At 65.7% G+C, this 54,693-nt stretch carries 54 protein-coding genes (2 of these 54 cut by a window edge); 14 read left to right on the top strand and 40 right to left on the bottom strand.

What is annotated here, in order from left to right:
- Positions 1–29: the 3' end of a DUF3325 domain-containing protein gene (locus V6Z91_RS10860; RefSeq protein ID WP_338770266.1), read on the top strand. Its footprint begins 334 nt before the window's first position; the window shows 29 of its 363 coding nt (coding positions 335–363); its start codon lies beyond the left edge, outside the window; it ends in the stop codon at positions 27–29.
- Here V6Z91_RS10860 and V6Z91_RS10855 read toward each other — a convergent pair.
- The gene (locus V6Z91_RS10855) at positions 26–481 is read right to left on the bottom strand and encodes a MarR family transcriptional regulator (protein WP_338770265.1); all 456 of its coding nucleotides are present in this window, start codon (positions 479–481) and stop codon (positions 26–28) included. The two genes, V6Z91_RS10860 and V6Z91_RS10855, sit on opposite strands and share 4 nt — an antisense overlap.
- Positions 482–672: 191 nt before the next feature.
- On the opposite strand from V6Z91_RS10855, the gene V6Z91_RS10850 reads away from it, so the two are divergent.
- Positions 673–1,917, top strand: coding sequence for a DUF819 family protein (locus V6Z91_RS10850; RefSeq protein ID WP_338770264.1), 1,245 nt, complete (start codon positions 673–675; stop codon positions 1,915–1,917).
- On the opposite strand, the gene V6Z91_RS10845 is transcribed toward V6Z91_RS10850, so the two are convergent.
- From V6Z91_RS10845 to oxc, 11 genes are all read right to left on the bottom strand, one after another.
- Entirely contained in the window at positions 1,883–2,185 is a 303-nt protein-coding gene (locus tag V6Z91_RS10845) for a DUF971 domain-containing protein (protein ID WP_338770263.1), read from the bottom strand. The genes V6Z91_RS10850 and V6Z91_RS10845 overlap by 35 nt on opposite strands.
- Positions 2,182–3,138 (bottom strand): HEAT repeat domain-containing protein, encoded by a 957-nt coding sequence (locus V6Z91_RS10840; RefSeq protein ID WP_338770262.1) that lies wholly within the window; start codon positions 3,136–3,138, stop codon positions 2,182–2,184. The genes V6Z91_RS10845 and V6Z91_RS10840 overlap by 4 nt, the downstream gene beginning before the upstream one ends.
- Positions 3,139–3,150: 12 nt before the next feature.
- Positions 3,151–4,029 carry an ABC transporter ATP-binding protein gene (locus V6Z91_RS10835; protein ID WP_338770260.1) on the bottom strand — a complete coding sequence of 293 codons (879 nt, stop codon included), beginning with the start codon at positions 4,027–4,029 and terminating at the stop codon, positions 3,151–3,153.
- Entirely contained in the window at positions 4,026–4,820 is a 795-nt protein-coding gene (locus V6Z91_RS10830; protein WP_338770259.1) for an ABC transporter permease, read from the bottom strand. Before V6Z91_RS10830 ends, V6Z91_RS10835 begins: the two co-directional genes overlap by 4 nt.
- A 12-nt stretch (positions 4,821–4,832) precedes the next feature.
- Positions 4,833–6,230 carry an ABC transporter substrate-binding protein gene (locus V6Z91_RS10825; RefSeq protein WP_338770258.1) on the bottom strand — a complete coding sequence of 466 codons (1,398 nt, stop codon included), beginning with the start codon at positions 6,228–6,230 and terminating at the stop codon, positions 4,833–4,835.
- Between the two features lie 27 nt (positions 6,231–6,257).
- Positions 6,258–6,491: a ferredoxin family protein gene (locus tag V6Z91_RS10820; protein ID WP_338770257.1), complete on the bottom strand. Its 234-nt coding sequence runs from the start codon at positions 6,489–6,491 to the stop codon at positions 6,258–6,260.
- A 9-nt stretch (positions 6,492–6,500) separates the two neighbouring features.
- Positions 6,501–8,225 (bottom strand): fumarate reductase/succinate dehydrogenase flavoprotein subunit, encoded by a 1,725-nt coding sequence (locus V6Z91_RS10815; RefSeq protein ID WP_338770256.1) that lies wholly within the window; start codon positions 8,223–8,225, stop codon positions 6,501–6,503.
- 1 nt (position 8,226) lies between these two features.
- Positions 8,227–8,997 (bottom strand): GntR family transcriptional regulator, encoded by a 771-nt coding sequence (locus V6Z91_RS10810; RefSeq protein WP_338770254.1) that lies wholly within the window; start codon positions 8,995–8,997, stop codon positions 8,227–8,229.
- A gap of 276 nt (positions 8,998–9,273) precedes the next feature.
- Complete coding sequence (locus tag V6Z91_RS10805; protein ID WP_338770253.1) at positions 9,274–9,732, bottom strand: PAS domain-containing protein; 459 nt, start codon at positions 9,730–9,732, stop codon at positions 9,274–9,276.
- Between the two features lie 73 nt (positions 9,733–9,805).
- Positions 9,806–11,056 (bottom strand): formyl-CoA transferase, encoded by a 1,251-nt coding sequence (frc, locus tag V6Z91_RS10800; RefSeq protein WP_338770252.1) that lies wholly within the window; start codon positions 11,054–11,056, stop codon positions 9,806–9,808.
- A gap of 84 nt (positions 11,057–11,140) precedes the next feature.
- Positions 11,141–12,847 (bottom strand): oxalyl-CoA decarboxylase, encoded by a 1,707-nt coding sequence (gene oxc, locus V6Z91_RS10795; protein WP_338770251.1) that lies wholly within the window; start codon positions 12,845–12,847, stop codon positions 11,141–11,143.
- Between the two features lie 158 nt (positions 12,848–13,005).
- On the opposite strand from oxc, the gene V6Z91_RS10790 reads away from it, so the two are divergent.
- Both V6Z91_RS10790 and V6Z91_RS10785 read left to right on the top strand, forming a co-directional pair.
- Entirely contained in the window at positions 13,006–13,614 is a 609-nt protein-coding gene (locus V6Z91_RS10790; RefSeq protein WP_338770250.1) for a Crp/Fnr family transcriptional regulator, read from the top strand.
- Between the two features lie 176 nt (positions 13,615–13,790).
- Positions 13,791–13,940, top strand: coding sequence for a hypothetical protein (locus V6Z91_RS10785; RefSeq protein ID WP_338770248.1), 150 nt, complete (start codon positions 13,791–13,793; stop codon positions 13,938–13,940).
- Between the two features lie 102 nt (positions 13,941–14,042).
- Here the strand turns inward: V6Z91_RS10785 and V6Z91_RS10780 are convergent, their stop codons facing one another.
- From V6Z91_RS10780 to V6Z91_RS10765, 4 genes are all read right to left on the bottom strand, one after another.
- The gene (locus V6Z91_RS10780; protein WP_338771799.1) at positions 14,043–15,059 is read right to left on the bottom strand and encodes a 2-dehydropantoate 2-reductase; all 1,017 of its coding nucleotides are present in this window, start codon (positions 15,057–15,059) and stop codon (positions 14,043–14,045) included.
- Positions 15,060–15,075: 16 nt separating this feature from the next.
- Positions 15,076–15,843, bottom strand: a complete 768-nt coding sequence (locus V6Z91_RS10775) for a fumarylacetoacetate hydrolase family protein (protein ID WP_338770246.1) — start codon at positions 15,841–15,843, stop codon at positions 15,076–15,078.
- A gap of 78 nt (positions 15,844–15,921) precedes the next feature.
- On the bottom strand, positions 15,922–17,277 hold the full coding sequence (gene oxlT / locus V6Z91_RS10770; RefSeq protein WP_338770245.1) for an oxalate/formate MFS antiporter: 1,356 nt from the start codon (positions 17,275–17,277) through the stop codon (positions 15,922–15,924).
- 363 nt (positions 17,278–17,640) lie between these two features.
- A complete protein-coding gene (locus V6Z91_RS10765; RefSeq protein ID WP_338770243.1) occupies positions 17,641–17,946 on the bottom strand; it encodes a hypothetical protein in 306 nt (101 codons plus the stop codon).
- A gap of 139 nt (positions 17,947–18,085) precedes the next feature.
- Between V6Z91_RS10765 and V6Z91_RS10760 the strand changes: the two genes are divergently transcribed.
- A complete protein-coding gene (locus V6Z91_RS10760) occupies positions 18,086–19,012 on the top strand; it encodes a LysR family transcriptional regulator (RefSeq protein WP_338770241.1) in 927 nt (308 codons plus the stop codon).
- 207 nt (positions 19,013–19,219) lie between these two features.
- On the opposite strand, the gene V6Z91_RS10755 is transcribed toward V6Z91_RS10760, so the two are convergent.
- The 3 genes from V6Z91_RS10755 to V6Z91_RS10745 form a co-directional block, all read right to left on the bottom strand.
- Complete coding sequence (locus tag V6Z91_RS10755) at positions 19,220–20,152, bottom strand: histone deacetylase family protein (protein ID WP_338770240.1); 933 nt, start codon at positions 20,150–20,152, stop codon at positions 19,220–19,222.
- A gap of 9 nt (positions 20,153–20,161) precedes the next feature.
- A complete protein-coding gene (frc, locus tag V6Z91_RS10750; RefSeq protein WP_338770238.1) occupies positions 20,162–21,409 on the bottom strand; it encodes a formyl-CoA transferase in 1,248 nt (415 codons plus the stop codon).
- Between the two features lie 140 nt (positions 21,410–21,549).
- Positions 21,550–22,629: a substrate-binding domain-containing protein gene (locus V6Z91_RS10745; protein WP_338771797.1), complete on the bottom strand. Its 1,080-nt coding sequence runs from the start codon at positions 22,627–22,629 to the stop codon at positions 21,550–21,552.
- Between the two features lie 114 nt (positions 22,630–22,743).
- On the opposite strand from V6Z91_RS10745, the gene V6Z91_RS10740 reads away from it, so the two are divergent.
- Genes V6Z91_RS10740 through V6Z91_RS10720 form a run of 5 tightly spaced genes read left to right on the top strand, consistent with a single transcriptional unit; the run spans position 22,744 to position 28,663 of the window.
- Complete coding sequence (locus V6Z91_RS10740) at positions 22,744–23,301, top strand: NAD(P)H-dependent oxidoreductase subunit E (protein WP_338770236.1); 558 nt, start codon at positions 22,744–22,746, stop codon at positions 23,299–23,301.
- Positions 23,298–24,857 carry an NADH-quinone oxidoreductase subunit NuoF gene (locus V6Z91_RS10735; RefSeq protein ID WP_338770234.1) on the top strand — a complete coding sequence of 520 codons (1,560 nt, stop codon included), beginning with the start codon at positions 23,298–23,300 and terminating at the stop codon, positions 24,855–24,857. Before V6Z91_RS10740 ends, V6Z91_RS10735 begins: the two co-directional genes overlap by 4 nt.
- 10 nt (positions 24,858–24,867) lie before the next feature.
- Positions 24,868–27,732 (top strand): formate dehydrogenase subunit alpha, encoded by a 2,865-nt coding sequence (fdhF, locus tag V6Z91_RS10730; protein WP_338770231.1) that lies wholly within the window; start codon positions 24,868–24,870, stop codon positions 27,730–27,732.
- Positions 27,729–28,010, top strand: a complete 282-nt coding sequence (locus V6Z91_RS10725) for a formate dehydrogenase subunit delta (protein WP_338770228.1) — start codon at positions 27,729–27,731, stop codon at positions 28,008–28,010. The genes fdhF and V6Z91_RS10725 overlap by 4 nt, the downstream gene beginning before the upstream one ends.
- A complete protein-coding gene (locus V6Z91_RS10720) occupies positions 28,007–28,663 on the top strand; it encodes a hypothetical protein (protein WP_338770226.1) in 657 nt (218 codons plus the stop codon). Before V6Z91_RS10725 ends, V6Z91_RS10720 begins: the two co-directional genes overlap by 4 nt.
- Positions 28,664–28,704: 41 nt before the next feature.
- Here V6Z91_RS10720 and V6Z91_RS10715 read toward each other — a convergent pair whose 3' ends face one another.
- Positions 28,705–29,589, bottom strand: coding sequence for a LysR substrate-binding domain-containing protein (locus V6Z91_RS10715; protein WP_338770224.1), 885 nt, complete (start codon positions 29,587–29,589; stop codon positions 28,705–28,707).
- A 116-nt stretch (positions 29,590–29,705) separates the two neighbouring features.
- On the opposite strand from V6Z91_RS10715, the gene V6Z91_RS10710 reads away from it, so the two are divergent.
- Positions 29,706–30,962 (top strand): MFS transporter, encoded by a 1,257-nt coding sequence (locus tag V6Z91_RS10710; protein ID WP_338770221.1) that lies wholly within the window; start codon positions 29,706–29,708, stop codon positions 30,960–30,962.
- A 6-nt stretch (positions 30,963–30,968) separates the two neighbouring features.
- Here the strand turns inward: V6Z91_RS10710 and V6Z91_RS10705 are convergent, their stop codons facing one another.
- Positions 30,969–31,403, bottom strand: coding sequence for a helix-turn-helix domain-containing protein (locus V6Z91_RS10705; protein WP_338770218.1), 435 nt, complete (start codon positions 31,401–31,403; stop codon positions 30,969–30,971).
- Positions 31,404–31,466: 63 nt separating this feature from the next.
- Between V6Z91_RS10705 and V6Z91_RS10700 the strand changes: the two genes are divergently transcribed.
- Positions 31,467–32,285 carry a class I SAM-dependent methyltransferase gene (locus V6Z91_RS10700; protein ID WP_338770216.1) on the top strand — a complete coding sequence of 273 codons (819 nt, stop codon included), beginning with the start codon at positions 31,467–31,469 and terminating at the stop codon, positions 32,283–32,285.
- Positions 32,286–32,403: 118 nt separating this feature from the next.
- Positions 32,404–34,053 carry a DUF4394 domain-containing protein gene (locus V6Z91_RS10695; protein WP_338770214.1) on the top strand — a complete coding sequence of 550 codons (1,650 nt, stop codon included), beginning with the start codon at positions 32,404–32,406 and terminating at the stop codon, positions 34,051–34,053.
- Between the two features lie 107 nt (positions 34,054–34,160).
- Here V6Z91_RS10695 and V6Z91_RS10690 read toward each other — a convergent pair whose 3' ends face one another.
- The 11 genes from V6Z91_RS10690 to V6Z91_RS10640 form a co-directional block, all read right to left on the bottom strand.
- Complete coding sequence (locus V6Z91_RS10690) at positions 34,161–34,874, bottom strand: anti-sigma factor (RefSeq protein ID WP_338770212.1); 714 nt, start codon at positions 34,872–34,874, stop codon at positions 34,161–34,163.
- Positions 34,871–35,428, bottom strand: a complete 558-nt coding sequence (locus V6Z91_RS10685; protein WP_338770210.1) for a sigma-70 family RNA polymerase sigma factor — start codon at positions 35,426–35,428, stop codon at positions 34,871–34,873. The genes V6Z91_RS10690 and V6Z91_RS10685 overlap by 4 nt, the downstream gene beginning before the upstream one ends.
- Before the next feature lie 184 nt (positions 35,429–35,612).
- On the bottom strand, positions 35,613–36,554 hold the full coding sequence (locus V6Z91_RS10680; RefSeq protein ID WP_338770208.1) for a hypothetical protein: 942 nt from the start codon (positions 36,552–36,554) through the stop codon (positions 35,613–35,615).
- 269 nt (positions 36,555–36,823) lie between these two features.
- Positions 36,824–37,600, bottom strand: a complete 777-nt coding sequence (locus tag V6Z91_RS10675) for an enoyl-CoA hydratase (protein ID WP_338770205.1) — start codon at positions 37,598–37,600, stop codon at positions 36,824–36,826.
- Positions 37,601–37,679: 79 nt separating this feature from the next.
- Positions 37,680–38,876 (bottom strand): acetyl-CoA C-acyltransferase, encoded by a 1,197-nt coding sequence (locus V6Z91_RS10670; RefSeq protein WP_338770202.1) that lies wholly within the window; start codon positions 38,874–38,876, stop codon positions 37,680–37,682.
- A gap of 38 nt (positions 38,877–38,914) precedes the next feature.
- Complete coding sequence (locus tag V6Z91_RS10665) at positions 38,915–41,308, bottom strand: 3-hydroxyacyl-CoA dehydrogenase/enoyl-CoA hydratase family protein (protein WP_338770200.1); 2,394 nt, start codon at positions 41,306–41,308, stop codon at positions 38,915–38,917.
- 18 nt (positions 41,309–41,326) lie between these two features.
- On the bottom strand, positions 41,327–43,117 hold the full coding sequence (locus tag V6Z91_RS10660) for an acyl-CoA dehydrogenase C-terminal domain-containing protein (RefSeq protein WP_338770198.1): 1,791 nt from the start codon (positions 43,115–43,117) through the stop codon (positions 41,327–41,329).
- Positions 43,118–43,192: 75 nt separating this feature from the next.
- Positions 43,193–43,780, bottom strand: coding sequence for a TetR/AcrR family transcriptional regulator (locus V6Z91_RS10655; protein WP_338771795.1), 588 nt, complete (start codon positions 43,778–43,780; stop codon positions 43,193–43,195).
- 322 nt (positions 43,781–44,102) lie between these two features.
- Positions 44,103–44,483, bottom strand: a complete 381-nt coding sequence (locus V6Z91_RS10650; RefSeq protein WP_338770196.1) for a S4 domain-containing protein — start codon at positions 44,481–44,483, stop codon at positions 44,103–44,105.
- The gene (gene clsB, locus V6Z91_RS10645; RefSeq protein ID WP_338770194.1) at positions 44,483–45,652 is read right to left on the bottom strand and encodes a cardiolipin synthase ClsB; all 1,170 of its coding nucleotides are present in this window, start codon (positions 45,650–45,652) and stop codon (positions 44,483–44,485) included. Before clsB ends, V6Z91_RS10650 begins: the two co-directional genes overlap by 1 nt.
- 4 nt (positions 45,653–45,656) lie before the next feature.
- Positions 45,657–46,466, bottom strand: a complete 810-nt coding sequence (locus V6Z91_RS10640) for an endonuclease/exonuclease/phosphatase family protein (RefSeq protein WP_338770192.1) — start codon at positions 46,464–46,466, stop codon at positions 45,657–45,659.
- Between the two features lie 240 nt (positions 46,467–46,706).
- Here V6Z91_RS10640 and V6Z91_RS10635 point away from each other — a divergent pair, with 240 nt between their 5' ends.
- Positions 46,707–47,063 (top strand): hypothetical protein, encoded by a 357-nt coding sequence (locus tag V6Z91_RS10635; protein ID WP_338770189.1) that lies wholly within the window; start codon positions 46,707–46,709, stop codon positions 47,061–47,063.
- Between the two features lie 7 nt (positions 47,064–47,070).
- On the opposite strand, the gene nudB is transcribed toward V6Z91_RS10635, so the two are convergent.
- From nudB to V6Z91_RS10595, 8 genes are all read right to left on the bottom strand, one after another.
- Positions 47,071–47,532 carry a dihydroneopterin triphosphate diphosphatase gene (gene nudB / locus V6Z91_RS10630; protein WP_338770186.1) on the bottom strand — a complete coding sequence of 154 codons (462 nt, stop codon included), beginning with the start codon at positions 47,530–47,532 and terminating at the stop codon, positions 47,071–47,073.
- Positions 47,533–47,791: 259 nt separating this feature from the next.
- Positions 47,792–49,597, bottom strand: coding sequence for an aspartate--tRNA ligase (aspS, locus tag V6Z91_RS10625; protein WP_338770183.1), 1,806 nt, complete (start codon positions 49,595–49,597; stop codon positions 47,792–47,794).
- A gap of 52 nt (positions 49,598–49,649) precedes the next feature.
- On the bottom strand, positions 49,650–50,237 hold the full coding sequence (locus tag V6Z91_RS10620; RefSeq protein ID WP_338771793.1) for a DUF502 domain-containing protein: 588 nt from the start codon (positions 50,235–50,237) through the stop codon (positions 49,650–49,652).
- Positions 50,238–50,253: 16 nt separating this feature from the next.
- The gene (locus V6Z91_RS10615) at positions 50,254–50,541 is read right to left on the bottom strand and encodes an FmdB family zinc ribbon protein (protein ID WP_338770180.1); all 288 of its coding nucleotides are present in this window, start codon (positions 50,539–50,541) and stop codon (positions 50,254–50,256) included.
- Positions 50,542–50,765: 224 nt separating this feature from the next.
- Positions 50,766–51,383 carry a methyltransferase gene (locus V6Z91_RS10610; RefSeq protein WP_338770178.1) on the bottom strand — a complete coding sequence of 206 codons (618 nt, stop codon included), beginning with the start codon at positions 51,381–51,383 and terminating at the stop codon, positions 50,766–50,768.
- On the bottom strand, positions 51,384–52,952 hold the full coding sequence (gene ubiB / locus V6Z91_RS10605) for a ubiquinone biosynthesis regulatory protein kinase UbiB (protein ID WP_338770176.1): 1,569 nt from the start codon (positions 52,950–52,952) through the stop codon (positions 51,384–51,386).
- Positions 52,949–53,611, bottom strand: coding sequence for an SCP2 sterol-binding domain-containing protein (locus V6Z91_RS10600; RefSeq protein WP_338770174.1), 663 nt, complete (start codon positions 53,609–53,611; stop codon positions 52,949–52,951). Before V6Z91_RS10600 ends, ubiB begins: the two co-directional genes overlap by 4 nt.
- Before the next feature lie 105 nt (positions 53,612–53,716).
- Positions 53,717–54,693, bottom strand: the 3' portion of a protein-coding gene (locus V6Z91_RS10595; protein ID WP_338770172.1) for a TIM44-like domain-containing protein. Its footprint extends 19 nt past the window's final position; 977 of the gene's 996 nt are visible here — the last part of the coding sequence; the start codon falls outside the window, past its right edge; the stop codon is at positions 53,717–53,719.

Genomic DNA, 54,693 nt, shown 5'->3' with positions numbered 1-54,693 from the left:
CCGCCGCGCTGGCCATCGTGCTGCGCTAATCGGCGCCGAACCCGGCACGCACCTTCTCCAACAGCGCCAGCAATTCCTGGCGCTCGCGTGCGTCGAGGCCCGCCGCGGCCACCTGGGCCAATTGCTCGCCGCTCTGCTGCACCTGGCGTGCGATCGCCTTGCCGGCATCCGACACGTGCAGGCGCGTGCTGCGGCGGTCGGCTTCATCCACCGTCGCCTCCAGCAAGCCCTTGTCGCGCAAGCCGCGGATCAGCCGCGCCAGTTGCGCCTTGTCCCGGCCGGAATGCGCGGTCAGGTCACTCTGCGTGGCGCCGGGGTGGCGCATGAAGTAACCCAGCACCTTCGCTTCCATGTGCGTGAGGTCGTGCGGGCCGTCGCGCAGCGTGCGGTACTGCTGCGCGCGGTACAGATGCATGATTTCGTGGATGGCGTCGAAGACGGCGCTGGCGCTGTCGTCAGGCTGGTCGGCGGGTGGCGGCATGATCGTTCGGAACAGGATGGCGGGCCGAGTATACCGTGCGGCGGCAGGCACACGATTTTCGCGGATACCGGGGCAACGCGGCTGTAGAATCCTCCAGGCTCGCGAAGACCTCTCGCGCGGCACCGCCTTGCGCCGCGCGCCCGTACCGGGGGGCGATGCGCAAGACTCGACAACCCCAGACGACCTACCCCATGCAGACCAGCGTTCCTCTCGTCACCAACGATGCCGTCGTACTCGGCATCCTCGCCACCATCCTCGGCTGCGTATTCTGGACCTCGTCGCGCCGCGACGGTTTCTGGAACAAGTTCTACACCTATGTGCCGGCACTGTTGCTGTGCTACCTTATTCCGGCCATCCTCAACACCTTCGGCGTCATCGACGGCAGTCACTCGAAGCTGTATCCGGTGGCGCGCGACTTCCTGCTGCCCGCCGCGCTCGTGCTGCTGTGCGTGCCCATCGACTTCCGCGCCATCATCCGGCTGGGTCCGAAGGCCGTCATCATGTTTTTGACTGGTACTGCGGGCATCATGCTGGGCGCCATCGTGTCGTTCGAGGCAATGCGCATCATCCACCCCGAGACGGTGGCGGGCGAGACGTGGCGCGGCATGACGACGATCACTGGCGCCTGGATCGGCGGCGGCGCGAACCAGGCGGCAATGAAGGAAGTGTTCGAGGTCGACGCGTCGCTGTTCGGCCAGTTTGTCGCCGTCGACGTGCTGGTGGCGAACGTGTGGACGGCCGTGCTGCTGTTCCTGGCCGGGCGCGCCAATGCATTCGACCGATGGACCGGGGCCGACCTCTCCGCAATCAATGCGCTGAAGACCAGGATCGAGGAGTACCAGGCCACCCATGCGTGCATTCCCACGCTGGCGGATGTGATGATCGTGCTGGCGGTGGGCCTGGGGGTCACAGGCCTGTCGCATGCGCTCACGGGCCCCGTGCTCGAATGGATCGGCAGCCTGCCCAAGGAATGGCGGCTGCAGGATTACAGCCTCACGTCGGCCTTCTTCTGGATCGTCGTGTTTGCCACCACCTTCGGTTTGCTGCTCAGCTTCACCAAGGCCCGCAGCCTGGAGGGCGCCGGCGCCTCGACCATCGGTTCGGCCATGCTGTACATCCTCGTGGCCACGATCGGCATGCAGATGGACTTGAGCGCCCTCGTCGAGCGGCCATGGCTGTTCCTGCTCGGCCTGATCTGGATCAGCGTGCACGGCGGCTTGCTGCTGCTCGTCACGAAGCTGATCCGCGCGCCGCTGTTCTTCATGGCGGTAGGCTCCCAGGCGAACGTGGGCGGCGCAGCTTCCGCGCCCGTGGTGGCCAGTGCCTTCCACCCGGCGCTGGCACCGGTCGGCGTCCTGCTGGCGGTGCTCGGCTATGCGCTCGGCACCTACTGCGCGTACATCACCGGGCTGGTGCTGCGCACGCTGGCTGCCTGACCAGTTCGGCCAGCAGCGCGAACGGATAGATGCCCCGCGCGTGGCCATCGCTGAAGGCGAGGTTCAGGGCATTGGCGCCGGCGGGTTCGATGGCGCTCAGGCGCACACCGGCCGCCGCGCTGACGATGCCGCCCGCCCGGCGGATCGCCCGGCACTCCGAGCACGGGCAGGCGGCGCGCAGTTGCGCATGCGTGAAGGCACTGTCGCTGCCATCCTCCCAGTGCACGGCCAGGACGCCGCTGCCGCTCTCGACATGAACGGGATTCATGCCGCCGCCTCCGTCTGCTGCAACGCCAGCCGGGCCGACTTGCGCACTTCGGGGTCCGGATCGTTGGCCGCCTCGCGCAAGGCCGGCAACGCCAGCGGCGAGGCGATCTCGCCCAGCGCCAGCGCCGCTTCCTTGCGCAGGTTGCTGATCGTGTGCGTGAGCGCCGCGATCAGCGACGGCAGCGCATCCTGGCTGCGCAGGCGGCCCAGGCTGCGGGCGGCGCGCAGGCGCACCTGCCAGTACGGGTCGTCCAATGCCGCGATCAGCGCAGCGCCCGCGCCTTGCAGCCGCAGCTTGCCCAGGGTGCCTGCCGCTTCCTCGCGCACCTGCCAGGCAGGATCGCGCAGCGCCGACAGCAAGGCCGGCAGCACCGCATCGTCGGTGCCGGCCCCCAATGCCCCCACGGCGGCGCGCCGCACGTCGGCATGCGAGTCGCCCGTCGCCAGCTTGGTCAGCGCCGGCAAGGCTTCGGCATGCTTCAGCCACCCCAGCACGGAAACGGCTTCGCGCCGCACCAGTGGATCGGCATCGTCCAATGCCGCCAGGGCCGGCGCGGCGGTCTCCGGCGCACGCAGTTCGCGCACGGCCCGCAGCGCAGCGGCGCGCACGAAACCTTCGCCATTGACGAGGTAAGGCAGCAGTGCGACGGCCGACGACGCCAGCTTCAGCTGCGCCAGGCTTTGCGCGGCGGCGTCCCTCACCTCGTCGTCGTCGTCGGTCAGCAGCCTGGCCACGCCGGCCACGCTTTCCGGCGTTTCGAACGCTTCCAGCGCCCGGGCGGCCTCGGCACGCACATCGGGCGACTCGTCGCGCAAGGCGGCCACCAGCAGCGGCAGGTGTTCGTCGCCATCGAAGTCGGCCAGCGCCAGCACGGCGATGCGGCGCACGGTGGCATCCGGCTCGCGCAGCCGTGCGGCGATGCCGGCCAGTTCGGGGTCGTCGTAGTCAGTCACTTGTTCGATTCCTTATGCATGGTTGGATGGCGCGCTGTTCGCGCCCTGGGGTCCGAGGGGGCTCAGGCGGTCGAGCGGCACGATGTTCGCGTGCGGGTGCAGCAGCGCCAGGCAATGGCGCTTGTAGGCGGTAAATTGCGGCGACGTCACCAGGTCGGCGCTGCGCGGCCGGGGAAAGTCGAGCCGGATTTCGCCGATGATGCGGCCCGGCCGGGGGCTCATCACCAGGATGCGGTCGGCCAGGAACAGCGCCTCGTCGATGTCGTGCGTGATGAAGACGATGGTCGTTTTCACGCGCGCCCACACGTCCAGCAGCAGTTCCTGCATTTTCAGCCGCGTTTGCGCATCGAGGGCGCCGAACGGCTCGTCCATCAGCATCACGCGCGGGCCGTTGATCAGCACGCGGGCGATTTCCACCCGCTGCTGCATGCCGCCGGACAGTTGCACCGGGTAGCGGTCCTCGAAACCCTCCAGGCCCACGAGCTTGAGCATGTCGCGCGCGCGCTGGTGACGCTCGGCGCGCCTGACGCCCTTCATCTTCAGGCCGAACGCCACGTTGTCGAGCACCTTCTTCCAGGGGAACAGCGTGTGGTGCTGGAATACCAGGCCGCGGTCCGGGTGTGGCCCGGCGACCACTTCGCCATCGACGCGGATGCTGCCGCCGCTCGGTTGCCAGTGCCCGGCCAGCCCGCCCAGCAGGGTGGACTTGCCGCAGCCGGACGGCCCCAGCACACAGACGAATTCGCCGGGCCGTATCGACAGCGATACGTCCTGCACGGCGTCGAACGCCTGCTTGCCCTGCCCCAGCCGGATCGTCAGGTGCTCGATGTCGATGCCGCCCGGCGCGCCGTCCTGCAACGCCTGTGCTTCGATCGCGGAGAGTTGTTTCATGATTTCGTCCTCGTCATCAGGTACCAGGGCAGGAACAGGTTGCCGATCTTCTTCACCAGCACGCTGCTGCCCATGCCGATGGCGCCGATGAACAGCATGCCGACCACGATCTCGGCGTAGTTCTGGATCGTGTACGAGGCCCACGTGTAATAGCCGATGCCGAACTGGCCGGAGATCATCTCCGCCGTCACGAGGCAGAACCACGCCGTGCCCATGCCGATGGCCAGGCCGGTCACGATGCTCGGCGCGGCGGCCGGCAGGATCACTTCAAGGAAGATGCTCCAGCGTCCCGCGCCCAGGCTGCGTGCGGAAGCGACCAGCCGCTGGTCCACCGCTTCCACGCCGTGGACCGTGTTCAACAGGATCGGGAACAGCGCGCCGATGAAGGTGATGAACACCATCGACGCCTCGGACGAGGGAAACATCAGGATCGCCAGCGGAATCCACGCCACGGCGGGGATCGGCCGCAGCACTTCCAGCGGCGGCATCACCACGTCTTCGATCCAGCGCGAGCGGCCGACAAAGAGGCCCAGCAGCACGCCAGTCACGGCGGCGCCGGCAAAACCGGCGAACACGCGGTAGACGCTGGCCGTGAGGTGCTGCTCCAGCTTCGGCGATTCGACCAGGTCTTTCGCCGCGCCCACCACGTCCACCGGCGAAGGCACGTTCTGGAAGGTGACGAGCCCCAGGTCGACGTGGTGCGACGCGGCCCACTGCCAGGCCGCCACGCAGGCGGCGATCGACAGCAGGCCGACCAGCGCGCGCAAAGTCCTCGATGCGGTAGTGTTCACGATGGTTCCCCGTCAGATGGCCGTGCCGGCCCTGAGCTTGTCGAAATCGACGACCTTGCCGCCGTTCTTCTTCGCGTAGGCTTCGGCATCGGCCCTGAGCAGGAAGGCGCCCACGTCCTTGCCCTTGACGACGAACCAGGCATCGCCCGCCAGCAGCTTCAGGCCGGTATCCTGGTCGTGCGCATACACGGTGCGTACCTTCTTGCCGCTGCCCTCCAGCTTGCGCAGCTCGGCGAACGCGGTCCCTGCATCGGCATAGTGGCGCACCAGCGGCTCGCCCTGCACCCAGATCTGCGTGAGCCGCTTGAAGTCGGCGATCGGCTTGCCGGTGACCGCATCCCTGGCATTCAGGGGCAGCTTGGCGTAGTTCTTCAGCGCCTTCTCGTAGTCCAGGCCTGCCCCCTTGAACGCAGTGCGCAGGTAGGAATCGTCGATGAAGCTGTTCACGTCGATATCGCTGTCGGTACGCTTCAACAGCCGCAACGTCTGGATCGACGTGGCCACGGCTTGCCGGTACTCGGGCTTCCACGTGAAATCGCGCGTCTGCAAGCCCACCGGACCGTGGAACAGGTAATTCACTTCCGCTTCGATGCCGGTGACCTTGGCGATCAGTTCGCTGTACTTTTCCGGCTCGGCGGCGATCAGCCGGTCGGCCTCCAGCGCGGCGCGCAGGTAGGCGACGACGATTTCCGGGTATTTCTTCGCGTACGCGGAATCGACCAGGCTGCCGTGCAGGGTGGGCGCCTTGGCCTGGGAACCGTCGAAGATCTTGCGGGCGAAACCACGGTGCGGGAACAGCTCGGCGAACGGCACGAAATCGGCGTGCGCTTCGATCTTGTTGCTCTGCAGGGCCGAGCCGGCGATTTCCGGCGCCTGCGTCGTGATGTTCACATCCTTTTCCGGGTCCCAGCCCTGCGCCTTCACGGCGCGCAACAGCATGCCGTGGGCGGTGGAAGCGAACGGCACGGAGATCGTCTTGCCCTTCAACTCGGCCAGCGATTGCACGTTCGACCCCTTCGGCACGACGATGCCGTTACCGGAGCCAAGCGTGCTGCCGGACAGCACGGTGATGAAGATGCTCTTCTTGCCCGCCTTCTGGTGCGCGGCGCCGTTGAACGAGCCGGGGAAATCGGCCATCGAGCCGATATCGAGCTTGCCGGCCACCATTTCGTTGGTCAACGGCGCGCCGGACGTGAAGTTCTTCCACACGATGTCGTAGGTCGCGTCCTTGTACTTGCCATCCTTCGGCAGGTATTTCTGCAGCAGGTTCAGTTCGCGGATCAGCAGGCCGCCGGTGGCGCAGTTGATCGTGGTGTCCTGCGTGCCGATGGCGATGCGGATCGTTTCGGCGTTGGCACCGCCGAATGCCAGTACCAGAGACAAGCCAAGCAGTTGTTTGGACAGTTTCATTGTTTATCCTTTGTTCATCGCAGCAGGTCATCGAAGTAAATACGGGATGTCGACATGTACCGCCCCGGTCGGGCAATCCTTCTCGCAGGGCATGCAGTACCAGCATTCGTCGAACTTCATGTAGGCCGTGCCCTTCGTGAGGTCGATGGCCAGCACGTCGAGCGGGCATACGTCCACGCACACGGTGCAGCCCTTGTGGGCGATGCATTTGTCGGCATCCACCGAAACCGGGACGCTGGTGATATTGAAAGTGGTGGGCATGGGTTCTCCTTATGCAGCCAGGGGTTGCGCAACCCTGAGCCGCTGGTACGCGGTTTTCTCTTTATCCCCGAGGGGCACGATGTACGGCTCGATGGGCCGTTTGAAGCACACCATTTCGCCACCCTGCTTCTGCAACTGCACGTGCACGAACCACTCCTGGTCGTTGCGCTGCGGATAGTCCACGCGGTTGTGGTACAGGCCCCAGCGGCTCTCGGTGCGGTACAGGGAGGCGCGTGCCGCCATCTCGGCGCAGTCGCGGATCGCATGCACTTCCATCGCGCGCATCAGCTCGTGCGGGTTGCGCGCCTGCAGGCGGTCGAGGTCGGCGCGGATCGACTCGAAGCGCTGCAGGCCGATCTCCATCTTCTTCGTCACCTTCGGCGGCTGCAGGTAATCGTTGACCATGCGGCGCAGCTTGTACTCGACCTGGTTCGGCGGCAGGCCGTCCTCGCGCTGCAAGGGTGCCCACACGCGTTCGCGCTCTTTCGCCACCTGCGCTTCGTCCACCGCCGGCAGCTCGTGCGCCGCGCAGTACTCGGCCGCGCTTTCGCCGGCCAGCTTGCCGTACACGAAAGCACCCAGCATGTAGTTGTGCGGCACGCAGGCGAGGTCGCCGGCGGCATGCAGGCCCGGCACGGTGGTGCGGGCGTTTTCATCGACCCATACGCCGGACGCCGAGTGCCCGCTGCACAGGCCGATCTCGGAGATGTGCATTTCCACCATCTGCTGGCGATAGTCGGTGCCGCGCCCCTCGTGGAAGCGCCCGCGGCTGGGCCGCTCGTTCGTATGCAGGATCGTTTCGATCGTCTGGATCGTTTCCTCGGCCAGGTGGTTCAGCTTCAGGAATACGGGGCCGTTGCCGCCCTGGAGTTCGTTATAGAACTCCTGCATCATCTGGCCGCTCCAGTAGTCGCATTCAATGAAGCGCTCTTCCTTCGCATTGGTCGTATGACCGCCGAACGGACCGGTGACATAGGCGCACGACGGGCCGTTGTAATCCTTGATCAGCGGGTTGATCTGGAAGCACTCGATGCCCGACAGTTCAGCGCCGGCGTGATACGCCATGCTGTAGCCGTCGCCCGCATTGGTGGGGTTCTCGTAGGTGCCGAACAGGTAGCCGGATGCGGGCAGCCCGAGGCGTCCCGCCGCGCCGGTGGCCAGCACCACGGACTTCGCGCGGATCACGTGGAAGTCCGCCGTACGGCAGTCGAAGGCCATCGCGCCGGCGACGCTGCCGTCCTCGGCGAGCAGCAGCCGGGTGGCGACGAGGCGGTTCGTGATCTCGACGCGGGTGCGCTTCAGGCGCCGGTACAGCACCTTCTTGATGTCATGCCCTTCCGGCATCGGCAGCACGTAGGTACCCATGTGGTGCACCTTGCGCATCGCGTAGTCGCCCGTCTCATCCTTCTCGAAGCGCACGCCCCAGCGGTCCAGCTCCTCGATCATCGCGTAGCTGTTCCGCGCGTACGCCATCACCGTTTTCTGGTTGACGATGCCGTCGTTGGCGACGGTGATCTCCTTCACGTATTGCTCGGGCGTGGCAAAGCCCGGCACCACGGCATTGTTCAGGCCATCCATGCCCATCGAGATCGCGCCGCTGCGCTTCACATTCGCCTTCTCCAGCAGCAGCACGCGCAGCGCGGGATTGGCTTCCTTCGCCTTCACGGCCGCCATCGGTCCGGCAGTGCCGCCGCCAATGACGAGCACGTCGACGGTTTGTTCGATTGTCTCCATATCAGTTCCCAGGGGTTGAGGCGCGGCGGGGCAGCCGCAGGGTGTACTGGAACGCGTCGCCGCGCACGTACAGGTATTCGAAATCGAGCGGCACGCCATCGGCGGTCCACGTGAGGCGCTCGATGCGCAGCAGCGCGGTACCCGGCGCCACTTCCAGCGCGGCGGCCAGCGACGCGTCGGCCGTGATGGCGCCGATGTGGATATCGGCGTGCGACAGGGCCAGGCCGTAGTCCGTTTCCAGGATCAGGAAGATGTCGCGTTCGGCCAGGTTCTCGCCGCGCAGGCGGTCGCCCACGCGGGTGGGAAGGAAGGTGATCTCGAACGAGACCGGCTCTTCGTCGACATGGCGCACGCGGCGGATCTCGGTGACGCGCGCGCTGGCCGGCAGGTGCAGCTGGCTGGCCACATGGGCCTCGGCCGCCACCGTTTCATGACTGATCACCCGGTTGACGACGGTATGGCCGCGACGCGACATCGCCTCGCCGAAGCCTTCCAGCCGGGCGAGATCCTGGCTGGGCTTCGGCTGCGCGACGAAAGTTCCCTTGCCGGGCACCTTGACGATCAGGCCCTCGTGCTGCAGGTCGGCCAATGCCTGGCGCACCGTGATGCGGCTGACGCTGAAGATCGCGCTGATCTCGCTTTCAGCCGGCAGGCGCGATTCGGGTTCATAGGTGCCGTCGACGATCCGCTCGCGCAGGCGTTCGCGCACTTGCGAGTACAGCGGGGCGGCGGAGGCTTCGAGTTCCCGAAAATGTGACAGAGGTGGGGCCATGGGTTCCTTGCTTGACCTGTCATGACAGGTGATGACGATGCAAGGATGGTATCGATGGCTCCCAGGAGGGGGAACGAATCGTTTTGTTTTTGCTAATGCGGGAAGCGCCTCAGGCGGTGGGGGTATATCGATATGCGGGAGTTGCTGAAATGTGCAGCAACGGCGGGGCGATGCCCCCGGGGCCCACGCCGCGGAAGACAGCAGTGTTCGGGGACAGTCCCCATGTTGTTTTGATACCAGCTCTGCGGTAGCGGCAGTGCGCCGCCACCTTGAGGGTCAGCTCGCCACTGTCTCCGTGCGCGCGGCCGCCTCCAGCTCGCGCACGCGCGTGCGCAAGGCCCGCTCCTCGTTCCAGCGCGCGGTATCGTCGCGCACCACGGCAATGATCGACGTCACCTCGCTGGCGGGCGAGTGCAGCATTGCCACGGTAAAGGCGATCGACAGCGGCTTGCCTTCCTTGTGCAACGCCGGCACGCGCAGCAGGTCGTTGCCGTAGCGGGTCTCGCCCGTCGCCGCCGTTTTGTGATAGCCCTCCCAGTGACGCTGCCGCTGGCGCTCGGGGATGATCAGGTCGAGCGAGTGGCCCAGCGCGTCGCTGGCGGTGAAACCGAAGATGCGCGTGGCGGCGTCGTTCCAGAACGTGATCGCGCCGGCCGCATCGCAGACGATGACGCCGTCGCCGATGCTGCGCACCAGTTGTTCGAAATCGATTCCCGCCGTGTTGTTGTCGTTCATGTGCTCCTCCATGCAAAAAACGCGCACCCGCTGGCACGGGCACGCGAACGGGACACCGGAACCTTCCCCGGGTTCAGACGACGCGCTGTTCGTGCAGCGCCGCGATCTGGTGCTGGCTGTAGCCCAATTGTTCGAGGATCTCGTCGGTATGCTCGCCCAGCAGCGGCGATCCCTTGATTTCCACCTTGAGGTCGGAGAACTTGATCGGGCTGCCCACGGTCAGGTACTTGCCGCGCTCCTTGTGCTCCACCTCGGCGATCGTGCCGCTGGCCCTCAGCGACGGATCGTTGGCGATCTCCTTCATCGACAGCACGGGCGAGCACGGGATATCGTATTTGCGCAGCACGTCCACCGCCTCGAACTTCGTCTTGTCCTTCAGCCATTCCTCGATGGTACCGAAGATGTCGAAGATCTTGTCCTGCCGCGCCTGGGCCGTCATGTAGGCGGGGTCGTCGATCCACTCTTCCTTGCCGATCGCGCGGCAGATCGGCGCCCACGCATGGCCCTGGATGGTGAAGTAGATGTAGGCGTTTGGATCGGTCTCCCAGCCCTTGCACTTCAACACCCAGCCCGGCTGGCCGCCGCCGCCCGCATTGCCGCCGCGCGGCACCACGTCTGAGAACTTACCGTGCGGGTACTGGGGATACTCTTCCAGGTAGCCCACCCGGTCCAGCCGCTGCTGGTCGCGCAGCTTCACGCGGCACAGATTCAGCACGCTATCCTGCATCGACACGGCCACCTTCTGCCCCCGCCCCGTCACGTCGCGCGAGCGCAGCGCCGTGAGGATGCCGATGGCCAGGTGCATGCCGGTATTGCTGTCGCCCAACGCGGCGGCGCTGACGGTCGGCGGGCCGTCGTCGAAGCCGGTGGTCGATGCCGCGCCGCCGGCGCACTGCGCCACGTTCTCGTACACCTTCAGGTCCTCATAATGGTGGCCTTCCGAGAAGCCCTTCACGGAAGCGACGATCATGCCCGGGTTCAGCTCGCGGATATGCTCCCACGTGAAGCCCATCCGGTCCAGCGCCCCTGGGCCGAAGTTCTCCACCAGCACGTCGGACTCCTTGATCAGCCTGGTCAGGATGTCCTTGCCCTCGGGCGTCTTCGTGTCCAGGGTCAGCGAGCGCTTGTTACTGTTCAACATGGTGAAGTACAGCGCATCGACGCCGGGGATGTCGCGCAGTTGCGAGCGCGTCACGTCGCCGGCCCCGGGGCGCTCCACCTTGATGACGTCGGCGCCGAACCAGGCCAGCATCTGCGTGCATGCGGGGCCGGCCTGCACGTGCGTGAAGTCGATGATCTTGATACCTTCCAGTGGCTTGCTCATGGTGCAGTCTCCTTTTTTAGACATAGCGGGGCCCCGCGCCGGCGCCCGTGGTGCCGGCGGCGTGGAAAATCAAAGGGGTGGTGTCTACTTCTTCGCGGCGCTTTGCGGATTCAGGTTCGTCAGGCGCCCGCTTTCGGTACCGGCCGTTTCATCGATGACGGCATTGATCAGCGCCGGCTTGCCGGAAGCGATGGCTTCTTCCAGCGCGTGCGACAGTTCCTCCGGCGTGGTGGCGTGGTAGCCGATGCCGCCGAAGGCTTCGATCATCTTGTCGTAGCGGGCATTCTTCACGAACACGGTGGGCGCCACGTCCTTGCCGCCGGTGGGATTGACGTCGGTGCCGCGGTACACGCCGTTGTTGTTGAAGACGATCGTCGTCACGGGCAGCTGGTAGCGGCAGATCGTTTCCAGCTCCATGCCGGAAAAGCCGAAGGCGCTGTCGCCTTCCACCGCCACCACCGGCTTGCCGCTGGTGACGGCGGCGCCGATCGCGAAGCCCATGCCGATGCCCATGATGCCCCAGGTACCCGAATCGAAACGCTTGCGCGGCTGGTACTGGTCGATGATGCTGCGCGCGAAATCGAGCGTATTGGCGCCTTCGTTGACGAGGTTGATGTCCGGGTATTCCCGCAGCACGTCGCGGATGGCGCGCAGGGCGCTGTGGAAGTTCATCGGATCGGGGTTCTTGTCCAGCAGCGCGGCCATCTTCGCCGTGTTCTGCTCCTTCTTCTGGGCGATCGCACCGAGCCATTCCGCATCGGGCTTGCCGATGCCGGCACCGTCCAGGCCAGCCAGCAGCGTGCCCACGCAGGAACCGATATCGCCGATCAGCGGCGCCGCGATCGCCACATTGCTGTCGATTTCCGTGGGGGCGATGTCGATCTGCACGAACTGCTTCGGCTTGCCCCAGGTCTTGCCCTTGCCGTGCGCGAGCAGCCAGTTCAGGCGCGCGCCCACCAGCACCACCACGTCCGCCTCGGCCAGCACGAAGGAGCGCGCCGCGGAAGCCGATTGCGCGTGCGTGTCCGGCAGCAGGCCCTTGGCCATCGACATGGGCAGGTAGGGGATGCCGGTGCGCTCGACGAAAGCGCGGATGTCGGCATCGGCCTGCGCGTAGGCCGCACCCTTGCCGAGCAGGATCAGCGGCTTCTTCGCGCCCTTCAGCAGCGCCAGCGCGCGCTCGACGGACTCAGGGGCGGGCAGCTGGCGCGGCGCCGCATCGACCACCTTGACCAGCGAACGCCGCGCGTGACCTGCCTCGATGGTTTGCGCCAGCAGTTGCGCCGGCAGGTCGAGGTACACGCCCCCGGGCCGGCCGGAGACGGCGGCGCGGATGGCGCGCGCGATGCCGATGCCGATGTCTTCCGCCTTGAGCACGCGGAACGCGGCCTTGGCATGCGGGCGGGCGATGTTCAGCTGGTCCATCTCCTCGTAGTCGCCCTGCTGCAGGTCGACGATCTCGCGTTCGCTGGACCCGGAGATCAGGATCATCGGGAAGCAGTTCGTGGTGGCGTTGGCCAGCGCCGTCAGGCCGTTCAGGAAGCCCGGTGCGGAGACGGTGAGGCAGATGCCCGGCTTCTTCGTCATGTAGCCCGCGATGGCGGCGGCATTGCCGGCGTTCTGCTCGTGGCGAAAGCCGATGAAGCGCATGCCCTCGGCCTGGGCCAGCCGGGCAAGATCCGTGATCGGTATGCCGACCAGGCCGAAAATCGTATCGATGTCGTTGATCTTCAGCGCATCGATCACGAGGTGGAAGCCGTCGGTGACTTCCACCGATACGTTATGGGTCATGATTGTCTCCGGTTATTGTCGGGATGCCTGTCGGTTCGGGCGCCGTTGCGAGCTCGATCGCCTGGAATTGATCATAGCCAGCGCCATTCGTTTGAATCATTGACCGCGGTCAAGATTCGCCGCATGATGTCAATCTCGTGCAGTTCCACCGGCCAGACATGACGCTCATTGCCAACCACCCGGAACGAAACATCATTCGCGCCCAGCTGAAGCAGAACATCGTTCTGAAGGAGTTGCGTGACAGCGAAATGGCCGCACTGGAGCCCTATCTCACGGTGACGAATCACCAGAAGGGCGACCTCCTCCTGAACCAGGGCGTGTACGACATGCAGCAGTACTTCATCCTGGACGGCATCCTGAAGCGGCAGGTGACGAACCACGAAGCCAAGGAAATGATCCTGCGCTTCTCCTCCGAGCGCGATATCGAGACCAGCTATGCCGCGTGGTGCCTGAAGACGCCCACGCCCTACAGCATCGTGTGCATGACCAAGGCCAGGGTGGCCAGCATGCCGCTGTCGCAGTGGGTCGATTTCCTGCAGAGCCATAGCGTGGTCAAGCAGGCGTTCGAGTACGAGGTGATGAACCTGATGAGCGGCATCATGGCCCATACGATCACGTTGCACCTGCTGGACGCGCCGGGCCGCGTGCACCGCTTCATGCGCAAGTTTCCCGACCTGTTCGAGCGCTTGCCGAAAAAGGAGCTGGCGTATTACCTCAACCTGTCGCCCGAAACGCTGAGCCGGTTGAAGCACCAGGGAAAAATCTGAAAAGCAACACTTTACCGAAGGCAATCGAGAAATATTTCTGCCTTATTTTTGAGCGCGTTTTCATAGACAGTCATTCGAACTTTGAATGACAGATATGGCTGCCGTCAATTGGACCGGGGGTGTGCCGCCTTTATAATCAAGGGCATACACGCTTTCAACCATTCAAGGAGCAGCACATGAACGGCCTCAGTGATAGTGCAAAGCAACAAAACAGTGGCTTCTCGCTCAGCGAGTTCCTCCTCGACCTGTTCCAGCTGGACATTCGCGACAAGCTGAGCGACCAGGCGCAGGACCGCGAAGAAGCCGCCTACACCTGGGGCCTGTAAGATCGCCCCCGCCGCGCGAGCGGCAGCAAGAACCGGGACAGCGTACTGCCCCGGTTTTTTTACGCCTGTTTCAGCCGTGGATCGGCCAGACCGGCCAGGCGGCTAGGCCGCCACGGCCTTTTGCAGCCGCACGCCGCCGCGGGCCTGCGCCATCGCCTGCTCCAGCAACTTCACCAGCGCATAGGCCGAATCGATGTGCGGCGTAGGCGTATCCGTCATGCGTGCCAGCTCGATCACGGAACCTACCAGCGCGTCGATCTCCGGCCCCCTGCCCGCCTCCACGTCGACCAGCATCGACGTCTTGTGCTTGCCGATCTTCTCGGCGCCCTCGATGCGGCGGTCGAGCGTGACGCGGAAGGCGATTCCCAGCTTGGCCGCGACGTCCTGCGCCTCGCGCATCATGTTCGCCGCCAGGTTGCGCGCCAGCGGGTGCTGGCAGATGTCGACCAGGGTGGAATGGGCCAGCGCGCTGATCGGATTGAAGCTGAGGTTGCCCCACAGCTTCAGCCAGATCTCGGCGCGGATATTGTCCAGCACCGGCGCCTTCAGGCCGGCGTGTTCGAAGCACGCGCCCACGGCACGCGCCCGCGCGCTGGTGCTGCCATCGAGCTCGCCCAACGGAAAGCGATTGCCTTCGATGTGGCGGATCACCCCAGGCGACACCAGCTCCGCCGCCGGGTAGACCACGCAGCCGAGGATGCGTTCGGGCGGGATACGCCGGGCCAGTTCGCCGGCGGGATCCACGCTGAGCACCGGACGCCCTTCGAACTCGCCGCCGTGGCGGTGGAAATACCAGAACGGAATGCCGTTCTGCATCGTCACCACCACGGTGTCCGGGCCGAACAGGTGGCCGATGTGCTCCGACACATCCGCCACCTGGTGCGCCTTCACGGCGACGATGACGATATCCTGCGGCCCGGCCGCCGCATAATCGTTCGTCGCACCGACCCTGGCGGCCACCTGTACCTGCCCGCATGCCTCGACGAGCCGGATGCCGCGATTGCGGATGGCTTCCAGGTTCGCGCCGCGCACGAGGAAGGTCACCTCTTCGCCCGCCAGCGCCAGCCGCGCGCCCACCAGGCCGCCGATGGCGCCCGCTCCAATGACTGCGATCTTCATCATATGCTCCTTGGTTTCACTCGAAACGGTTGCTGAGCCGCCCGATGCCGTCGATCTCCACGACCACCGTGCTGCCCGGACGCATCGACCCCACGCCGACCGACGTGCCGCACAGCAGCAGGTCGCCTGGCTCGAGCGTCATGTCCTGGGACACGCGGCTGACCAGTTCGGCGGCGGAAAACACCATGTCGTTGACCGGGTAGTCCTGCCGCACCTCGCCGTTGACGATCGTGCGCACCACCAGCATGGCCGGATCGAGCCCGGTGGCGACCACGGGACCGAACGGGCAGAAGGTATCGAAGCCCTTGGCGCGCACCCACTGCGGGAACGTGGGGTCGCGGCCGATGATCTCGCTCACCGTCACGTCGTTGGCGCAGGTGTAGCCGAAGATGTGCTCCGCCGCGTGCTCGACGGGCACGCCGCTGCACGTGCGGCCGATCACGATCGCCAGCTCGCCTTCGAAGGCCACCTTGCCTTCGCAGCGCGGCTTGCGGATCGTGCCGCCCGGTGCCAAGTAGGAAGTGGGCGGCTTCATCAGGTACAGCGGTTCGGCCGGCGCCGGCAGGCCGAGTTTCTTGCCCAGGGCGTGGAAGTTGTTCCACATCGCCAGTACCTTGCCCGGCACGACCGGGGTGTACAGCTCCACGTCGGCCAGGTGGATGGCGATGTCGGTGCGTTGCGGCGCGTCGAACATGTCACCCTTGAAGACGCGGATCTTTTCGCCCTCGAGGGTGCCGAAGCGGACGGTATCGAGATGCCTGAATCGTATCCAGTGCTGGATCATGGAAGCCTCCGTGGAATGCGCAGGGCGCGGGAAGTCCGCGCGCACCGGGCGGCGCGCGCGGTACGGCGGGGAACGGGATCAGTTGACGAGACGGGCCGCGGTGGCCGTGCCGGCACTGGCGGACAGTGCCTTGTCTTCATCGGTCGCGCTGACCGTGCCGGAAGCCTCCTCGATGAAGCGCTTGCGCATCGGCCGCAGCACCCACCATGCCATCACGGCGGCCACCGCGTTCATGCCGCAGCCGACGAAGAACACCGCTTCCCAGCTGCCCGTCATGGCAGTGATGATGCTGGAGATCGGCACGAAGATCGATGCCGTGCCCTTGGCCGTGTACATCAGCCCCGCGTTACCGGCCGCGTTGCGCGTCCCGAACGTATCGGCCGTGGTGGCCGGGAACAGGCTGTAGATCTCGCCCCAGGCAAAGAACACCAGCCCGGTCAGGATGACGAACATGATCGGATCGCGGCCGAAGTAGTACAGCGCGATGATGCCGACCGATTCCAGGGCGAAGGCGATGAACATCGTCTTCTCGCGGCCGATCTGGTCGGACACCCAGCCGAAGAATGGCCGCGTCAGGCCGTTCAGCACACGGTCGATCGCCAGGGCGAACGTCAGGGCCGGCAGGATCATGCCCATGATGTTGAACTTCACCCCATCGATCTCGAAGTCCTTGGCGATCGGGCCCATCTGCGCGGTGGCCATCAGGCCGCCCGCGGCGACCAGCACGAACATCGTGTACATCACCCAGAACACGGGCGTGCGCACCATCTGCGAGGGCTTGTAGTCGGCCGTGGTTTGCAGCACGTTCGGGTTGACCTTCTTCTTGGCGGTCTTGGACGCCGTCTGGGGCGGCCGTGCCATCAGCAGCGCCAGCAGGATCACGATCGCGCCCTGGCCGATCCCGAAGTACAGGAACGTATCCTGGTAGCCGCGGCTCTCGATCATGTTCGAGATCGGGATGATGGTGGCGGCCGAGCCGGCGCCGAAGCCGGCGGCGGTCAGGCCCGCGGCCAGGCCACGGCGGTCGGGGAACCACTTCAGCGACTGGCCCACGCAGGTGCCGTAGACCGCGCCGGCACCGATGCCGCTGATGGCGGCGGCGATGTACAGCACGGCCAAGGTGGAGGCGTACGAATTCATCACCCAGCCGATCGCGCACAGCAGGCCGCCGAACAGCACCACCGGGCGCGGGCCCCATTTGTCCACCGCCCAGCCCTCGACGGGCACGAGCCAGGTTTCGGTCAGGATGAAGATCGTGAACGCCACCTGGATCGATGCCTTGGTCCAGCCATGGGCTTCGGCGAGGGGGTTCACGAACAGGGTCCAGCCATACTGCAGGTTGGCGATCATGGCCATGCAGACGATGCCCATGACCAGTTGCATCCAGCGGAACGATGCTGGCCTTTCGATAGCGGTCGATGCGTCGGTTTTCATGCAATGTCTCCCATCTGGTTTTTCAGCGCTGTTCTGGTACCGCTGTCCGGTACCGCTGTCTGTTACATCGATCGCCGTGCGGCTGGCGGCTCGCCCGGCAGCGGAATGGGGCTTCTCAAGCGGTGCCGGGCGATGCTGCGGTGCGGTTGGTGGCTCATGTGTTGTCTCCTCTATGAATCGATGGATTCGCGCGGAAGCTGCCGAAAGACTCTGGAACCCGGTGCGGAACGCGGGTACTGCCCGCGGCCCGTTTCCTTATTTGAAGTTCAACAGATGGAACGATTGTGGAAGAACATATTTCGCATATCCTTGACCGCGGTTAAGAATCAAAAAATCGCTTGAAGTAGTGGCATTCGCACACGGTCAGATGCCGATCTGCGGCTGGCGCAGCTCGCGCCAGTCGATGGCCGCCGCAAGGTCGCCGCCTGCCCCCAGGTAGCGCGCTTCGCAACGCTCCTTGGTGGCCAGGATCGCGTCGATGAGGAAGTCCGCGTCGTAGACCGCCAACAGGTGCCCCTGGTGGCGCGCCAGATAGGCGCGGATGCACTCGCGTTCCGCGCCGGCATCGGGCAGGTCGCAGCCGGCTTCCCAATACCAGGGCAGGTCCAGCTCATGGAAGGCCGCGTTCCAGGCGTTGCGCTGCGCCGCGGCGGCGCTCGTATTCGTCATGCTTTCCTCCGTTGTTGTGATGCCGACGGAGTCCATACTAAGCAAGCTCGATGATTAGCAAAATTCAAAGTTTTTAGGGATAATCATCAAGGACAGGTTATAGCTGAAACAAGTCGCCATACCATTCCTGGGGAGTGCCATGCGCAATGCCACGTTGCGGCAGCTGAAGATCTTCGAGGCGGTGGCCCGCCACCTGAGTTTTTCCCGGGCGGCGGCGGAAATGCACCTCACGCAGCCGGCCGTCTCGACCCAGATCCGCACGCTCGAAGCCCACGTGGGCGCCACCCTGTTCGAGCAGCTTGGCAAGAAGACGTACCTGACACAGGCCGGCAGCGAGCTGTTGCCCCATTGCCGCGCCATCATCCTGCAGTTCGAGCAGGCCGAAGCGGCGATGGCCCAGCACCGCGGCATCACGGGCGGCCGGCTGGACGTGGCAGTGATCAGCGCCGGCGACTACTTCTTCCCGCAGCTGATGATGGCCTTCGCGCGCCGGCATCCCGGCGTGAAGCTGAACCTCACGGTGCACAACCGCGAAGAGCTGCTGGAGGAACTGGCGGCCAACCGCACCGATCTCGCCGTGATGGTGCGCCCGCCGGTGCACGACACGCAGAACGACCCGTTCGCGCCCCATCCCTACGTGATCGTGGCCGCGCCACAGCATCCGCTGGCCGCGCCGGGCCGTGCGCCGGTCCCCCTGCGCGAGCTGGTGAAGTACCCGTTCGTGGTGCGGGAGCGCGGTTCGGATACGTGGCACTCGATGGAAGATGCGTTCGGGCCGCGGCTCGAAGAGCTGCAGGTGGCGATGGAAATCAAGAGCACGGAAACCATCAAGCAGGCCGTGATCGCCGGCATCGGCCTGGGGTTCCTGTCCGCGCACACGATCGGCCGCGAGGTGGCGGCGGGCAGCCTGGTCGTCGTACCCGCCGAGCGTTTTCCGCTGATGCTGCACTGGTACGTGGTGCACCGCCGCGAGAAGCGGCTGCCGCCCGTGGCGAGCGCGTTCCGGCAGTTCCTGCTCGACGATGGGGCGGAGTGGATCGGGCGGCTGATTCCGACGGCGGGCTGAGACCACCAGCGGCCTTTGGGCCCCTGGTGTCGTACACCAGCTTTTCGGTGTACGACACCGGTTTTCTCCAGAGGCATCCACGAGCGGAAGCGAACCGATGTCGCGCACGCCGGATGTCGCCGACGTCGGTAGGGAAAACCGGTGTCGCACACTTAAACGCTGGCCCGCCAGGGCGGACCGCCGTTTAAATGTCCTACACCAACCGGATCAGCTTCCCATCAACGCCCGCACGTGCGCGGCACACCCGCCCGCCAGCCCTTCCCCGCTGTATCCCCCCTCCAGAACGGAAACGATGCGCCCGCCGCACAGGTCCGCCGCGATCGCCATCACTTCGCGCGTGATCCAGCCGAAGTCGTCGTCGTCCAGCGCCAGCTGGGCCAGCGGGTCGAGCCGGTGCGCGTCGAAGCCGGCGGAGACGAGGATCAGCTCCGGCGCGAAGGCGCGTAGCGCGGGCAGCATCCGCATCGACACGCTGTTGCGGAACGCCTGCGAGGTACAGCCGGGCGGCAGCGGCACGTTGACGACATTGCCGCTGCCGCCCCGCTCGTGCGCGGCGCCGGTGCCCGGATAGAGCGGCGATTGATGGCTGGAGCCGAAGAACAGCCGCGGTTCGCCATGCGCCGCGGCCTGCGTGCCGTTGCCGTGGTGGACGTCGAAATCGATGACCGCCACCCTGGCCAGGCCGTGGGCGTGCAGCGCGTGCATGGCCGCGATGGCCACCTGGTTGAAAATGCAAAAGCCCATCGCCCGGTCCGGCTCGGCGTGGTGCCCGCAGGGCCGGGTGGCGCAGAACACGTTGTCGGCCTCCCCCGCCAGCACGGCGTCCACACCCGCGCAGGCGGCGCCCACGCAGCGCATCACCGCGTCGAGCGAGCGGGGCGACAGCACGGTGTCGCCGCCGTCGAGCACCGCGACCCCATGCCGGGGCACCATGGCGGTAACGGTGTCGACATAGTCCGCTTCGTGGACCAGCAAGACCTGCTCGCGGGTGCCGGCCGGCGCCTCGCGCCATGCGAGCGCCGAAAATTCCGGCGCCCAGAGTGCCCGCATCACCACGTGCAGCCGCTCTGGCGCTTCCGGGTGGCCCGCGCCGGGCAGGTGCTCCAGGCAATCGGGGTGGAACATCACCATCGTGGCCATCGCCGCTCCTCAGATGACGCGCCCGGCCCGCAGGGCGGCGATCTGCTCGTCGCCGTACCCCAGCTGGGCCAGCACCTCGTCGGTATGCTCGCCCAGCAGCGGCGAGCGGCGCACCACGGTGGGGCTGTCGGAAAGCTTGATGGGATTGCCGACGGTGAGATAGGGGCCGCGCTCCGGATGATCGACCTCGACGATCGTGCCGGTGGCGCGCAGCGACGGTTCCTCGGCCAGTTCCTTCATCGACAGGATGGGACCGCAGGGAATGTCGTAGCGGTTCAGGATATCCATGACCTCGAACTTGGTCAGCGTCTTCGTCCATTCCTCGACGGTGGCGAAGATCTGCATCAGGTGCGGCAGCCGGGCGCGCGGCGTGGCAAAGGCCGGGTCCTCGATCCATTCCTCGCGCCCGATCACGCGGCAGATGGCCGGCCACACGGCCGCCTGGGCGATGAAATAGATGTAGGCATTCGGATCGCCCTCCCAGCCCTTGCACTTGAGGATCCAGCCGGGCTGGCCGCCGCCGGAGGCGTTGCCGGCGCGGGGCACCGTGTCGCCGAACCGGCCGGTGGCGAACTGCGGGTATTCCTCCATCACGCCGTTGCGCTCCAGGCGCTGCTGGTCGCGCAGCTTCACGCGGCACAGGTTCAGCACCGCATCCTGCATCGAGATCTGCACGCGCTGGCCCCGGCCGGTAGCGGTGCGCTGGAACAGCGCCGTGACGATGCCCAGCGCCAGGTGCAGGCCGCTGCCGCTGTCGCCGATCTGCGCCCCGGTGACCACCGGCGGTCCGTCGTCGAAGCCGGTCGTGGCGGCGGCGCCCCCGGCGCATTGCGCCACGTTCTCGTAGACCTTGCAGTCTTCGTAGGGCCCCGGCCCGAACCCCTTGACGGAAGCGACGATCATGCGCGGGTTGAGCTGGCTGATGCGCTCCCAGGAAAAGCCCATGCGATCGAGCGCACCCGGCGCGAAGTTCTCCACCAGCACATCGCAATCGCGGATCAGCGTTTCCAGCACCGCCTTGCCGGCCGGCTGCTTGGTATCGAGCGTGATCGAACGCTTGTTATGGTTCAGCATCGTGAAGTACAGGCTGTCGACGCCGGGGATGTCGCGCAACTGGGCGCGCGTGGCGTCGCCTTCGCCGGCCCGCTCGACCTTGATCACGTCGGCCCCGAACCAGGCCAGCAGCTGGGTGCAGGTGGGACCCGACTGGACGTGGGTGAAATCGAGAATGCGAATGCCTTCCAATGCCTTGCTCATGCCGGTCTCCTCGGTTGATGGGCTGCGTTCTTGTTTTCTGCGTGTATTCTGCGCCGCCCGATGAGCTCGGGCAAACATTTGTAATACCTCAGATGCAACCCATCATACCGGGCCGTTCCCCGGCCGATCATTGACCGCGGTTAAGTTTGGCCGGAACGGAACAGTGCGGCCAGGTCAGCCTGGGTGCCGGCCTCGGCGTCGTCGTAGCCCGGCAGGTCGGCCAGCGCGGCGCGAAAGCGCTCGTGCGCCATCGCCGCCGCGACCGTGCCGAGCAGCGGCTGGGTGAGCGCCGCCTTGTCGCAAGCGAGGAAATAGCGTTCGCGGCAGACGGGAATGAACTCCAGGCCGAAACGGCGCGCGGCCGTCTCCACGCCGAAGCTGATGTCCGCCATGCCGCTGGCCACGTAGGCCGCCACCGCGGCATGCGTGAATTCCGCGCTGTCCTGGCCGACGATGGCCGCCGGGTCGATGCCCTGCTCCGCCAGCAGCAGTTCGAGCAGCACGCGGGTGCCCGAGCCCTGCTGCCGGTTGACGAAGCGCACGTCGCGGCGCGCCAGGTCGGGCAGCCCCGTCACGCGCTTCGGATTGCCGCGCGCGACAAACAGGCCCAACTCGCGGTAAGCCAGGTGCAGGAAGGCATGGCGCTCGGCGTTCAGCCAGGGCCGGTAGCTGGCCGCCGCCGCTTCCTCGAAGCGCCCCACCGGCAGGTGGAAGCCGGCCAGGTCGCACTCGCCGCGCGCCAGCGCCGCTACCGCGTCCGTGCTGCTGCGGTAGCTGATATCCACCGTCACGCCCTGCTCGCGCAGCTGCGCCACCAGCGCCGCCACGGCGAAGCCGTGCGAGGCCGTCAGCCGAACCCCTTGCGCGTCCGCCGCCAGCACGCGCACCAGCTCCTGTTGCAGCTCCGATGCCAGGCTGTCGAGCAGCGGCGTAAGGCGGGCGCCGATGCGCCGGTCGGCCCACATCAGCTTTTCCGCCAGCGGCGTGAGCACGGTGCCCTGCCCGCGCACCTTGTGTACCAGCTCGGCGCCGAACTGTTTGCTGAACTGCTGCAGCAAGCCCCAGGCGTGGCGATACGACATGCGGCACTGCGCAGCCGCCTTGCTGATGCTGCCCGTTTCGCTGACGGCGGCCAGCAGCGCCAGCAGCGCCGGCAGCGCCGTGGCGGTGCCGCGCGCGTCGCGCAGGAACCAGTCCGGTTTTATTTCCACGCTGAGCATATGCAAAATCCTTCCTATTGAAGCCGTTCTCACGGGGTGATAGTCTGAATTTACATGATAAAACACGCGCCGCATATGCAAGCGAGAACATAAGCGGCGAACCGAGGAGACGCCATGTCCAGCGCCACTGCTTCCCCAGTTTCCACCGCCGCAGCCAAAGCGGCCGCCCCTTCGGCCACCGCTTTGACCACCATCGACGCCATCCTGGCCGACCTGTTCGCGCGCCTCGGCAACCGCCAGGACCAGCTGCTGCCCGTGCTGCACGGCTTGCAGGACAGCGCCGGGTACATTCCACCGGAACGCGTGCCGGAAATCGCGCAACACTTCAACCTGTCGCGCGCCGAGGTGCACGGCGTCATCACCTTCTACCACTACTTCCGGAGCGAACCGCCGCCACGCTGCGTGATCCAGCTCTGCCGCGCCGAGGCATGCCAGAGCATGGGCGCGGACGGCTTGCTGGAACATGCCGAACGCGCGCTCGGCTGCTCCCTGCACGGGCGCAGCGCGGACGGCACGTTCGGCCTGGAACCCGTGTATTGCCTGGGCCAGTGCGCCAGCGCACCGGCCCTCACCATCAACGAGGCGGTCTTCGCCCGCGTGACGCCGGCCCGCTTCGATGCGCTGGTCGCCGACATTGCCAATGTCGATAACAACAGCCGGGAGGCCGTATGACCACGCGTATCTGGGTACCCTGTGATTCGGCGGCGCTGGCGGTCGGGGCCGACGAAGTGGCAGCGGCAATCGCCGCCCAGGCACTGCAACGCGGCCTCGACATCCTCGTGGTGCGCAACGGTACGCGCGGCCTGCTGTGGCTCGAGACGCTGGTGGAGGTGGAAACGCCCGAAGGCAGGTTCGGCTTCGGCCCGGTGGACGCGGCGGACGTGCCCGCCCTGTTCGACGCGGCATGGTCGCCCGACCATCCGCTGGCGCTTGGCTTGGTGGAGCAGATTCCCTACCTGGCGCGCCAGCAGCGCCTGACGTTTGCCCGCGTCGGCATCGTCGCGCCGGACTCGCTGGACGACTACCTCGCGCACGACGGCTACCGCGGCCTGCGCAACGCGCTCGCCATGGCGCCGGCCGAGATCGTGGCCGCCGTCACGGCCTCCGGCCTGCGCGGCCGTGGGGGCGCGGCCTTCCCCACCGGGATCAAGTGGAACACGGTACTGAAGGCGCCCGGCAGCGAAAAATATATCGTCTGCAATGCCGACGAAGGCGATTCCGGCACCTTCGCCGACCGCATCATCATGGAAAGCGATCCCTTCGTGCTGGTGGAAGGCATGACGATCGCCGGCCTGGCCGTGGGCGCCACGCGCGGCTACGTCTATGTGCGCAGTGAATACCCACACGCGATCGCCCGGCTGGAAGCGGCCATCGCGCTGGCGCGCCGGCATGGCTACCTGGGGGTGGACGTGCTGGGTTCGGGCCGCGCCTTCGAGCTGGAAGTGCGCAAGGGTGCCGGCGCCTACATCTGCGGCGAGGAAACCGCCCTGCTGGAAAGCGTGGAGGGCAAGCGCGGCATCGTGCGCGCCAAGCCGCCGCTGCCGGCACTGGCCGGACTGTTCGGCAAGCCCACCGTCATCAACAACGTGCTGTCGCTGGCCACCGTGCCGATCATCCTGGACAAGGGTGCCGCGTACTACCAGGACTACGGCATGGGCCGCTCGCGCGGCACCCTGCCCGTCCAGCTGGCTGGCAACATCAAGCAGGGCGGCCTGATCGAGCTGGCGTTCGGCGCCACGCTGCGCGAAATCCTGTACGACTATGGCGGCGGTAGCGCTTCCGGCCGGCCCATCAAGGCCGTGCAGGTGGGCGGGCCGCTGGGCGCCTACCTGCCCGAATCGCAATGGGACACGCCGCTCGACTACGAAGCCTTCGCGGCGCTGTGGGCGGTGCTGGGCCACGGCGGCATCGTGGTGCACGACGACCGCGCCGACATGGCCAAGCTGGCGCGCTACGCCATGGAATTCTGCGCCATCGAATCGTGCGGCAAGTGCACGCCGTGCCGCATCGGTTCCACGCGCGGCGTGGAAGTGATCGACAAGATCCGCGCCAGCTCGCAGCCGCCCCAGCTGACCCAGCACATCGTGTTGCTGCGCGACCTGTGCGACACGATGCTGAACGGCTCGCTGTGCGCGATGGGGGGCATGACGCCCTACCCCGTGCTGTCCGCCCTGAACCACTTCCCGCAAGACTTCGGCCAGGCCGACACGTCGAAGCACGCCGCCTGAGGAGAACACGATGATCGAAACCATCCTGACCCGCGACCTCGGCACACCGCCGCCGGCCGTGATCACCGATTACATCACGCTGCAGATCGACGGCCAGCGGGTGACCGTTCCCGCCGGCACCTCGGTGATGCGCGCCGCGGCGCTCGCCGACATCAACATCCCCAAGCTGTGCGCCACCGACAGCCTGGAACCGTTCGGCTCCTGCCGCCTGTGCCTGGTCGAAATCGACGCCCGCCGCGGCTACCCCGCTTCGTGCACCACGCCGGCCGAGGAAGGGATGGTCGTGCGCACGCAGTCGCCCAAGCTGCAGCAATTGCGCAAGGGCGTGATGGAGCTGTACATCTCCGACCACCCGCTCGATTGCCTCACCTGCCCGGCCAACGGCAACTGCGAACTGCAAGACATGGCCGGCGTGACCGGCCTGCGCGAGGTGCGCTATGGCTACGAGGGCGAGAACCACCTGAAGCTGAAGAAGGATGAATCGAATCCCTACTTCACCTTCGATTCGTCGAAGTGCATCGTGTGCAACCGCTGCGTGCGCGCCTGCGAGGAAACCCAGGGCACGTTCGCGCTGACGATCTCCGGCCGCGGCTTCGAGTCGCGCGTATCGGCCGGCCAGAACGAGGCGTTCATGGAATCGGAGTGCGTGTCGTGCGGGGCCTGCGTGGAAGCCTGCCCGACCGCGACGCTGACGGAGAAATCCGTGATCTGGCTGGGCCAGGCCGAGCACAGCGTGACCACCACGTGCGCCTATTGCGGCGTGGGGTGCTCGCTGAACGCGGAAATGAAGGGCAACGAAGTGGTGCGCATGGTGCCGGCCAAGGATGGAAAGGCCAACGAAGGCCACGCGTGCGTGAAGGGGCGTTTCGCGTGGGGCTATGCTACCCACAAGGACCGCATCACGAAACCGATGATCCGCGCGAAGATCACCGATCCATGGCGCGAAGTGTCGTGGGACGAAGCGCTCGACTACGCGGCGTCCGAGTTCCGCCGCATCCAGGCGAAACACGGCCGCGACGCGATCGGCGGCATCGTCTCGTCCCGTTGCACGAACGAGGAAGGCTACCTGGTGCAGAAGCTGGTGCGCGCCGCCTTCGGCAACAACAACGTGGACACCTGCGCGCGGGTATGCCACTCGCCTACCGGCTATGGCCTGAAGCAGACGCTGGGCGAATCGGCCGGCACGCAAAGTTTCAAATCCATTGAGCATACCGACGTGGTGCTGGTGATCGGCGCCAACCCCACCGACGGCCACCCGGTGTTCGGCTCGCGCATGAAGCGGCGCCTGCGCCAGGGTGCGCGCCTGATCGTGATCGACCCGCGCCGCATCGACCTGATCAAGTCGCCGCACGTGCGCGCCGATTACCATCTGCAACTGCGGCCGGGCACCAATGTGGCCGTGCTGTCCGCACTGGCGCACGTGATCGTCACGGAAGGCTTGCTGGCCGAGGAATTCATCGCCGAACGCTGCGAGGACCGCGCCTTCCTGCAATGGCGCGACTTCGTGGCCCAGCCGGCCAACTCGCCGGAGGAAACGGAGAGCGTGACGGGTGTGCCGGCGGCGCAGCTGCGTGCGGCGGCGCGGCTGTACGCCACCGGCGGCAATGCGGCCATCTACTACGGCCTGGGTGTGACCGAACATGCGCAAGGTTCGACGGCCGTGATGGCGATCGCCAACCTGGCCATGGCCACGGGCAACGTGGGCCGCGAGGGCGTGGGCGTGAACCCGCTGCGCGGCCAGAACAATGTGCAAGGTTCCTGCGACATCGGTTCCTTCCCCCACGAGCTGCCCGGCTACCGCCACGTATCCGACAGCACCGTGCGCGGCCTGTTCGAACAGGCCTGGGGCGTGACGCTGCAGGACGAACCCGGCCTGCGCATCCCGAACATGTTCGAGGCGGCGCTGGACGGCAGCTTCATGGGCCTGTATTGCCAGGGCGAGGATATCGTGCAGTCCGACCCGAACACGCAGCACGTGACGGCGGCGCTGTCGGCGATGGAGTGCATCGTGGTGCAGGACATCTTCCTGAACGAGACGGCGAAATATGCGCACGTTCTGCTGCCCGGTTCCTCTTTCCTGGAGAAGGATGGCACGTTCACCAATGCCGAACGCCGCATCTCCCGGGTGCGCAAGGTGATGCCGCCGCGCGCCGGCCTGGCGGACTGGGAAGTGACGATGGCGCTGTCGAACCGGCTGGGCTATCCGATGAATTACACGCACCCGTCCGAAATCATGGACGAGATCGCGCGGCTGACGCCGACCTTCACCGGCGTGAGCTACAAGCGGCTCGATGAACTGGGCAGCATCCAGTGGCCCTGCAACGACGCCGCCCCGGAAGGCACGCCGACCATGCACGTGGACACTTTCGTGCGCGGCAAGGGCCGCTTCATCATCACCCAATACGTGGCCACCAGCGAGAAGGTGACGCGCAAGTACCCGCTGATCCTCACGACCGGGCGCATCCTGTCCCAGTACAACGTGGGCGCGCAGACGCGGCGCACGGAAAACGTGCAGTGGCATGCGGAAGACCGGCTGGAAATTCACCCGCACGATGCGCAGGAACGCGGCATCCGCGATGACGACTGGGTGGGCATCCAGAGCCGCGCGGGGGAAACCGTGCTGCGCGCGCTGGTGACGGAGCGCATGCAGCCGGGGGTCGTGTACACGACGTTCCACTTCCCCGAGTCCGGTGCCAACGTGATCACCACGGAAAACTCTGACTGGGCCACCAACTGCCCCGAATACAAGGTGACGGCCGTGCAGGTGATGCCCGTGCAGCAGCCTTCCGAATGGCAGCGCGAGTACCAGCGCTTCAACACGGCGCAGCTGGAGCTGGCCGATCCGGCGGCCGCCGTAGCGGAGGTGCGCGCATGAACATCGACAACCTGGTCACGATGGCCAACCAGATCGGCACGTTCTACGCCTCGTTCCCGGACCACGAGGAGGCCCGCACCGGCATCGCGCTGCACCTCGAGCGCTATTGGGCGCCGCGCATGCGCAAGCGCCTCGCCGAGCACGTGGCGCAGACGCGCGGGGCGGGCCTCGACCCGATCGTGCTGAGCGCCCTGGCCGAGCATCGCAAGGGGCATGACGTGCCGGCCATCGACACGTCGGTGCCGGAAGACGCGGATACCGGCGGCGACGCGGGATGACGCCGTTCGCCATGCGCTGGGAGCTGTCCGTCGTGTGCGCGACCGACCGGCCCGGCAGCTTCGGCGCGAGCATGGGCAACGATGCCGGCCGGGCCGCGCTGATCCAGCGCGAACTCGCGGCCGACGGCTACCGGCATGCCGGCGAAGTCTCGCTGTGGAACGCCCTGCATCCGGACGAGGAAGCCATGTTCGTGGGTGCCTACCCCGGCGGCGTGCTGGTCTGCCATGCGGACCTTGCCGGGGCACTCATCCACGGCAACGCCTGGTCGCGCGTGAACCGCGACCTGCGCGGCGATTTCCGCGACCGCGTGCTGCGCCTGTTTCCCCATGGCGAAGTGATGGCCCTTGCACTGCATTGCGTGACGAAGCTGTGGGGCTTTTCCGCCTACCGCGCCATGCGGCGCGTGCGCGCCATGGCCGGCTCGGCCGAGGATGGGCTGTTCGTCGACAGCGGCACGCCGCTTGCCGAGGAGCTGCCGCTGCTGGCCGAGCACGGTGCCGGTTCGCTGGAAGCAGCGGATGGCGAAACGCGCGCCAGCGCGGGCGAGGCACTGGTGCTTGCCGCGTCCGCGCGCATGTTCGGTACCGCCATCGACCGGCTTGCCGGCACGGGTCCCACGCTCAGCCATTTCCGGCGCCGCCCGGCGGCCTGACGCGGCATTACGGGCACTGCCGCCAGCCCGTCCCGCACGCGTTAAGCCGCCGCCGCCTCCAGCAGCCAGTTCTTCAGCGCCACCGCCGCGGGCCGCAATGCCGCCTGGCGATGGTGCACCACGTAATAGCCCTTCGACAGCGGCAGGCGCAATGGGAAGGGTTCGCACAGCGTGCCGTCGCGCACCTCCACCTCGGTGAGGACAGCGCTGCTGAGCACCGCGCCCTGGCCATGCCGGGCCGCTTCGATGGCCAGCATGCCCTGGTCGAAATGCAGTGCGGGTATCGCGTCCACCTGCCGCGCGGCGAGCGCGGAAAAGCGCAGCAGCCATTCCCTCCAGTGCGGGTGGAACGTGGTGTGCAGCAGCGTCCCGCGCGCCAGGTCGTCCGGCTTCTCCAGGCGCAGCTCCCGCGCATAGGCGGGCGAGCAGTAGAGGCGGATTTCATCGCGCCACAGCAGTTCCGCATGCAGGGCCGGATCGCGGCCGTCGAAATGCCGGATCGACAGATCCACCCGCTCGCGTTCGAAATCGGCCAGGGCCGTGGTGGCGGAAAGGTGCAGGGCGATACCCGGATTCGCGGTGAAAAAGGCGGCCATGCGCGGGGCGAACCACTTGGCCGCCAGCGTCGGCGGAATCGACAGCCATACCTCGTTGCTGCGCCCCAGCCGCAACTCGTCGCTGGCATGCTGGAGCCGCGCCAGCGCGGGCTGGATCGCCGCCCAGTAGCTCGACGCCTCGGCGGTGGGCAGCACCTGGCGCGTGGCGCGCACGAACAGCGGCGTGCCCAGCCACGCCTCCAGCTTCTGGATCTGCTGGCCCACCGCGCCGGGTGTGACGTGCAATTCCTCTGCCGCAAGGGCAAAGCTGTTGTGCTTCATCGCCGCATCGAATACGAGCAGCGACTTGATCGGCAAGGGTGCGGGCATGGTAGAGATTTTCTATTTTGTTGGCGAAATCTTATCATTTGTCGCGGCCCCGGGGGCTGGCGAGAATGGCACCTCATTTGCACCTCATTTGCACCGCATTCGATGGAGGAAAACTCATGCACAAGCAAGCTGCCAACCCGTTCTCGGCCCCCGCGCCCGCGCCGGCGACGCCCTGGCTGATCGTACTCACGGCCGCCGCGATCCTGATGGTCACCATGGGCACACGGGGATCGCTGGGGCTGTTCCTGTCCCCACTGAACACCCATACCGGCCTGGGCGTGGCCGCCATCAGTTTCGCCATGGCGGTCGCCCAGCTCGTCTGGGGCGCCGTGCAGCCCCTGTTCGGCGCCGTGGCCGACCGCTGGGGGCCTAGCCGCGTGATCGTGCTGGGAGCGCTCATGCTCGCCGCCGGCTCCGCGCTAACCACCCAGGTCACGAGCGAATGGGGGCTGATCTTCGCCATCGGCATCCTCAGCGCGGCGGGTGCCGGAGCCGGCAGCTTCTCGATTCTGATCGGCGCCACCGCCCAGCACATCCCGGCCGAGCGCCGCTCCTTCGCCAACGGCGTGATCAATGCCGGCGGCAGCATGGGCCAGTTCGTATTCGCGCCGCTGAACGGGGCCGTGATGGCGGCCTTCGGCTGGATGCACGCGATGTGGATGATGGCCGCGCTGGCCCTGACCACGGCGCCGCTCGCCTGGCGCTTGCGCGGCGAGCCAAAGCCCGCCAACGCAACCGGTAGCGCGGCCGGCGGCGTGGCCGGCATCACGCTGCGCGCGCAGTTGAAGCTCGCCTTCCGCGACCGCAGCTACTGGTGCCTGCACGCCGGATTCTTCACGTGCGGTTTTCATATCGCCTTCCTCGTCACGCACATGCCGGGCGAAGTGAACCTGTGCGGCTTGAGCACCGCCGTGGCGTCGACATCGCTGGCGATCATCGGCTTGACGAACGTGGCGGGCAGCCTGCTTGCCGGTGCGCTGGGTTCCCGCGTGCGCATGAAGACGCTGCTGTTCTGGATGTACGCGACGCGCGCCGCCGCCGTTCTGCTGTACCTGGCGGCGCCGAAGGAAGCGATGACCTTCTATGTGTTCGCCGCGGTGCTGGGCACCACCTGGCTGGCGACCGTGCCGCCGACCGCCGGGTTGACGGCGAAACTGTTCGGCACCCGCTACCTGGCCACGCTGTTCGGCCTCACGCTGTTCAGCCACCAGGTCGGCGGCTTCTTCGGCGCCTGGCTGGGCGGGATCGCCGTCACGGCGACGGGCGACTACAGCTGGATGTGGTGGGCCGACGCAGCTCTGGCCCTGGCAGCCGCGCTGGTGAACCTGCCCATCAGGGAAGAACGGCCGGTGGCGCGGCTGGCGCCCGCCTGAACGGTATTACCGCCCCTTGCGGCCGACAGGGTGCGCCTCCGGCGACGCGATAAGGCCGGCGGCGGCGGCCTTCATGATGCGGCGGAAGGTGGGGCACTCCAGATGGCTGGGCGCCTGGCACTGCGCCGCATGCCGCAGGCCGTCGCGCACGGCGGCCAGCTTGCGGATCGTCGAGTCGATGTCGTCTGCCCGGGCCAGCAGCGTGGCACGGTCGATGTGCAGACGGCCGTCGGGTGACAGCATCGCGCCGATCTCGCCGAGCGAGAAGCCGGCGGCGCGGCCCAGCGCGATCAGCGCCAGCCGCTCCAGCACGGCGCCGTCGAATACCCGGCGCAATCCATTGCGGCCGCTCGAGGCGATCAACCCCTTTTCTTCGTAGTAGCGCAAGGTGGAGGGCGCGACGCCGCTGCGCCGTGCCACTTCCCCGATATCCAGTGCCATGCTTGACCTCAAGTGGACTTGAAGTGGCACGATAGCATGGTGCCCATTACGAAAGGAAGCGACATGACTGCCACGCCAATCACCCAAGCCGCGCTGTGGAACGGCACTGCCGGCAATTCGTGGGTGGATCTGCGCGACTTGCTGGACGAGATGTTCCGCCCCATCGAGACGCTGCTCGCGGACGGGATCGGCGCCAGCCAGCGGGTGCTGGATGTCGGCTGCGGTACCGGCAGCACCACGCTGGCGGCCGCCCGCCGTGGCGCCGACGCCACGGGCGTCGACCTGTCGGCCCAGATGATCGACGCCGCGCGCGCGACGGCCGCCCGGCTCGGCCTCGGCGCCACGTTCGTCTGCGCGGATGCCCAGCAGCACGCCTTCGCGCCGGCCGGCTTCGACGCCGTCATCTCGCGCTTCGGCGTGATGTTCTTCGGCGACCCCGTGGCCGCCTTCCGCAATCTCCGGCAAGCCGCCCGCCCCGGCGCACGGCTGGACATGTTCGTGTGGCGGGATGCGGCGGACAACCCCTACATGACGGCCGCGGAGAAAGCCACGGCGCCGCTGCTGCCGCAACTGCCGCCCCGGCAGCCGGACGGCCCCGGGCAGTTCGCCCTTGCCCGGCCGGAACGGGTGCGCGGCATCCTGGCGCAAGCCGGCTGGCAGGCGGTCACGCTGGAGCCGGCCGACGTACCGTGCTCCTACCCGGCCGCCGGAGCGCAACTGTACGCCGCGCGGATGGGCCCACTCGGGCATCTGCTGCCGACGCTGGCGCCGGAGGAGCGCGAGCGCATCGCCGCGATCGCGCGGGCGGCGCTCGACCCGTTCGTGCAGGGCGACCGGATCTGTTTCACCGCCGCCTGTTGGCGGGTGCGCGCCATTGCCTGACGGAACGGCGAAAAAGAATTTGCGGGCGGCTGCATCCGATCGGCTTCCTCGCGAGTAGTAACCGCACCAACGTTGCCATTCCGGCAGCTGTTGAGCAGACAACTCACGAGGACAGACCATGAACCGACCCCAGTTTTCCACGCTTGCCCTTGCCGTCTCGATCGCGCTGACCCTGGCCGCCTGCGGTGGCGGCGGCGGCCACCAAGACGCCGGAACGCCGATGCCGACGCCCACGCCGGGCGTCCCGGTGCCGCCGGGCGACGTGTTCGCCCTTACCAGCGGCAACAGGCTGATCTCCTTCAATCGCGATGCGCCCGGCACCGTGCGGACAACGGCGACCGTGTCCGGCCTGCAGGGCGGCGAAACCCTCCTCGGCATCGATTACCGGCCGGCCGACGGCAAGCTGTACGCCCTCGGCTCGACCGGCCGGCTGTACACGATCGATACGGAAAGCGGCATGGCCACCCTGAAGTCGACGCTGGTCGCCGACGCGGCCGATACCACGGCGCCCTTCACCGCACTGGCAGGCAGCGATTTCGGCGTGGACTTCAACCCCGTGGCCGACCGCCTGCGTGTCGTGAGCAATACGGGCCAGAACCTGCGCATCAACGTCGACACCGGCGCCACGACCACCGACGGCGCGATCAATGGCGGTGCCGCCGGCACGGCGATCACCGCGTCGGCCTACACGAATTCGTTCGCCGGCACCGGCACCACCACCCTGTACGCCCTGGACAGTGGCACCGACATGCTGTACATCCAGAATCCGCCGAACAACGGCACGCTGGCCACGCCCGTGGCGCTGGGCGTCGATGCCGGCAGCACCAACGGCTTCGACATCGATGCGCGCACGAATATGGGTTACGTGATCGCCACCGTGGGCGGCGCGCGCAACCTTTACAGCATCAATCTCGCGGCCACCACGAATGCCTCCACGCTGGTCGGCGCCATCGGCGGTTCCGAGGACATCCGCGGCATCGCGCTGCGCCCCGCCCGGGCGCCGATGGTGATCGGCCTGTCCGACGACAACCGCCTGCTGGGCTTCAAGCCGGCCTCGCCCAGCACGATCGACACGACGCTGACCGTGACTGGCCTGAACGGCGGGGAAACGCTGCTGGGCATCGACGTGCGGCCGAAGGATGGCATGCTGTACGGCCTCACCTCCGCCGCGCGGCTGGTCACGATCGATCCGGCGACCGGGGTAGCGACGGTGAAGGCAACGCTGATGGCCGACGCCGCGGATACGACGGCGCCCTTCACGGCCATTGCCGGTGGCGCCTTCGCCGTGGACTTCAATCCAGTCGCCGACCGCCTGCGCGTGATCGGCGACACGGGCCAGAACCTGCGCATCAACGTGGACACGGGCGCGACCACGACGGATGGCGCCATCAACCGGGCCGGCGGCACGCCCGCCGTCACGGCGGCCGCCTACAGCAACAGCGTGGCCGGCACCGCGACCACCATCCTGTATGACCTCGACAGCGTCAACGACGTGCTGGCCATGCAGGCGCCGCCGAACGACGGCACCCTGATGGACGTGGGCCGCCTGGGCGTGGACGTGGCGGGCGATGCCGGCTTCGATATCGCGGGCGGCGGCAATGGCCTTGCGCTGGCGGCCTTGCGCTCCACGGCAGGCGGCGCCAGCACGCTGTACCGGGTCGACCTGATGTCGGGAACGGCGACGCCGGTCAACGGCACGGCGGCGCCGGCCACTTCCGTGATCGGCGGCACCGGCGGCGTGCGCGATATCGCGATCATGATCAAGTAAGGAGCGACCGGCTGGACGAGACGCCGCGCCCCGGTTCCGGGCGCGGCCCTTGCAGGAAGGATGAGATGCCCCGGCCGGCGATGCGCCCGCCCGGGCATGCAGCCCCGCTACATGACCTTCACGGCGCGGCCGATGTACAGGATCGGACCGGTCGGCCGGCCGATCGGCGAGCCCTGCTCCGGTTCCAGCGTGATCTCGAACAGCTGGTTCGGCTGCAGCGGCGGCAGCTTGTCCAGCTTCACGTCGACCGCCTGCCCCGGCGTGACGAGGCCCAGCGATACCGGCCCGCTCCAGCCGTCGGCCTTCGTCCACAGTTGCAGGGCGCGTTGCGCCGGCACGTCGGTCTTCACGAGCGGTTCGAGACGGATGGTGTCCGCTCCGGTGGCACGGATCACCCAGCCCGGCGCCGCATTCTGCGGCGTCGCCAGCACCACCATATAGTCCGGCACCTGCGAGCCCGGCACCTCCGGCGCCTGCAGGCGCACGCCGACCACGACGGCCATGATGGCCGCGGCCGCGAAACCGCCGGCGGCAAGGCCGCGCCACAACGTCAGCCTGTCCCACCAGCGCGCAGCCGGCGGCTGCGCCGCCGAACGGGCCGGTGCCACGCTGCGCTCGATGCGCGCCCACAGCGCGGCGGAGGGTTCGGCCGGTTCGGCCAGGCTCGTCAGCGGCAGCAGCCGCTGTTCCCAGTACGCGACGGCGGCACGCAGCGCAGGATCGTCCGGCAGCGCGCGCTCGACTTCGCGGCGCTGCTCGGCGGACAGGGTGCCGAGCACGTATTCGCCGGCCAGTTCGTGGGGATCGCGGATCGGGCTCATACCATGCACTCCCGCAGCGCGTTCAGCCCGCGCTTGATCCAGGCTTTCACGGTGCCGAGCGGCGACTTCAGGCGCTCGGCGATCTCGGAATGGGAGCAGCCATCCACATAGGCATACAGGATGCTGTTGCGCTTGGCCGCGTCCAGCTGCGTCAGGCAGTGCTCCAGCCGGCCCAGGTCTTGCCGCAATTCGAACGCCTCGGCGACCTGCGCGGCGGCGGCGCCATCGATCGCGTCCAGCGTTTCCTCATCGTCGACAAGGACTTCGCGCGCGCCGCTGCGTACCGCATCCAGCGCGCCGTGCCGCACGATGCTGTAGATCCAGCCGCGGCCGGCGCCGCGTCCCGCATCGAAGCTGCCTGCCTTCGTCCAGATGCTGACGAACGCGTCGTGCAGCACGTCTTCCGCCGCCTGCCGGTCGCGCACGATGCGCAGCGCCACGCCCAGCAGGCGCGGCGCCTCCTGGTCGTACAGGCTGCGCAGCGCCTGGCGGTCGCCGCGCGCGCAGCCGCGCAGGGCGGCTTCGTAGTCGAATTGTTCGGGGGCGATGGGCACGGCGTTTCCGTCGTCAGTGGCGGGCGGATACCGCGGCCCGGGTGTCGGCGATTATATATTGAAGAGTTTGGTACCGCAGCGCGGCTGGTGCCCGTGGCTTACGCCTATCGCCCGGCGTGGGCCGTCGCCACATCAAGCGCGAACCAAGTCAGCAAGGCCTCATTCTGCGAGGGTTTGCCCGCGGTTAGTAGAAGAATCGGCTTTGCAACAATCGCTCGCGAAACTTCGGCTGGGGCCTGTCGCGGCTTCGCCGGTGTCGCCGGGGCAGGTCCGCCTTGTCCAGGATTTCCCGAAATGTTCCTACTGCTCCTCCGTGCTGACGGTACAGTGCCAGCGCGCGGCGATGTAACAAGGCCTGCAGAGACCACCAATGATCGCCGTTCTGCATGTGTCGCGATATCTGCGGATCAATCCAGCCTGCGAACCAGGAAACGCGATCGATAAAGTACATGAAGCTGCTGACGGTATGACGTGGTCTGCGCGGTATGAAACCAAGAGCGCCTAGCTCATTGAACTCCGGCGTAGCCCAGAGTGCGTCGTGATGACCGATTCGATTGCGAACATCCCTGATTCGTTTCAGCAAATCCGTGACCCGTTTTTTGAAGGCTGGATCGCCGTATGACACGCCGGGCGTGTGCTGCACGTTGGGAAAGACTGCTGCCAAAATGGTCGTTTGGAGGCCTGCCGGCTGGGACGAATGGCTCAGGCCAGAAATCAAGACCTCCCAGAAGCCAAAGGGCAACGCGGCCACGATGTCGTCCGGCGTCACGACGTAACCTGCCGGCTTCTTCCCTTTGACTTTACCGATCGCAGCTTTCACATCGTCACTCGACTTCGCATTCAGCTTGTGCTTGGCAGGAAGGAACGCAGGCGCAGCCGGATTGATGATATGTGCTGGGTTAGGTCGCGGCATCATCCAATCGAAGGAGTCGACATTGCCGAAGTGCTGGGAGAGCGCTCTGTGCAGTGCATTCCGCAAGCCAACCTCAAAGTCTCCTAGTATCGGAAGCATGCCTGCCCCGACTGCTTGATTCCACGCGTAGCAACCAAGGACGTCGTTGTCGGATGTGCATTTGAAAAAGGCCTGCATGGTTGCAAGCCTGGGAACAGTGAGGTGTTTCAGCATCGGTGAGCTATTGACCGTCAACAGTTAGCAGTGCTATGCTTTGCGCATAGAGACAGGGGTTTTCCAGGAAACTGGTCGTGCCCTTGTAAATTGAGGACAAAGCCCGCTTAAGCGGGCTTTGGACTTTTCAGGGCTACATTGTGGCCTATTGTATGACTTGGCAAGCGGACAGGGAACGTCCCCTGACTTACAAGCCTGCGTCGTGCGGCAACTCAAGCTTGGATGTACGACGTGATGGTTCACGGCGCGCATCGGCGCCGCTCCTCTTCTCAAGCGAACTTCGTGAAATCCGGCTTCCTCTTCTCAAAGAACGCCGTGAACGCCTCCTTCGCCTCCGCCCCCTGCAGCATCTCGAAGAACAATTTGCTCTCCTCGGCAATGATCGCTTCCAGCTGCGCCTTGCGCGACGTCGTCATCAGGCGCTTGGTGGTACGGATCGAGGCAGCGGGCAGCGCCACCAGCTTGGCGGCTTGCGCGCGGGCGTGGTCGAGCACCTCGGCGGCGGGCAGCACTTTCGACACGATGCCCATGTCGTACGCTTCCCGCGCGGTAAACGGCTCGCCCAGCATCAGCTTCTCGGCGGCGCGCGCGTGGCCGCCAGCCAGCGGCATCAGCAGCGAAGAACCGAATTCCGGGCACAGGCCGAGCTGCGTGAACGGCACGGAGAATTTCGTCGAGTCGGCCGCGTAGACCAGGTCGCAGTGCATCAGCAAGGTGGTGCCGATGCCGATGGCCAGACCGCTGACGGCGGCGACGACGGGCTTGGCGGAACCGGACAGCGCGCGCATGAACTGGAACACGGGGCGGTCGCCGAAGGCGCCGGTGTAGGTCGCCGCCGTCTTCATGAAGTCTTCCAGGTCGTTCCCGGCCGTGAAGGCTTCCGGCTTCCCGGTGATGAGGATCGCGCGCACTTCGGTATCCTCCTGGGCCGCGTTGATGGCGTCGGCCAGCGACTGGTACATCGCCGAGGTAATGGCGTTCTTGCGTTCGATGCGGTTGAATTCCAGCGTGAGGATGCCGTTGGTCTTGCTGACTTCGATAGCCATGTCTCTTCCTTTGAATGATGAAGGGCGCCGGGATTTTGTCCGCGGCGCCCTTTTTATTGCTCTTCTACCCTGGCGTGGATTACACGCGCTCGATGATGCCTGCCGCGCCCATGCCAGCGCCCACGCACATCGTGACCATGCCGTATTTCAGGTTATTGCGGCGGAGGGCGTGCACGACGGTCGCGGCGCGGATAGCGCCGGTCGCGCCGAGCGGATGGCCCAGCGCGATCGCGCCGCCCATCGGGTTCACCTTGCTCGTATCAAGATTCAGGTCGCGGATCACGGCCAGCGCTTGCGCCGCGAACGCTTCATTCAGTTCGATCCAGTCCAGCTGGTCCTGCGTGATGCCGGCCGCGGCCAGCGCTGCCGGAATCGCCACCTTCGGGCCGATGCCCATGATTTCCGGCGGCACGCCGCGCACGGCGAACGACGAGAACTTGGCAAGCGGCGTCAGGTTGTGTTCCTTCAGGATCTTCTCGGAGACGACGATCAGCGCGCCGGCGCCATCGGACATCTGCGAGGACGTGGCGGCCGTCACGCTGCCCTTGGCGGCGAAGACGGGCTTCAGCTTGGCCATGCCCTCGGCGGACGCGTCGGCGCGCGGGCCTTCGTCCAGCTCGACCAGGCGCTTGGACACCTTGACTTCGCCGGTACGCAGGTCCGGCGTGCGGGTGATCGCTTCCACCGGCGTGATCTCGTCCTTGAAGTAGCCGGCCTGCTGGGCGGCGATGGCGCGGCGGTGCGATTCCAGGCCGAAGGCATCCTGGTCTTCGCGGGAAATTTTCCACTGCTTGGCAACGTTCTCGGCCGTCAGGCCCATGCCGTAGGCCAGGCCCACGTTTTCATCCTTGAACGTGTCCATGTTGATCGACGGATGGTGGCCCATCATCGGCACCATCGACATCGATTCCACGCCGCCGGCGATCATCACGTCGGCTTCGCCGACGCGGATGCGGTCGGCCGCCATCGCCAGCGCGGTGATGCCCGATGCGCAGTAGCGGTTGACGGTCACGCCGCCGATCGTATTCGGCAGGCCGGCCAGCACCACGGCGTTACGCGCCACGTTGAAGCCCTGCTCCGCTTCCGGGAACGAGCAGCCGATGATCGCGTCGACGATCAAGGCCGGGTCCAGGTTCGGCACGGCGGCCATGGCGCCGCGGATCGCGTGTACCAGCAGGTCGTCCGGGCGGGTCTTGTTGAATACGCCGCGCGGGGCCTTGCCGATCGGGGTGCGGGTCGCGGCGACGATGTATGCGTCTTGCAGTTGTTTGCTCATGTTTTTTGTCCTAAGGGTTCTGCGCTCATTGGCCCAACTTAGTTGCGCACCGGTTTGCCGGTCTGCAGCATGCCCATGATCCGCTCCTGCGTTTTCGGGTTGTTCAGCAGTTCGAGGAAGGCTTTGCGCTCCATGTCCAGCAGCCACTGCTCGGACACCACGCTGCCCTGGTCGATATCGCCGCCCGACACGATCTCGGCGATCATGTCGCCCAGCTTGTAGTCGTGGGCGGAGATGAAGCCGCCGTCGCGCATGTTCACCAGCTGGCCGCGGATCGTGGCCCAGCCGTAGCGGCCGGTCACGGTGATCGGGCGCTGCAGCGGTGCGCGGTAGCCCTGGTCGAACATCGAGCGCGCGGTCACCTTCGCCACGTGCAGCAGTTCGTGCGGGTTGAAGACGATGATGTCGTCTTCCTTCAGGTAACCCATCGCCTTCGCTTCCAGTGCCGACTTCGACACGTTGGCGGTGGCCGCGTTCATGAAGCCGGTCTTCAGGAATTGCAGGATGTCGTTGCCCTTGGCTTCCTTGGCGGCGCGTGCCGCCGCTTCCTTCAGGCCGCCGCCGGCCGGGATCAGGCCCACGCCCACTTCCACGAGACCGATGTACGACTCGATCGAAGCGACGCGGCGCGATGCATGCAGCGCCATTTCGCAGCCGCCGCCCAGTGCCAGGCCCGCGACAGCGGCCACCACCGGAACGTTCGAGTACTTCATCGCCATGAAGGTGTTCTGCAGGTCGCGGATCAGCGGGTCCAGCGCCTTGGCGCCGCCGGCCATGAAGGCCGGCAGGGCCGATTGCAGGTCGGCACCGGCGGAGAACGCGCCGCCTTCGGCCGCATCCGTGCCCCAGATCACCAGGCCCTTGAAGTTCTTTTCCGCTTCAGCCAGACCGCGCTTCAGGCCATCGATGACGCCCTGGCCGATCACGTGCATCTTCGTCTTCAGCGAGATCACCAGCACGTCGTCGCCCGAGTGCCACAGGCGCACGTCGTTGTCCTCGAACACCGTGGTGCCGGCCTTCGACGGGTCGGTCTCGCCGCTGCCCAGCACCGGCGCACGGAATTCCTGGCGCTTGTAGACCGCCAGGTCGGAACGCGGCACGTAGGTCTTCGACGCGGCCGAGTACGAACCTTCCGGCGTGTGCACGCCCTTGTCGGCCACTTCGAACACCCAGCTTGGCAGCGGTGCGTTCGTCAGCGCCTTGCCCTCTTCGATATCCTGCTTTACCCACTCGGCGATCTGCTTCCAGCCGGCGGCCTGCCACGTTTCGAACGGGCCCACTTTCCAGCCGAAGCCCCAGCGCATCGCGAAGTCCACGTCGCGCGCGTTGTCGGCGATCGACTCCAGGTGGTAGGCGATGTAGTGGAATGCGTCGCGGAAGATCGCCCACAGGAACTGGCCTTGCGGGTTCGTCGATTCGCGCAGCGCCTTGAATTTCTTGACCGGGTCCTTTTCCTTCAGGATGCGGCCGATGATGTCGGCAGCCTTCGCGCCGCCCGCCACGTATTCGCCGGTGGCGAAGTCCAGGCGCTGGATGTCCTTGCCCACCTTCTTGTAGAAGCCGCCGCCGGTCTTCTGGCCCAGCGCGCCCTTCTCGATCAGCTTGGCCAGCACTTCCGGCGTCTTGTAGACGGCGGCGAACGGATCGTCCTTCAGGTTGTCCTGCATGGTCTTGATCACGTGGCCCATCGTGTCCAGGCCCACCACGTCCGCCGTGCGGAACGTGCCGGACTTGGCGCGGCCCAGCTTGGCGCCCGTCAGGTCGTCGACGACGTCCACGGACAGGCCGAACTTCTCGGCCTGGTGGATCGTGGCCAGCATGCCGAAGATGCCCACGCGGTTGGCGATGAAGTTCGGCGTGTCTTTCGCTCGCACGACACCTTTACCCAGCGCGGAGGTCAGGAAGGTTTCCAGCTGGTCCAGGATTTCCGGACGGGTGCTTTCCGTCGGGATCAGTTCCACCAGGTGCATGTAGCGCGGCGGGTTGAAGAAGTGCACGCCGCAGAAGCGCGCCTTCAGGTCCGCGTCGAAGCCTTCGGCCAGCTGGTGGATCGGCAGGCCCGACGTGTTCGAGGCGAAGATCGCGTTGGCGCCGATGTGCGGGGCGACCTTCTCGTACAGGTCGTGCTTCCAGTCCAGGCGCTCGGCGATTGCTTCGATGATCAGGTCGCAATCGGCCAGCTGGTCCAGGTTGTCTTCATAGTTCGCCACCTGGATCAGGGCGGCGTCTTCCTTGTCGCCCAGCGGTGCCGGCGACAGTTTTTTCAGGTTCTCGATGGCGCGCAGCACGATGCCGTTCTTCGGAGTTCCTTCCTTGCCCGGCAGGTCGAACAGCACGACCTGCACCTTGGCGTTCACGCAGTGGGCGGCGATCTGCGCGCCCATCACGCCGGCGCCCAGGACGGCGACTTTTTTAACAGTGAAGTTGGTCATTTCTCGTTCCTTAATCTGTTAGAACAGGTCGGCGTCCAGCGCCATCAGGTTCGCTGCGCCCGAACGTGCCTGGCGGATCAGCATCGCGGTTTCCGGATACAGGCGGCCGAAGTAGAAGCGCGCGGTGGCCAGCTTCGATTCGTAGAACTTGTCGCCAGAGTCTTTCTTTTCCAGCGCGATCTTGGCCATCTGCGCGAAGAAGTACGAAAACACGAGGTGGCCGGCCACGCGCAGGTAAGGCACGGCGGCAGCGCCCACTTCATCCTGGTTCTGGAATGCCTTCATGCCGATTTCCATCGTCAGCTTCGTGACTTTCTCGCCCAGGTCGCCCAGCGGGGTGATGAATTCGGACATCGCTTCGTCGGTGCCGTTGTCTTCCACGAAGGCGCGGATCTTCTCGCCGAACTTGCGCAGCTTGGAGCCGTTGTCCATCAGGATCTTGCGGCCCAAGAGGTCCAGCGACTGCACGGTGTTCGTGCCTTCGTAGATCATGTTGATGCGCGCATCGCGCACGTACTGCTCCATGCCCCACTCGGCGATGTAGCCGTGGCCGCCGAACACCTGCATGGCTTCCGAGGTGGCGATCCAGCCGTTGTCGGTGATGAACGCTTTCACGATCGGGGTCAAGAGGGCCACTTCGTCGGCCGCTTCCTTGCGCACTTCTTCATCCGGGTGGTTCAGTTCGCGGTCGATCTGCAGGGCCACGTAGCTGGTCAGCGCGCGGGCGCCTTCGGCGAAGGCTTTCGCGGTCAGCAGCATGCGGCGCACGTCCGGGTGCACGATGATCGGGTCGGCCGGCTTGTCGGCTGCCTTCACGCCCGACAGGGAGCGCATCTGCAGGCGGTCCTTGGCGTACACCAGGGCGTTCTGGTATGCCACTTCGGTCAGGCCCAGCGACTGCATGCCCACGCCCAGGCGGGCGGCGTTCATGAACACGAACATGGCGTTCAGGCCCTTGTTCGGCTGGCCGATGATCCAGCCCTTCGCACCGTCCAGGTTCATCTGGCAGGTGGAGTTGCCGTGGATGCCCATCTTTTCCTCGATGGCGCCGCAGAAGATCGGGTTGCGCTCGCCCACCGTGCCATCCTGGTTCGGCAGGAACTTCGGCACCAGGAACAGCGAGATGCCTTTCGAGCCTTCCGGTGCGTCCGGCACGCGGGCCAGCACCAGGTGCAGGATGTTTTCGGACATGTCATGTTCGCCGGCCGAGATGAAGATCTTGTTGCCGGTGATGGTCCAGGAACCGTCGTCGTTCGGGATCGCCTTGGTGCGCAGCAGGCCGAGGTCGGTGCCGCAGTGCGGCTCGGTCAGGCACATGGTGCCGGTCCATTCGCCGGACACCAGCTTCGGCAGGTACAGGCGCTTCTGCTCGTCGGTACCGTGTTCCTTCAGGCACTCGTAGGCACCGTGCGACAGGCCCGGGTACATCGTCCATGCCTGGTTCGACGAGTTCAGCATCTCGTAGAACGAATTGTTCAGCACCACGGGCAGGCCCTGGCCGCCGTATTCCGGGTCGCAGGCCAGCGCCGCCCAGCCGCCTTCCACGTACTGCTTGTAGGCTTCCTTGAAGCCCTTGGGCGTGGTGACGGTTTTCGTTTCGGCGTCGTGGTGGCAGCCTTCGCGGTCGCCGGAGTGGTTCAGCGGGAACAGCACTTCGGACGTGAACTTCGCGCCCTCTTCCAGCACGGCGTTGATGATGTCGGCATCGGTCTCGGCGTGGGCCGGCAGTTCCTTCAGTTGTTCTGCCACGTTCAGGAACTCGTGCAGGACGAACTGCATATCCCGGATTGGCGCGACGTATTGACCCATGTTTATCTCCTGCGACTAAAGGCTGTTGTGATTGGTTTGCCGGACCTCGCGGGTCCGGCGGCAATTAAGCTTGATTCAAGACTGGTAATTCTCGATCAGACGATTGAAGCCCACCGTGGCACGTTCGACGGCGCCGGGCATGCGCAGGAAGCGGGCGTCGTGGTGCACGGCCAGGATCAGGCCATACATCTCGTACACCAGCTGTTGCGCATCCGTGCCCGCCTTCAGGTGACCGCATTCGATCGCCTGTTCGGCGGCGCGCAGCAGCGCACCCTGCCATGCCCCGACCATCGTCACCAGCGCTTCGCGGATCGGGCCAGGGCGGTCGTCGTACTCGACGGCGCCGCTGATATAGATGCAGCCCGAGGCGATTTCGATCGATACGCGCTTGACCCAGTGCGCGAACATGGCCCGCAGACGGGGCAAGCCGCGCGGTTCCTTGATGCTGGGGTAGAACACTTCCTGTTCGAAGCGGCGGTGGTAAAGCTTCAAGACTTCCAGCTGTAAGTCTTCACGCGAGCCAAAGTGGGCGAACACGCCCGATTTACTCATGTTCATCCGGTCCGCCAGCAGGCCGATGGTCAGGCCTTCCAGCCCGTCCCGGCTGGCGAGGTCCAACGCCACATCCAGGATGGCGGCGCGGGTCATCTCACCCTTGCGCATGAATTTGGTCGAGGTATTAATGGCTAAGTTACTCACTTTGGCTTCCGGCTTGTGGAGGAGAAGGAACTTCGATTTTCCCCCGGCCGATTTGCTTCGTGTGAAAAAAATTACGAACGCTCGTACTATTATCCAGGGCTGGATAAATGTCAAACGGGATTGTTAGAGGTGGCGTTCTATTTTGTAGCCGGCGTTGCGCACGGGGGTTGACGGGGGCTTTTGGGATGGTGGCGGTGGCGGGGAAAACCGGTGTCGTACACTATTTTCCGGGGTGAAGCGCCCCGGAAAATAGTGTACGACACCAGCGCCTCGTGGGGCGCGGGGCTTACTCGCCGTGGTCGATCTGCTCGCGCACGCGCCGGTCCCGCTTCGTGGGCCGGCCCTTGAAGTCGGCGGCCGGTTCGTGGAACAGCCGGCGCCGTTCCGATTCCTTTTCGCGCCGGGCGATCGATTCGGCGCTTTCCTCATAGAGGGTGCGGGCAATCGGGGCTCCCTGCCGCTGGTCGGAAAGGCCCACCACCAGCACGTCCCATTCGTCGGAGCCGTTGTTGATGTACAGCTTTTCGCCCAGCTTGAGCAGCCGCGCGGGTTTCACGCGGTCGCCGTTGATCTTCACCTTACCGGTATCGATCGCGTCGATGGCCAGGTTGCGCGTCTTGAAGAAGCGCGCGGCCCACAGCCACTTGTCGATCCTTACGTTATCCATCAAGCGTACTTTCCTACTGCAAAAATGCGCATCAGCGTGCGGTACACCACGTAGGCGATCTCGTAGCCGATGCGGCGGAAGCGGCCGACGTGTTCGTATTCGTGCGGGTGGATTTCCACGCCCTCGGCGAGCGCTGCCTCGATGTGGCGGCGCAGGTCCCGGGCGAAGGCGGCATCCTTGATCACGACGTTCGCTTCCTGGTTCAAGAAAAGACTCAACCCGTCCACATTGGAAGAGCCGACGGTTGCCCACTCATCGTCGATGACGGCCACCTTCGCATGGAGCTGGGTCTTGCGGTATTCCACCAGCCGCACGCCGGAGGCAAGCAGCTTGGGGTAGAACGAGTGCGCCACGGCATCCTGCAGCCAGTGCTCGCCCACGCCGATCAGCAGCGTCACCTGCACGCCACGCTGGGCCGTCTGCGACAGGGCGCGCCGGAACTTGCGGCCCGGCGCGAAATACGGGTTGGCCAGCAGCACGCTCTTCTTTGCTACGCCCATGGCCTTCAGGTAAGCGCGCTGGATGGTGTGGCGGTTGCGCAGGTTGTCGCGCACCACGAAGCCGGCTTGCACCGTTGTGGCGGCTTCGGCGGCGGCCTTGTTGGCGCGCCGTGTTTCCTGGTACAGGCCGATCCTTTCGGTCAGCGGCATGCGGCCCAGGCGCCGCCATTGCGCCACCGCTTCGCGATGGATGTTCGCCACCAGCGGCCCTTTCACGGCCACCGCGAAATCCCAGCGCGGCGCGGCCAGGGCGATGCTGTGGTCGTAGTCGCAGTACATGTCGTCGTTGACGTTGATGCCGCCAACGAAGGCAATGCAGCGGTCGACCACGCAGATCTTGCGGTGCGTGCGAGAAATGCCGCGCTTGAACCAGGGGTTGAAGATACGGTGCTCGACGCCCGCTTCGATCAACTGCCCATGCATGCGCTGCACACGCCGCGCTCCCGTGCCGAACCAATCGGTGATCATGCGCACGGTAACGCCCCGTTGCGCGGCGCGCATCAGCGCCGCTTGCACCGCCTGCCCCGTTTCATCGTCGGCGAAGATATACGTTTCGAAATACACGTCATACTGCGCGGCATCGATTGCTTCCAGCAAGGCCGGGAAGAATTCGGTACCGCAGTGCAGGAGCTTGACTTCGTTGTCGGCGATGAAATCGACGGGGCGCATAACGCTATAACAGTTTCAAGGTAGCGACGAGCGGCGCATGGTCCGAGAGCTTGGCCCACATGGGGCCGTGCAGGACCTGCGCCGATTCTACCTCGAAGCCGCGCACGTAGATGCGATCCAGGCGGAAGAAGGGCAAGGCGGATGGGAAGGTGCGGGCCGGACGGATGGCTGCCTGCCGCCGCGCCAAGGTACGGACCAGGTCGCCCAGGCTGGAGCCGGCACCGATTTCGTCGAACACCTCGACCACTCCCAGCGCCTTGTGCAGTTTGGCGCTCAGGGTATTGCGCCAGTCGTTGAAGTCGCCGGCGATGATCACCGGCTCGTTGTTCGGTGCGGACGAGTTGACCGCGTCGATCAGCGCCTGCGTTTGCCGCACGCGGCTGCGCTCGAACAGGCCCAGGTGGATCACGTAGCAATGCACGACGCCCTTGGGCGTTTCGACGATCGAGTGCAGGATGCCCCGCGCCTCATAGGCATGATCGGAAATATCGGTATTGGTCCACTTGGCGATCGGGTGCTTCGACAGCAGCGCATTGCCATGGTGGCCATGGTCGTATTGCGCATTCAAGCCATACACGGATTGATGGGACTCGCCGGCGAAGAACTCGTGCTGGCTGCCCTGCGGCCAGTGCCGTTGCCCGTGGCGCTCTTCCCCGAACCGGGCGGCGATGCGGTCGTGCTGCCCTTGCACCTCCTGCAGGAAGATCAGGTCGGCATCGAACGCCTCGATGGCTTGCTTGAGTGCAAGCACGCGCGGCTTGCTGCGGTAGGAAACGCCCTTGTGGATGTTGTAGGTGGCGACTTTGATCTTCATGAAAGCCATTCTAGCGCCAACCGTGCTCTTTCTTCCTGAGCAATCGTGCGCCGGGGACACGATTGCAGTCTCGAACCGCTCAGTCCGGCAGTGTAGCCCGGACAGTGGCTCGTTTGCCTCATCCCGCACTCAATTGTGTGATCAGCGCACGATAGGCTGGCGCGAAAAGCCGGGATATCGCTATAGTGGAAACCACAAGGAGACATTCCATAAGACCACTGACTCGAACGGGAGGGCAAGATGGCGATCAAGACGTTCTGCACCACTTTTTGCACTGCACTGGCAACACTGGCATCGGCGTCCGCATTGGCGATGGCGCCTGGCGGCGGCGAAGCGCCGGCCGACCCGGCAGTGCCACACATCGTGCTGTCCGAAACGAATGCGTTTGGCAAACCCGCAGCCCTGGCAGGGCTTGACGCCGGCAACAGCCTCGTGACCCAGCTCATCTATGGAGCCAGCGGAGACATCGCCTTGCCGGCAGACAGCCCGGCCCAGGCGGCGTCAGTCTCGGAGCCGGCCAACCTGCCGCTGCTGGCCGCCGCCGGCATCGCGCTGCTGGTGGCGCAGCTGCAGCGCTCGCGGCGGCCTACCCTTTAAAGGCTGCTTAGCGCTTCCCCAGCACGCGCGGCAATTGCAGGATTGCCTCGGCGTTCGAGGCGGAAAAGCATTTGTCCGCGGCTTCCAGCCAGGGCAGCCACACATGGGCCGTGTGCTCGCGCGGCGACAGCATCACGGGCACGTCGCGCGGCACCTCCACGCTGAACACGTGCTCCGTGTTGTGCGTGATGCCGGGCGCATAGCGGTGGCGCCAGATCGGGTAGATCTCGTACACATTCGACATCTGCCAGTCGCGCAACACGATTCGGTCGCCATCGGCAACGATGCCGGTTTCCTCGAACAGCTCGCGCGTGGCCGTGGCCAGCAAGGGCTCGTCGACGGCGTCCAGCGAGCCGGTGACCGATTGCCAGAAGCCAGGGTGGCCGGCGCGTTCGATCAGCAGCACTTCCAGGTCGGGGGTGTGGATGACGACCAGGACGGAGATGGGGATTTTTGGGGGTTTGTTCATCGGCAGCTCGAGGTCTCGAGCGGCGGTGGATCCGCTGGGGTCTGTCCCCGGTAAGTGCGGGCCTTCGCGCTCGCTGTCGGCGCTTCAAGGGAACTGACCCCGGTTTTCTGCCAGCGCGCCGTTGGCTCAAGCAAAAACCGGGGTCAGTCCCCTCGCAGCGCTGCCTGCAAGCACAAGCGCCGACACTTACCGGGGACAGACCCCTGCGGATCTTCCGCCGCGGATGTAAAAAAGGGCGCCTCGGCGCCCTCTCCACTTCTTAGCCAGCCACCTTCGGCTCGGCGGCGCGCAGGCGGATATGCAGCTCGCGCAGTTGCTTTTCGTCTACTTCGGAAGGAGCGTGCGTCAGCAGGTCTTGCGCGCGCTGGGTCTTCGGGAAGGCGATCACGTCGCGGATCGAGTCCGACTTCGTCATCAGCGTCACGATACGGTCCAGGCCGAACGCCAGGCCGCCATGCGGCGGGGCGCCGTACTGCAGCGCGTCCAGCAGGAAGCCGAACTTCAGGCGCGCTTCCTCGGCGCCGATCTTCAGCGCGCGGAATACCTTCGACTGCACTTCCTCGCGGTGGATACGGATCGAACCGCCGCCCAGCTCCCAGCCGTTCAGCACCATGTCGTAGGCCTTCGCCAGGCAGGCGCCCGGGTCGGTTTCGAGCATGTCTTCGTGGCCATCCTTCGGCGCCGTGAACGGGTGGTGCGTGGCGGTCCAGCGGTCGTCTTCCTCGTCGTACTCGAACATCGGGAAGTCGATCACCCACAGCGGTGCCCACACGTCGTCGAACAGGCCGTTCTTCTTGCCGAATTCGCTGTGGCCGATCTTCACGCGCAGCGCGCCGATCGCGTCATTGACCACCTTGGCCTTGTCCGCGCCGAAGAAGATCAGGTCGCCGTCTTGCGCGCCCGTCAGTTCCAGGATTTGCGCCAGCGCTTCGTCGTTGATGTTCTTCACGATCGGCGATTGCAGGCCGTCGCGGCCCTTGGCCTTTTCATTGACCTTGATGTAGGCCAGGCCCTTGGCGCCGTAGATGGCAACGAACTGGGTGTACGCGTCGATTTCCGAACGCGGCATCTCGGCACCCTTCGGCACGCGCATGCCGACCACGCGGCCGTTCGGCAGGTTGGCGGCAGCGGAGAACACCTTGAAGTCGACGTTCTTCATCACGTCGGTCAGCTCGGTGAACTGAAGCTTCACGCGCATGTCCGGCTTGTCCGAGCCGTACAGGCCCATCGCGGTGGCGAAGTCCATCACCGGGAACGGGTTCGGCAGGTCGATCGACAGGGTGTTCTTGAACACCTTGCGGATCATGTCTTCGAACAGGTCGCGGATTTCCTGCTCGTTCAGGAACGAGGTTTCGCAGTCGATCTGCGTGAATTCCGGCTGGCGGTCGGCGCGCAGGTCTTCGTCGCGGAAGCACTTGGTGATCTGGTAGTAGCGGTCGAAGTTGGCGACCATCAGCAGCTGCTTGAACAGCTGCGGCGACTGCGGCAGCGCGAAGAACTGGCCGGCGTTCACGCGCGACGGTACCAGGTAGTCGCGCGCGCCTTCCGGCGTGGACTTGGTCAGGGTCGGCGTCTCGATGTCGATGAAGCCCAGCTCGTCGAGGTACTTGCGCACTTCCATCGTGACCTTGTAGCGCAGGCGCAGGTTGTTCTGCATCTGCGGGCGGCGCAGGTCCAGCACGCGGTGCGTCAGGCGGGTGGTTTCGGACAGGTTGTCGTCGTCCAGCTGGAACGGCACGGCCACGGACGGGTTCAGCACTTCCAGCTGCGAGCAGATCACTTCGATCTTGCCGGACTTCAGGTTGTTGTTGACGGTACCGGCCAGGCGGTCCTTCACCACGCCGGTCACGCGCAGGCAGTACTCGTTACGCACGGACTCGGCCGTCTTGAACACCTCGGCCTGCTCGGGATTGCAGACGATCTGCACCAGGCCTTCACGGTCGCGCAGGTCGATGAAGATCACGCCGCCGTGGTCGCGGCGACGGTGCACCCAGCCGCACAGGCTGACGGTTTGGCCCAGCAGGGCTTCGGTGGTGAGCCCGCAGTAATGAGTACGCATAGACATGGTTATTTCTCTTCAGGGTTGATTGTTTACTCGGGCGAGTGATGGGGGCGCATCATTCCGGCGCCACCACGCCCATCGATACGATGTACTTCAGGGCGGCATCGACCGTCATGTCGAGCTCCACCACGTTTTCACGCGCCATCATGAGGAAGAAGCCGGAGGTCGGGTTCGGCGTCGTCGGCACATACACGGACACGTAGTCTCCCACCAGGTGGTTTTTCACGTCGCCACCCGGGGCGCCCGTCAGGAACCCGATCGTGTACGAGTTCGCGTGCGGATAAGGAATCAGCACGGCCTTGCGGAAGGCATTGCCGGAGGACGAGAACAGCGTGTCCGACACCTGCTTCACGCTGCCGTACAGCGAACTCACGACAGGAATACGGTGCAGCAACTTTTCCCACAACCGCAGGATGTAGTTGCCGATCAGGTTGTTGGCCAGCAAGCCAACGACGAACACGATGACGATGGTGAGGATCGCCCCGAAGCCGGGGATGTCGAACCCCACCAGGTTGCTCGGCTGCCAGCGCTGCGGGACGAACAGCAGCGACTGGTCCAGGGTGCTGATGATGATATTCAGCACCCAGACCGTGATGGCCAGAGGCACCAGGACCAGGAGGCCCGTCAGGAAGCACTTGCGTATCAGGTTCATCGGCGCCTTATGGCTTGTCGCCGGCAGGGGCCGGCGCCGGGGCGGGCGATGTGTCGGATTTCGCCGTGTCGCTCTTGGCCGAACCTCCGGCCACGCCGGTGGCTGGCGCATTGCCGCCACGGAAATCGGTCACATACCAGCCGGTGCCTTTCAACTGAAAGCCGGCCGCGGTCAATTGCTTCTTGAAGGTGGACTTGCCGCAGGAAGGGCATTCCGTGAGCTGCGGATCGGAGATCTTTTGCAGCACATCCTTGGTAAAGCCACATTCCTCGCAGCGGTAAGCGTAGATAGGCATCTTTTACTCCGCAAAAAACATCAAAAACCCTGAATTATAGAGTGTTTTTGCGGACACAACGTTGCCGGCGGGCGCAGAAAACCGGTGACAGGCTCCGATTTTCGAGAAATGTTTCCAAAAACCCGGTGCCTGTCACCGCTTCTGAAGAAATATTTCCAAAACCCCGGTGCCTGTCACCGGTTCTGGAGAAATGTTTCTGGAAAATCGGTGCCTGTCACGGGTTTTCAGCGCCGCCGCCACTCCATCCACCGCTCCTTGCCTTCGAACACGGGCAGCGAGTCGGGAACGGGCTCGTCTTCCACGAGCGTGAAGTGCGGCGCCAGCAGCGCGTCGAGCTCGGCGCGGGCGATGGCGAAGGGGGGACCCTTGCCGGCGTCGCCGAAGAAGAAGTAGCCGGCCAGCAGGCCGTCGTGCGGCAGCAGCGCGGCCCAGCGCTGCACCACGCGGGCGTGATGCTCGGGCGGCATGGCGCACAGGAAGGCGCGCTCATAGATCACGTCGAGCTTCTTTTCCGGCTGGTAGCTGAAGAAATCGGCTTGCACGACCCGCTCCGGCCAGCGGCGCACGACCTTGCGCGCCCGCGCCACGGCATTCGGCGAAAAGTCGATCGCCGTCGCGTCCCAGCCCGCCTCGCACATCAGGTCGAGCTCGTAGGCGGAGCCGGCGCCGGGGATCAGCGCCACCGGCGGCACGATGTCGGCATCGGCGGCCGCGTCGCGCGAGGCCACCAGCGTGCGCAACTGTTCCGGAATGCCGCCGGCATCCCACGGCATGAATTGCCGGGCAAAGCGTTCATCCCAGAAGCTGGGATCGAGAGGGTCGCGCGTGTCGAATTCGGGCATTCACAGTACTCCATGCCAGCGCAGCCAGGCCTGGAAACCGATGGCCCCGGCCACGAAGGCGCCGACGAAATAAACGAAAAAGCTCAGCAAACGGTTGGTGCGGCGTTGTTCTTCCGTGAGCCGCCGCAGCAGCTCGTTGGTGGTGTCGTCGCGCTCGCTCATCGCCGTGAGCGCCTGGTGGGTGAGCCGCGGCAGCTGGGGCAGGATATGCGAGTAACGGGGCGCTTCCGCCTTCAGCTTGTCCACCAGGCCGCGCCAGCCCACCTGCTCCGACACCCAGCGCTCCAGGTGGGGCCTGGCGGTCTTCCACAGGTCCAGGTCCGGGTCCAGCACGCGGCCCATGCCCTCGATGTTCAGGAGCGTCTTCTGCAACAGCACGAGCTGGGGCTGCACCTCGACATTGAAGCGGCGCGACGTCTGGAACAAGCGTAGCAAAATCTGGCCGAACGAGATGTCCTTCAAGGGCCGGTCGAAGATCGGTTCGCAACAGGCGCGCACGGCCGCTTCCAGCTCGTCGACACGGGTGTTCTTCGGCGCCCAGCCCGATTCGATGTGCGCCTCGGCCACCCGCTTGTAGTCGCGGCGGAAGAAGGCCAGGAAGTTCTGCGACAGGTAATCCTTGTCGTAATCGTTCAGCGTGCCCACGATGCCGAAGTCCAGCGCGATGTAGCGGCCGAACGTGGCCGGGTCGATCGACACGAGGATATTGCCCGGATGCATGTCGGCATGAAAAAAGCCGTCGCGGAACACCTGCGTGAAGAAGATTTCCACGCCATCGCTGCCCAGCTTCTTCAGGTCGACGCCCGCCTCCACCAGCCGGTCGATCTGCGAGACGGGAATGCCGCTCATCCGCTCCATCGTGATGACGTCGCTCGAGCAATAGTCCCAGTACATCTCGGGCACCATCAGCAGGTTCGAATCGGCGAAGTTGCGGCGCAGCTGGGCGGCGTTCGCGGCTTCGCGCATCAGGTCCAGTTCGTCGTGCAGGTATTTGTCGAATTCGGCCACCACCTCCTTCATCTTCAGCCGGTGAGCATCCTTCCACAGCCGGTTGATGACGTCGGCGGCCAGGTTCATCAGCGCCACGTCCTCGTCGATGAGTTTTTTCATGCCCGGCCGCAGCACCTTGACGGCGACAGGCGTGCCGTCGGGCAGCGCGGCAAAGTGCACCTGGGCGATCGAGGCGGAGGCGACCGGCACCCGCTCGAAGCGCGCGAACAGCTGGTCGGGAGGGGCGCCCAGCGAGCGCTCGATCTGCAGCATGGCCAGTTCGCTGTCGAACGGCGGCACGCGGTCCTGCAGCTTGGACAGCTCGGCCACGATGTCCGGCGGGATCAGGTCGCTGCGGGTGGACAGCACCTGCCCCAGCTTGACGAAGATGGGCCCCAACTCCTCCAGCGCCAGGCGCAGGCGGATCGCGCGCGCCGTCGAGATATTGCGCCAGAAAAAAGCCGTGTCGAAGAAGCGGTTGATGCCGGGTTTATCGAAACCGGAGATAGCGATCTCGTCCAGGCCATACTTGACGATCACACGCAGGATTTTGAACAGGCGAACGAATTTCAGGATCATCGAGGGGCTGCGCCTTGGTTGACGCCTTGGTTGACGCCTTGATTGGACTTATTGTTGAACTTCTGTTCCAGCTTTTCCAGCCGCTTGGCGAAACGCTCGACATCGTCACGCAAGCGCGTCACGTCGGCGGCGAACGCCTGGGCCGTCACGGGGCGCACCAGCACCGGGTCTTCTTCGAGGAAATACTCGGCGACGTTTTCCGTCACCTTGCGCTGCCCATTTTTCAGGGAGGCAAGCGCCGCTTTCGCGCCCTCGACGAGACGCACCGCCGCCACGGCACCGACCAGCTTTTCCAGGTCGTGCTCTGCTTCCCAGCGCAGCGATTGCGACAGCCGGGAAATCGCGTTGGCGAACTCGGCATCGCCTTCGATCTGCACATAAGAGAACGCGCGCTCGCGGTTTTGCGCGATCAGCGGCAGGTCCGACAATTTCAGGCGGATCGTGACGGAGGCAGCCGGATGCTCGGCGCCGGCCGCTTCGACCATGCCGTCGGCGGCGACGCGCAACCGTAATTCGACCGGCGAAGCGTCGATGCGGGCCACCTTGCCGGCATACTGCTTCAACTCGGCTCTGGCCCAGGCTTCCTGTGCCAGCAGGTGGTTGATCGTGGCGGCGGCCGGCATCGACAGGGCCGGCAACGCATTAGAGAATGGGAACATGTGAATTTTTTGGGGCGCAAAAAAACAAAACCGCCCAGGAAATCCGGGCGGTTTCGATCTTACCAGTTTGCAGGGGATTAACCCTGCACGATGGTTACGGACGGCTTAAGCGACCTGCTGAATGCCCGCGAGCAACCAGCCGGCATTGCCATTGACGGGCTTGACCAGGTTCCACACTTCGTTGAACGGCTCGGGCAGCGCATCCGGCGCGGGCTTGATGCGGCCGGTGAATTGCACGGAAGCGAGGTAATCGCCGCCATTGTTTTCGATGCCCAGCAGTTCCGCTTCGATCTCGACCACGTCCGTGTAGTCATCCTTGCCGCCGCGTTCCTGGATCTGCATGCGCAGTTCGGCGAACACTTCCGGCGTGGTGAATTCGCGGATATCGTTGATATCGCTCTTGTCCCAAGCCGCTTGCAGGCGGATGAAATTACCCTTGGCATGGCGCAGGAACGCGGCCTGGTCGAAGTCGGCCGGCACGCCCCACTGCTGGTGCGGTGCCTGGGCGGTCGGCTTGTTCAGGTCGATACCCGAGGAAGCCGGCTGGAAGGCCGAAGGCTGCAGGCGCGAACCGATTTCCGGGGTAGCCGAGCCACCCTGCGGCGTGGCATTACCAAAGCCGCCGCCGCCGAAGCTGCCGTTACCGCCATTATTGCCGCCGAAACCACCGGCATACGCGGCCGCGGGCTGGGCACGGTTACCCTTGCCCTTGATCAGGCGCCAGATGAAGAAGATGGCCGCGGCGATCAGGGCAAACGTGAGGATCGTGCCGATCGCGCTGGCCAGCGCACCGCCGATGCCCAGGTGCGACAGCAGCGCGCCCAGGCCGAGGCCCAGCAGTGCGCCGCCAAGGATACCCTTCCACATGCTCGGCTTCTTGGCCGGCATGGCCGGCGCCGGCGTCGGCTGGGTGGCCGGACGGGCCGCCTGCTGCTGTTGCGGCGTGGCCGGTTGTGCCTGGCGCGGCGCCATGTTCTTCACGTTTTGCGACTGGCGGCCGAACGACTTGCCACCGCCCATCGGGCGGGCGGCCAGCTCCGCCGTCATCGAAATGGCGGCCAGCGCCAGGGTGGCGCCGACCA

Source organism: Massilia sp. METH4 (genome assembly GCF_037094685.1).
Taxonomy (GTDB): domain Bacteria; phylum Pseudomonadota; class Gammaproteobacteria; order Burkholderiales; family Burkholderiaceae_D; genus Rugamonas.
Note: the sequence above shows the minus strand (reverse complement) of the source record. Positions and strands in the feature narration are given on the sequence as shown.

What these genes read in the sequence shown, in the direction of transcription:
- V6Z91_RS10850 (WP_338770264.1), top strand. Translation starts at nt 673, where the DNA reads ATGCAGACCAGCGTTCCTCTCGTCACCAACGATGCCGTCGTACTCGGC.
- V6Z91_RS10855 (WP_338770265.1), bottom strand. Translation starts at nt 481, where the DNA reads ATGCCGCCACCCGCCGACCAGCCTGACGACAGCGCCAGCGCCGTCTTC.
- V6Z91_RS10675 (WP_338770205.1), bottom strand. Translation starts at nt 37,600, where the DNA reads ATGGCTATCGAAGTCAGCAAGACCAACGGCATCCTCACGCTGGAATTC.
- V6Z91_RS10845 (WP_338770263.1), bottom strand. Translation starts at nt 2,185, where the DNA reads ATGAATCCCGTTCATGTCGAGAGCGGCAGCGGCGTCCTGGCCGTGCAC.
- oxlT (WP_338770245.1), bottom strand. Translation starts at nt 17,277, where the DNA reads ATGAAAACCGACGCATCGACCGCTATCGAAAGGCCAGCATCGTTCCGC.
- V6Z91_RS10740 (WP_338770236.1), top strand. Translation starts at nt 22,744, where the DNA reads ATGTCCAGCGCCACTGCTTCCCCAGTTTCCACCGCCGCAGCCAAAGCG.
- V6Z91_RS10775 (WP_338770246.1), bottom strand. Translation starts at nt 15,843, where the DNA reads ATGATCCAGCACTGGATACGATTCAGGCATCTCGATACCGTCCGCTTC.
- V6Z91_RS10660 (WP_338770198.1), bottom strand. Translation starts at nt 43,117, where the DNA reads ATGGGTCAATACGTCGCGCCAATCCGGGATATGCAGTTCGTCCTGCAC.
- V6Z91_RS10835 (WP_338770260.1), bottom strand. Translation starts at nt 4,029, where the DNA reads ATGAAACAACTCTCCGCGATCGAAGCACAGGCGTTGCAGGACGGCGCG.
- aspS (WP_338770183.1), bottom strand. Translation starts at nt 49,597, where the DNA reads ATGTCTATGCGTACTCATTACTGCGGGCTCACCACCGAAGCCCTGCTG.
- V6Z91_RS10745 (WP_338771797.1), bottom strand. Translation starts at nt 22,629, where the DNA reads ATGCTCAGCGTGGAAATAAAACCGGACTGGTTCCTGCGCGACGCGCGC.
- V6Z91_RS10765 (WP_338770243.1), bottom strand. Translation starts at nt 17,946, where the DNA reads ATGACGAATACGAGCGCCGCCGCGGCGCAGCGCAACGCCTGGAACGCG.
- V6Z91_RS10715 (WP_338770224.1), bottom strand. Translation starts at nt 29,589, where the DNA reads ATGCCCGCACCCTTGCCGATCAAGTCGCTGCTCGTATTCGATGCGGCG.
- fdhF (WP_338770231.1), top strand. Translation starts at nt 24,868, where the DNA reads ATGATCGAAACCATCCTGACCCGCGACCTCGGCACACCGCCGCCGGCC.
- ubiB (WP_338770176.1), bottom strand. Translation starts at nt 52,952, where the DNA reads ATGATCCTGAAATTCGTTCGCCTGTTCAAAATCCTGCGTGTGATCGTC.
- V6Z91_RS10785 (WP_338770248.1), top strand. Translation starts at nt 13,791, where the DNA reads ATGAACGGCCTCAGTGATAGTGCAAAGCAACAAAACAGTGGCTTCTCG.
- V6Z91_RS10670 (WP_338770202.1), bottom strand. Translation starts at nt 38,876, where the DNA reads ATGAGCAAACAACTGCAAGACGCATACATCGTCGCCGCGACCCGCACC.
- V6Z91_RS10725 (WP_338770228.1), top strand. Translation starts at nt 27,729, where the DNA reads ATGAACATCGACAACCTGGTCACGATGGCCAACCAGATCGGCACGTTC.
- V6Z91_RS10650 (WP_338770196.1), bottom strand. Translation starts at nt 44,483, where the DNA reads ATGGATAACGTAAGGATCGACAAGTGGCTGTGGGCCGCGCGCTTCTTC.
- V6Z91_RS10760 (WP_338770241.1), top strand. Translation starts at nt 18,086, where the DNA reads ATGCGCAATGCCACGTTGCGGCAGCTGAAGATCTTCGAGGCGGTGGCC.
- V6Z91_RS10735 (WP_338770234.1), top strand. Translation starts at nt 23,298, where the DNA reads ATGACCACGCGTATCTGGGTACCCTGTGATTCGGCGGCGCTGGCGGTC.
- V6Z91_RS10635 (WP_338770189.1), top strand. Translation starts at nt 46,707, where the DNA reads ATGGCGATCAAGACGTTCTGCACCACTTTTTGCACTGCACTGGCAACA.
- V6Z91_RS10705 (WP_338770218.1), bottom strand. Translation starts at nt 31,403, where the DNA reads ATGGCACTGGATATCGGGGAAGTGGCACGGCGCAGCGGCGTCGCGCCC.
- V6Z91_RS10700 (WP_338770216.1), top strand. Translation starts at nt 31,467, where the DNA reads ATGACTGCCACGCCAATCACCCAAGCCGCGCTGTGGAACGGCACTGCC.
- V6Z91_RS10665 (WP_338770200.1), bottom strand. Translation starts at nt 41,308, where the DNA reads ATGACCAACTTCACTGTTAAAAAAGTCGCCGTCCTGGGCGCCGGCGTG.
- V6Z91_RS10710 (WP_338770221.1), top strand. Translation starts at nt 29,706, where the DNA reads ATGCACAAGCAAGCTGCCAACCCGTTCTCGGCCCCCGCGCCCGCGCCG.
- V6Z91_RS10755 (WP_338770240.1), bottom strand. Translation starts at nt 20,152, where the DNA reads ATGGCCACGATGGTGATGTTCCACCCCGATTGCCTGGAGCACCTGCCC.
- V6Z91_RS10805 (WP_338770253.1), bottom strand. Translation starts at nt 9,732, where the DNA reads ATGAACGACAACAACACGGCGGGAATCGATTTCGAACAACTGGTGCGC.
- nudB (WP_338770186.1), bottom strand. Translation starts at nt 47,532, where the DNA reads ATGAACAAACCCCCAAAAATCCCCATCTCCGTCCTGGTCGTCATCCAC.
- V6Z91_RS10640 (WP_338770192.1), bottom strand. Translation starts at nt 46,466, where the DNA reads ATGAAGATCAAAGTCGCCACCTACAACATCCACAAGGGCGTTTCCTAC.
- V6Z91_RS10815 (WP_338770256.1), bottom strand. Translation starts at nt 8,225, where the DNA reads ATGGAGACAATCGAACAAACCGTCGACGTGCTCGTCATTGGCGGCGGC.
- V6Z91_RS10820 (WP_338770257.1), bottom strand. Translation starts at nt 6,491, where the DNA reads ATGCCCACCACTTTCAATATCACCAGCGTCCCGGTTTCGGTGGATGCC.
- V6Z91_RS10615 (WP_338770180.1), bottom strand. Translation starts at nt 50,541, where the DNA reads ATGCCTATCTACGCTTACCGCTGCGAGGAATGTGGCTTTACCAAGGAT.
- V6Z91_RS10825 (WP_338770258.1), bottom strand. Translation starts at nt 6,230, where the DNA reads ATGAAACTGTCCAAACAACTGCTTGGCTTGTCTCTGGTACTGGCATTC.
- V6Z91_RS10610 (WP_338770178.1), bottom strand. Translation starts at nt 51,383, where the DNA reads ATGCCCGAATTCGACACGCGCGACCCTCTCGATCCCAGCTTCTGGGAT.
- V6Z91_RS10790 (WP_338770250.1), top strand. Translation starts at nt 13,006, where the DNA reads ATGACGCTCATTGCCAACCACCCGGAACGAAACATCATTCGCGCCCAG.
- frc (WP_338770252.1), bottom strand. Translation starts at nt 11,056, where the DNA reads ATGAGCAAGCCACTGGAAGGTATCAAGATCATCGACTTCACGCACGTG.
- V6Z91_RS10655 (WP_338771795.1), bottom strand. Translation starts at nt 43,780, where the DNA reads ATGCGCAAGGGTGAGATGACCCGCGCCGCCATCCTGGATGTGGCGTTG.
- V6Z91_RS10680 (WP_338770208.1), bottom strand. Translation starts at nt 36,554, where the DNA reads ATGCTGAAACACCTCACTGTTCCCAGGCTTGCAACCATGCAGGCCTTT.
- V6Z91_RS10780 (WP_338771799.1), bottom strand. Translation starts at nt 15,059, where the DNA reads ATGAAGATCGCAGTCATTGGAGCGGGCGCCATCGGCGGCCTGGTGGGC.
- V6Z91_RS10600 (WP_338770174.1), bottom strand. Translation starts at nt 53,611, where the DNA reads ATGTTCCCATTCTCTAATGCGTTGCCGGCCCTGTCGATGCCGGCCGCC.
- V6Z91_RS10810 (WP_338770254.1), bottom strand. Translation starts at nt 8,997, where the DNA reads ATGGCCCCACCTCTGTCACATTTTCGGGAACTCGAAGCCTCCGCCGCC.
- oxc (WP_338770251.1), bottom strand. Translation starts at nt 12,847, where the DNA reads ATGACCCATAACGTATCGGTGGAAGTCACCGACGGCTTCCACCTCGTG.
- V6Z91_RS10690 (WP_338770212.1), bottom strand. Translation starts at nt 34,874, where the DNA reads ATGAGCCCGATCCGCGATCCCCACGAACTGGCCGGCGAATACGTGCTC.
- frc (WP_338770238.1), bottom strand. Translation starts at nt 21,409, where the DNA reads ATGAGCAAGGCATTGGAAGGCATTCGCATTCTCGATTTCACCCACGTC.
- V6Z91_RS10720 (WP_338770226.1), top strand. Translation starts at nt 28,007, where the DNA reads ATGACGCCGTTCGCCATGCGCTGGGAGCTGTCCGTCGTGTGCGCGACC.
- clsB (WP_338770194.1), bottom strand. Translation starts at nt 45,652, where the DNA reads ATGCGCCCCGTCGATTTCATCGCCGACAACGAAGTCAAGCTCCTGCAC.
- V6Z91_RS10695 (WP_338770214.1), top strand. Translation starts at nt 32,404, where the DNA reads ATGAACCGACCCCAGTTTTCCACGCTTGCCCTTGCCGTCTCGATCGCG.